Raw genomic sequence first — 52153 nt, 5'->3', positions numbered from 1 at the left:
TCACAATAGATATCGTGATTTTCAATATCAGTTTCTAACAAAAGATCAATATCATTCATTCTAGCTTGTGAACGCATGAGCATACAAATATCTTCAAGTATAGAGATAATGTTTGCTTGTTCAAATTCATTCGGAGAAGGTTTTGCAATGTACAACATTTCTGTTGAAATAGCCTCAATTTTTTCTATTTCATCTTTCATAATCGATAAATACTCTTCCTTACCTTCGATGCCTGTTTCGAGAAGTTGGAGGAAACCTTTTAAAGATGTGATTGGATTTCGAATCTCATGAGCAATACTAGCTGCTAATTGGCCAGCCGTTGATAACTTTTCTGAACTAATCAACATTTGCTGAGCTTGTTTATGCTCCATAATATCTTGAATAACGGATACATAATATGTTTTGTTTGTGTCAGGATCATTAATCTGTCCAGAATTAGCAAGACAATCAATATACTCACCATCTGAATTTAATAGACGAAATTCATGGCTCTTTTTGTCATCACTTGGTAACGTTTTAACTAAATCTCGTAACGAATCACGGTGCTCAGGGTGAATAAATTGTAAAATCGATTGTTTCATTAATTCATCTCGTTCGTAACCAAACACATGGTAGACAGATTGACTAACAAACGCTAATTCAAAAGATTCATCAAATATGATTTTCACTGCCATTGAATGCTCATCACGCCAATAATGTGAAGCTTCTATTAAGCTACTATTAGGAACGTCATTTTGTATGGCATTCATATCCAAAAAGGTTAACGGTTCGTGCAACATTACAAATGTCCTCCTCAATCAGGCGAATTTATTACAAACTATGAATGATGATATCAAAATATTACAACAAATATTATTTTACCGAAATTTTTGTCAATTGTCTAAATCTTAACAAAAAAATTCTGTATCAAGAACAATTATACTAAATAATGAATTTAATTCAATATTTTCAAGAAAACGTTTAAGTTGCGCACAATCTATTCAACTTGTATAATTTTATTTGGATATTATGGGGCTGGTTACAATGCTGGTGCTTGTCACGGTCTTCAAAACCGTTCGGGAGGCGCGTGCCGTCTCCGGTGGGTTCGATTCCCACACAGTCCCGCCAATGCATATCATGAAGCGAGTGAGGTCTATGTCAACTACGATTGGAATTCTATTACTGATATGGTCGTTTATCATGCTTGTTTTACTAGCAATCGGTGGCTATTTTATGTTTCGCAAGTTTTTGAAAAAACTACCGAAAGAAGATGGTAAATCAATTATTGATTGGGAAGAATACTATGTTGATCAGACGATTGATCTGTGGAGTGAAGACCAAAAAGCTTTACTTAATGAATTAGTTGAGCCAGTTCCTGATATTTTTCAAGATGTGGCAAAACAGAAAATTGGAGCTAAGATTGGCCAACTGGCTCTTGAGCGCCGGGCAAAAAGCATAACATTAGACCTGCTGATTGAAGGCTATATATTAGCAACCCCTAAACGAGATCATAAATTTTTAATCAAACGATTAGAAGAAAAAGAAATCGATTTTTCGCCTTATGAACATTTACTAGAGCGAAATTATAAAAGCGGAAGCCAAGGAACATAACCTTGACTTCCGCTTTTTTATGATAATGTTGCTTTTAATTTGATAAATTTAACTAACATACCAATCCGCCAAGTTACTAGCATAGCAAATGCTAATAAATAAAACATTGAACTGGTCTCACCTACTGAGATTGACTCACCTATGGCTAATTTCCATGCTACACGAATGACTAGTAATCCAATTAAAACGATTCCTAATGCTTTAGATGGTTTTAAATAAATATCCTGATTGTAAATTTCAAACTTAGACGTAAGAATAAGCACTATTGAAAATAACAACCCAACAGTTATGGCTTCTAAGACTAAAAGCCATTCGATTCGAAAATATGGAAATGCAAACATCAGCGCACCTGTACTCATAAACAAAGGAGGTAGCATGATTTTCTTTATACTTGCTGGTTTTTTTGAAGCTCTTTGTCGAACCACTATCATACCACTAGCCATGATTATAGCCATAATGGTTATGGCCGTTCCAACAAGTGGATGATCCAAGAATGAAAACATGATTATTCAACCTCTTCTTCTTTTGAATCAGTCGCAATTGTTAAAATGATGGTCATACTCACGCCAATCACAGCTAAATATATTCCGAAATCAAATATTAATGCTGTAGATAAGTGAGTTTTACCTAAGATAGGTAACTGAAAATACGCTGCATTTTGTGATAAAAATGGCTCGCCAAAGATAAAACTCCCGACACCAAATAAAGCAGCAATACCAACACCGACAATAAATAAGGTTGTGAAATTAATCGGCAATATTTTCGATACCTTCTCATAACCATATGTCATATACATTAATATAATAGCAGAAGCTGTCATGAGGCCTCCAATGAAGCCTCCTCCAGGTGCATTGTGACCAGCAAAAAATAAATAAATTGAGAAACCGAGTAAAATAAATGTGATCAGCTGCGTCATTGTTTTTAAGATAATATCATTTTGATTAATCATATACGTCTGTTTCTCCTTTAACCTTGACCTTGTATGTTAATTATAGGTGATTCGAGACATCCATTCAATCCTTAAAAGCCTTGGAATCCGAATAAATTAGCTAAATAAGATGTGATGATTTTTAACCAATCAAAAAATAGCACAAAACCTAATACAATTAAGATATATCCCCCAATTGTCATGACTTTCTGTGCATACTTTTTGATCCAATTCATTTTACCAATGAAAAATGACATGATGAAGAACGGAATTGAAAAGCCAAGTGAATAAGCAGACATCATTACGACGCCTGATTCAGGGTTTGTTGCTGCAAGCGATAGAATCGCTGCCAAAATCGGCCCAGTACATGGTGTCCAACTCATCGAAAAGGCCGCACCTATTAATAATGTGCCTAAATACCCCACTGGTCGATTTTTAAACGTGACTTTTCTCTCCTTCATCAAGAAATCAAAGTTGAAAAAGCCAATCATAACTAAACCAAAGAAAATAATTAATATAGCGCCAATTTGTCGAATCAAATCACTATAAGCATATAGAGTTCCACCTATAAACGATGCCGTGAATCCAAGCATGATGAACACTGAAGAAAAGCCGATTAAGAAAAACAACGTATGTAACATACTTCGTCTTCTTAACATGGCTTTATCATTTTTCAACTCTTCTACACTCATTCCTGTCACGTAAGATAAAAAGACAGGATATAAAGGTAAAACACAAGGTGATATGAACGTGAGAATTCCTGCTCCAAATGCAAGAAAAATATTTAAATCCGTCATGGTATACGCTCCTAATCCTATTCTTACATTTATATATTACCATCGTACCAAAGATAACGCTCGTTTGTAGGCTTATTCATTGACGGATTTATGAAAATCACTCATAAAAAAGAATGGGCATCGCACCCATTCTTTTTCGCTACTTATCTTTTTTCTTTTTCTTATCGTCATTGTCCATCTGTTGTGTCATGGACTTCATCATTTGATTGATTTTCTTCTGCGATGGCTTTTGCCCCATCTGCGTCATCATCGTACGTAACATTTGCTCATTGATCGGTGGGTTCTTCTTCAAATAACTCATCATTGTCTTACGAGCAATAAAAAAGCCTGCAAGAAGGCCAAGAATCAATGTGGCAATAGCAATTAATACAACCCATAGTATATCCATTGCTTCATTTTCCTCCTATCTCGTTGTCTTTATACAGTATAGTAAAACTTAACTACTATGACAATAGCTTTTCATGAAGTCTTGTCGAAATCCTAAAATAGTACCTATACAGAGTCAAATTAGATCGTAATATCAAAAGCACGATTGGTTAACGGAAGAATCCATCCGCACTCCAGAGTATCGTAATTGACAATAAATGTTCGCGGGTTCCACTGTTTTAACCAAGGAAACAAAACATGTTCTAGCTGTGAAAATGATTGAGTATAAACATTAATCGCTTCGTCATTTCCTGTTACAACTATTTGTTCCTGTCCCTTATGTAACACAACTTTTTGTTGATCTAATTGGGCTAGGTATTGATGGCTTTGATCATAATAAGCCCATGCCTGAATAAAATGCATAAATGAAGGCTGATCTAAAACAGTACTAATTAATTGTTCATCTAAAATGTTGTCGTGACATTGTTTCAAAAAACGATATAATACATCAACTTTATAATAGAAATCATTCACATAGTCTGGTTTTACAAAATATAAGGAATATTGATACATGAATTGCCCTCCTTTTGGACAAGCGTATCAATATTCCTAATCAAAATTTGTCGTTTTCACACTATAAGCAGGTGAAAACTTGATCGAAAGCTAGTATTATTTGTTTAATACCGCTTTTGCACGTTTCACGACATTCTCAACATTGAAGCCATAATTTTCAACAACTTCTCCACCTGGTGCTGATGCGCCAAAGGTATCGATGCCAAGAACATCGCCATTGATCCCTACATAACGCTCCCAACCAAATGGTGAAGCCATTTCAACGGCTAAGCGGTTGGTAACATTTGATGGAAGAACTGTTTCTTTGTATTCTTCAGTCTGTTCTTCAAAGCGTGCCCATGATGGCATACTGACAACTTGCGCATCAATTCCTTCTTCTTTCAGTTGCTCACTTGCTTTATAAACAAGCTGTACTTCAGAACCTGTTGCTAAAAGAATTAGATTTGGTTGTTCTTTGTCTGCGTGTTTTAGGACGTATGCACCTTTACGTACACCTTCACGTGCCAATTCATCTGTTTCAGGTAACACTGGTAAACCTTGACGTGTTAACACTAAAGCAGTTGGGTGATCTGTCGATTCAACAGATAATTCCCAAGCCATTTTCGTTTCATTAGCATCTGCTGGGCGAATCACATCGAGATGTGGCATTGCGCGTAATGATGGTAATTGTTCAACTGGCTCATGTGTAGGACCATCTTCACCAACAGCAATTGAATCATGTGTTAACACATATGTGACGGGTGCGCCCATTAATGCTGAAAGACGTAAAGCTGGACGTAAATAGTCACTAAAGACAAAGAATGTACCACCATAAACTTCTATACCACCGTGTAAAGCCATGCCGTTTAAGGCAGATGCCATAGCAAATTCGCGGACACCAAACCAAATATTACGACCACTATAGTCAGCAGGCTTAAAGTCATCTTCACCTTTTAATGTTGTTTTATTTGATCCAGCTAAATCAGCACTACCACCGATTAAATTAGGGATGTTTGCAGCTAATCCATTTAATACTTCACCTGAAGCGGCACGCGTTGCTAAAGCTTTCGAATTCTCATCATAATCTGGTAAGTCAGCGTTCCATCCTGCTGGAAGGTCGCCATTAATGGCACGTTCAAAATCTTTCGCTAGTTCAGGATGTGCTTGTTTATAAGACTCTAGAAGCTCATTCCATTTAGCTTCTGCTTGAGCGCCACGCTCTTGCACTTTCTCTTTGAAGTCGGCTTTGACTTCATCTGGGATGTAAAATGATTCTTCATAGTCCCAACCATAATGCTCTTTGGCTAACTTCAGTTCATCTTCACCAAGTGGAGCACCATGGGCGTCTGCTTTACCTGATTTATTAGGTGCACCATAACCGATTACTGTTTTCACTTCGATCATAGTTGGTTGATCAGTGTTTGCTTTTGCTTCTTTTAGCGCGTTTTCTATCGCGTCAGTATCATTCCCGTCTTCCACAACAATGACATGCCAACCGTATGCTTTATAACGGTCCTCAATACTTTCAGAGAATGAACGGTTTAAGTCACCATCAAGTGAAATATCATTTGAATCATACATCACAATTAGTTTTCCAAGTTTTAAATGACCTGCTAATGATGCCGTTTCTTGTGAGACACCTTCCATTAGGTCACCATCGCCACAAATCGCATACGTGTAATGATCAACGACTTGATGATCTTCCGTATTATACTTGGCAGCCAAGAAGCGTTCGGCCATCGCTTTACCTGTTGCCATTGCCAAACCTTGCCCAAGTGGCCCAGTCGTTGCTTCTACGCCGTCAGTATGCCCGTATTCTGGATGGCCAGGTGTTTTAGAACCCCACTGACGAAACGATTTTAGATCATCTAACGTAACATTATATCCAGACAAATGAAGCAATGAATATAAAAGCATTGAACCATGCCCAGCTGATAAAACAAAGCGATCACGATCAAACCATGTTGAATGATTCGGATTGTGATTCATTATTTTAGTCCATAGTGTATAGGCCATTGGTGCAGCTCCCATTGGCATTCCAGGATGACCTGAACTTGCATTTTCTACTGCATCAATCGTTAATGTTCTAATCGTATTAATTGATAATTGTTCTGTCGTGTGACTCATAACTAAGTTCTCCCTTCAATATTGCGATTCTGTTAGATTTATCAACATTTCTATTCTAACAAAAAACACCAACAAATATCGTCATAAATTTAATGTTTTTTATTATTTTCTTGATCTTGCTTTAATTTTTCAGGTGTTACATCCTGGCCTTCTGGGTCCACGACTTTCATGGACTGTAATTGGCCTTTAAATGATGAACGGAATGCTTCTAAATATTCTTGGCGTAGTTCCTGTTGTTCCTTCTCTTCTTTCTTATTTAATCCTTTTGTCTTCTTTTTGTTCGCCAGTTCATTGATCCGGTCGAGTTTATTTTGCGATAACATTATGATACTCCTTTAACCTTTATCCATTTTTATTGCCTTAAATTTTCTATTCCAAACTTTATTTTAAATCGTAAACCATGTAAAAACAAGAATTGTGTTCAAAACACGAACGAACGTTTGTTTTTTGTGTGAATAGTTGGTATAATGTAACTATTATTAGGAAGCTATTCTATCATGGGATATGGTGATGAGGTGAGCGGAATGACAAAATTATCAAAACGACAAAAACAAATTTATGAGTTTATTTCAGAAGAAGTTCGAGCGAAAGGGTATCCACCATCTGTTCGTGAAATTGCTGAGGCGGTTGGTTTAGCATCCAGCTCAACAGTTCATGGACATTTATCACGATTAGAAGAGAAAGGCTATATCCGTCGTGACCCAACCAAACCACGCGCAATCGAGATTACACATGAAGATCAGCAGACCGTACAAGAGCGCCACGCTATGTATGCCCCGCTGGTTGGTAAAGTAACAGCAGGTGAACCTATTACAGCTATAGAGAATATTGAGGAATATATTCCTTTACCTAATACTCAAGCGACAGTTGAAGATGATGTTTTTATTTTATCAATTCAAGGTGACAGTATGATTGAAGCTGGTATTCTAAATGATGACTTAGTCATTGTGCGCAAGCAAGCGACAGCAGCAAATGGTGATATTGTTGTTGCTATGACTGAACAAGATGAGGCTACGGTTAAACGCTTTTTCCAGGATAGCCATCAATATCGTCTTGAACCAGAAAACACATCAATGGAACCCATCATTTTAGACCACGTCACTATTTTAGGTAAAGTGATTGGCGTTTACCGTGATATTCATTAATAAAACCCGCGTATGTTAAAACATACGCGGGTTTATTCGTAATGCCCACCGATTTTTTGACCACGATCTAGTGCAATTCCTCCTGATGTATAACTGCTAGCTCGCAAAATAGCAGTCGAACCAAATCGTTCGCGAATATGATCAACCGCTTCATTTAGCTGTTTCCTGTCAGCACGATTATCGAATAAACTAAGTTGTGTGCCAATATCGTCCGTTAAATTGGTTAAAGTAACCGATGCTTTACGAATATGAGCGCCATCTGTATGAAACTCTTCAAACAACTGCATACACACATCATACATTTCCATCGTGTCATTTGTCGGGACATCAATCGACCGAGAACGGCTAAAATGTTGCCCCATTTCATCTGTATAACGAATTCCTAAATGTATCGTACGTCCTGCGCGGTCATCACGCCTCGCTCTCCGACATGCTTCATCACATAAATCAAGGAGACAGGCTTTGATTTCATCCTCGGTATAATCCCGAAGTAGCGTAATGCCATGGCCGTATCCTTTTTGTTCTGTCTTTGTGAATTGGCCAATCACAGGACTTAAGTCAATTCCCCACGCATGCCAGTACAATTGTTCGCCCATAATGCCGAAGCGCTTTTTTAAATGTGATTGCGAAAATTGAGCCAAATCCCCTAAGGTCACGATCCCCATGCGATTAAGATGGCCTTTCATCTTAGAACCAATTCCCCAAATGTTTTCGATTTCAATCGGCCAGAGTTTGTCTGCGACCTGTTCATAACGACATTCACTAATCCCATTCGGTGATTTTTTCGCATGTAGGTCCATCACAACTTTCGCTAAAAACTTGTTATCACCAATTCCAATAACCGAATCAATTCCGAATTGTTCGCGAATACTTGCTTTAACTTTTTCTGCGATCGTATGGGTTGATCCATATAAAGGTTCTAAACCATCGACTGTTAACCATAATTCGTCAACAGAATAGACATGAATCGCTTCTTTCGGAACAAAGTGCATCATTAATTTTGTAATCTCTAAGGATACTGTTAAATAATCACCCATATGGGCTGGCGCAATCACGATGTTAGAGTCTTCAGGCAGCTCAAAATAACGACTCACATTGCTGATACCGTGTTTCTTTTTCAAAGCAGGAGATGCAGCCAACACAATACTGCCACGTCGATTCGGATCACCGACAACGGCTAAGAGTGCTGTTTGCGGATTGAACCCTCTTTTCATGCATTCAACACTCGCATAAAATGAACGCATATCAATACAAAGAACATCATGCCTCGGGTATAAACGATAATCCATCATAGCGACACCTTTATTCCGTCATATCTTTAATATGTCTGAGGGGAATCCATTCACGTTCATCATCCATCGTTTGAATTCGTACTGCTTGATCTTGTTTACTCCAGTCTAGAACCCACCCGTTCATCTCTCGAAATTCATTAGCTTTATAATAAACAATATGAATAGGTTGCCCTGTTTGATAGGCTTCGGTTAACACATGAATATAATAACTAAGCTGTTGGTCGTCTAGCATTGGTGGTTGTTGATCGTTTTGTACCTGCCATATATCTTGAAGTGCATCAACATGCTCTGGAAGCATGAGTGACGTCCATTTAATACTGCCGCGATCATGGTGCATCATGAGTTTAAGCCTCCATTCGTTTATTTTGATTATGATTAATCGGATAAATGGCTAAAATATTATCTTTTTGAAAGGAACGAACAGCCTGCCGCGTAAAACAATAAGCAAGGATTCGACGATTATCCACTTTAATAATCCTCACTGTTCGTTGCGTCATATTATGGTGATGATCAATGTAGACCATTTCTAATTTCTTATTGTAACGAAGTGATGATGGTAATAACTGTCCCATAATTGATAACCTCCTCGTAACAAGAACGTTTGTTCGCATTATAGCATGCCCTCATTCTTAAAAGCAACACTTTTCAATATGTCATTACCTTCCAACAAATAAAAACTCCTAGCAACAAAGGTTTGCTAAGAGTGTGAATTAGTTAAACTGATTCAAAAGAATTTTCCTCTTTTCTGTATACTCCTACCGTTTATTTAAACACTACTATTGCCAGTAATTTAATTAAGGAGTGGTTATTTGTTTTATCACGTAAAGGAACTTCAATACAACGCGAAACCGTCAAAACCAGACGCTGTTTACGCCAAGAAACTACAAGAAATTTTAGGTGGACAGTATGGTGAGATGACGGTCATGATGCAGTATCTATTTCAAGGATGGAACTGCCGAGCAGAAAACAAATATAAAGATATGATTATGGATATCGCAACGGAGGAAATTGCCCATGTAGAAATGATCGCTAACATGATTGCACAACTTCTAGATGGCGCACCAGCAAATGATCAAGAACAAGCTGCGAATGACCCTGCTGTCGAGGCTGTATTAGGTGGCATGAATCCACAGCACGCGATCGTTAACGGCTTAGGTGCTCAACCGAACGATAGCGTTGGTTACCCTTGGTCTGCTCGCTATACAGTTGGTAGCGGAAATTTACTTGCTGATTTCCGTGCTAATTTAAATGCAGAGTCACAAGGAAGACTACAAGTATGCCGACTTTATGAAATGACGACAGACCCTGGCGTTAGAGATATGCTGTCCTTCCTCATTGCTCGTGACAAGATGCATCAAAACCAATGGATGGCTGCTATTGAAGAATTAGAAAGAACTCAAGATGCTGTCGTTCCAAGTACATTCAATCCACAACATGAAAAACAAGAAGTAGCTTATACTTTCTATAGCTTCTCTGAAGGCACAGAGAGTCAACAAGGAAGCTGGGCAAGCGGTCCTACATTGGATGGAAAAGGAACATTTGAATATATCCAAAACCCAGAACCAATGGGACAAATTCCAAACCTTAAACCTGGACCACCTTTCCTTCATGGGACTCCTCCGACAAACTTAAAAAATGGTGAGCAATCTCCTCCTCAATAATTGCTAATTAAAACAACATCCAGAGTTAGTACACTTTGGATGTTGTTATTATTGCTACATAATTACCCAATGGTAATTCACTCAAGTTTATTTATATGGTTTAGTCTTTATTTGTATCCACTAATATGAGCCGATTTATTACGGGTAATATTAAATACGACTTAAAGGAGCTTTATATATGCCTGTAATGGAATTAATTTCTAGGTTAGCTATTGCGTTTATTACCTTGTTAGTCCTAACAAGGCTAATGGGAAGAAAAGAAATTGCACAATTGACCTTTTTTAATTTTGTATCTGCTATTTCGATCGGAGCTATAGGTGCTTCTCTTGCAATTGACTCATCACTTAGTGTTACAAATGGATTAATAGCATTATTAACTTGGAGTGCTTTCACAATTATTATTGGTGTTTTAGATCTAAAATCCCCACTATTTCGAAACACTGTTGAAGGGCAACCAGTAATCCTTGTACAAAAAGGTGAGATTATGGATAAAGCTCTTCAAAAAGTGCGATTAGACCTCGATGCTTTAAACACATTATTACGCAAAAAGAATGTCTTTGAAATATCCGATGTAGATTATGCAATTTTTGAAACAGACGGAACGCTTTCAGTTATGAAAAAAGAAACCCAGCAACCTTTAACTAAAGGAAATATGAACATTAAACAAGCAACTGACATGACATTCCCCACCTCTGCATCTTTAATTTCAGATGGTAAGATTCAAGAAAAAAACCTTGAAAAGTTGAATATTGATCATGAATGGTTAGAGCAACAATTAAGACAATCAGGAATCAATTCCATTTCAGATGTGTTTTATGCTGAAGTTCAGAAAGATGGAACGTTATATATTGATACTAATAACGACAATCCACTCTAGCTCATTGCTATTAGACTACAGCAGATGTTTACCCATACACTTAAAAGCAAGTATATTTAAGTGTATGGGTAATTTTATGGAAAACAATAGTTCCTAACGACTTTTTCAAAATTTACTGTAGAACAAAATCCCTTAAAAATTGATATAGTAAGGGGTCCAACACTTTAATGAGTACTCAAATAACGCCTTATCTCCCAAGAGTAAATCAGTTTCTTTCCCCCCAACTAAACTTACGATACTAAAAAAGTTTGTCTCATATATGCCAGTTCTTATTACCCTCATTTATTAAATTGCTCATCATTTCATTTCTAGAATGTTATTGCCAACTTAAAACAAACTGCTGTATAGAGTTTACAAGTAATAATCTAATAAAACTCCCGCCATTATTAACGCGACTCCCGAAATCAAGCCTAAGGCGAATATGTATATAGGGATTCTAAGTTTAATCATCAAGATCCCTCCATCAATGAATTGGTTATTTATGCTTAATAAAAAATTGCTTGGCAAATCCATTTATCTAAATTATGCTTTGCTAGTAATCATATTTTTTATCATTCATAGTATACACCAATTATTGGTAATCAACATACCGTGAAGATCAATCGATAAATAATTCGTTTTATTGAAAAATCTTATGAAAGTCCGTATCATTAAGTTAGCGAAATCAGATTTAGTATGGGGGATATCAAATATGATTGTCCTAGCTTCCTTCCTAGCGGCTTTATTTATGATTGTAGTTATCAGCTTATTACTTTACATCTTATATCATAATCTTCGCAGACCCCAAAATATAACTTCTTGGATTCTTATAGGTTCAATTTCTATCATACTAGCCTTCTTAGTATGGCAATCATTGAATGAACTTAATTTAATATAATAATCCTTAATTCGTATAGGTGGATTGATTTAAAAACCTAGTTCTCATGCATTTGTCGAATGAATTGTTAAATTCACATTATGATTGAAGTCTCATGAACTAACCTTTAAACATTTGCCGCTACGCTAAAATAACTTCGGAGGATAAAATGACTTACAATCTATTTCTTTTACTAATAGTCGGTGGTTTCTTAGGTTTTCTGATATATAAGTTCTTGGGAGTTCTACTAGGTTTAATCCTTGGCACACTCATAAATATTTCAATGGAATTCCGAGAACTTAACGAGAAATTTAATAATAGAACGGAGTCATAGAGTGGTTACCTTCTACAATTACAAAACCCCTTACCAACTAATTGGCAAGGGGTTACACACTTTAGTAAGTGCTTAAATATTGTTCTCTCTCCCATGGGTGAACTTGTGTTCTAAACGTGTTCTAACTAAATAAACTTAATTTTATCTACTTTAAATGATTGTTAAATCAAGGTTTGTGAAAATCTCATATCTTATACTAAATAAAGTTATATTAATTTTTGTGGGAAATCTGTGGGAAACTTGTGGGAAGATTGAGTTTTAAAAACTGCGGTTTGATACCAGTGGCCGGGCTCGAACTTGGTTACTTAGATACTGATATGTAGGGATAATTAAAATGCCATGTGTAGTTTTTGTGTAGTAAAAATTAAAGGGCGCTTTTGCGCCCTATTTTTCTTGTTTTATTTCATTTAACATTTTCCTTAAGTTTTCTAATTCCCTCTGTTGGTTATCTTTAACTTCTAAACTTTCTTTTAAGTAGTTAATGATTTCTGCAAAAGCCCAGAACAGTATGCAAGTTATAAAACCGTACGCTAACCACATAAATAAAATTGTATTATCTTTTTGAGTAGTATTTCCAATGTCCGTTTCGACCACGACTTCATAACGATCTAATCCAATAAAAAGACTTCCGAGTATGGATAGTGCCCCAATAATTTTTAATACAATTGCTAATGGTCTATCATTACTCATATGCTCTCCCCTTTCATCTACCAACATTATACAAATAAATGTGTGACACTACAAACATCATATAAGCATTTATGCTAAACTATAACTAAAAAAGGAAGTGATCACATGCAATTAAGCCACGACCCGATCATTGCCAAACAAATACAAAAAGCCATCGATAACCAACTGACGTCATTTGATTTTGATGGTGTGACGATTTGGCATATGTACCGCTTCTATGATTTTCTCAACTCAGCAGGCGCAAAAGGTTACTTTGATGAATATGTTTTAGATTTAATCGAGCAGTATTTTGAAATCGAGCCAGGTAAATACGATTATCGTTTAAACAACCACAGGATTTCGTTTTATTTAGAAGAGAGTTTAGATTTAATTGATCAAATTGAAAGTATAGCGATTCGTTTTTAAACCGTCCTTTTGGGCGGTTTTATTTTTGTTGGAAAAAGGTTATTGATTTGTGTTGACATGTCATTACATAGTTGCTATAATGAAATTAACAAATCAAACAAGGAGATGATTAAATGTTTTTAGCAGGTGAGAAAATAGATGCTGATACACGATTAACAAGAGAGCAACGTCACGAATGGATTGATTACAAAGTGGATTTAGAATACGACTATAATTTAGAAGAACTTATCGTCAACGACAATATTCAACTTAACATTGGTACCGCAAGAGATACGGAAAGCATTTACATCACGCTTGATCACGAAGAGTTGGAAGAACAATACGACAGTAAACCTTATACAATCTCAATCCGCAATCATGACGTCAAATACGATTTTGCAACTGATTTAGGTTATGAAGTTATCTGGATGGATGAATATAGTGATTTTGATGAAATCGTAGAAGAACTAAAAAACCGCATCGCAAAAGCTGAAACATATTTAATAGATCTGGAAAGCAAATTGGAGGATTAAGAAATGAGTAAAGAAAAAAACCTCAATATAAGAATTGATGAAGAATTACGCGAAGCATTTAAGAAGAAAGCACACGATAACGCTCAAACGCCATCAGCACTCATTAATAAGTGGATTAAGGAATATGTAGAAAAGCCCCCGCAATAGCGAGGGCTCTAACCAATTGATTAAAATTCGTCAGGTAACAACACTTTTGCAGCCATAAAACTCAGATTTCCACAATTCTCACAAGCAACCCCAAAGCTAGGGACGCTTTTTTCGCCCAATTGGACACTATAAGGATCATCTTGTGGATCTTGCCGAAAATATCCATCCAATACAGTGAAGTATTGATAACCGCAACGTTCACAACTCTTGTCGGCTCCTTTGTCATTAATAGCTTGACTTATTTTCTTTTTCATTTCTTCGGAAAAAGCCAATGATTTCACCCCCTTTTTTTTACATAATTCTACAAAAAAGAGGGTTCTCCTTTATTTTTTAATATTTTTAATGGGGGTGTAAATATATAATTCTTCTCTGCTTTTAGTGCTAATGCTAATCGGTGTGTAAATATACAACGATTCATTAGTATTAACGTTAATCATCAGTCTCACTCCTAACTATAAAATAAACACTATTTTTCTGTAGCATCTTTTGTTTTCTTGATTTGCTTTAATGCTTGATGGCCAAAAACAGCTGCACCAGTAATTAAAACACCCTGAACGACTGCATCTACATTCAATCCTAATAAAAATAGCGACAGGCCTAAGCCGATCGCTAAAAGAATTGCAGGAATAAATTTATTTGGTACGATCTCCATCTGTTTAATCATTTTGCCTAAGATCATGAGCACTGGAATCAAAATCAGCGCTTTCTCAACTACATAATCCATAATCTCCATTATAGAACCCCCTCTAATTTATCTTTTGTATTCGGACCATAAACGCCATCTACTTCATGTGGTAAGTGGACCTTCTGGAAACGCTCTACAGCGTCTTTTGTTTTTGGCCCATAAATGCCATCAACCGCACCAACTTTAAAGTTAGCAGCGTTTAATGCTTCTTGGATTTTTTTGATCGCGCCACTTCGATTACCCTCACGATAAATGCCATTCGGCAAATTGTGGTTGCTAGATGTTTGATTATTTAGGGCTTCACGAGTATTTGGCCCAACGATCCCATCAATCGTAATACCTGCTTTTCTCTGCAGGCTCTTAACAGCTTTTTCTGTTTCGTCGCCAAAATGGCCATCCGCTCCATATTGCGGTAGTTCTTCTCCTGCATCTAGCAAATCGTTTTGCAATTTTTCAACTTTGTTTCCTTTGTCGCCTTTTTGCAATAAATCACTATCAGACGATTGATTAGAAGAACCTTTGAGCCGAGCACGCACATTATCCATATTGATGCCTGGGCAAGTAGTTTGTGCACTAGCAAATTCATTGTGTCCAATCACATCATTGACGTTCAATTCAAACACTTCCATCGCACGCTTAGCACGCTCTTTAAATGTTTGTTCTTGCGCTTTGGTAAAGTCACCATTACCAACAAGGCAAATATGATAGCTCTCAGTGTTATGGCCACCTACACCATTCGTAATCACGTTTTCATCATAGTTAAGCTGAACATCGCCATCACGTAAAATGACTTCATGATAACCACCTGTTTGCCAACCTTTTGATGTCCAATAGTCCTCGAATTTAAAAACGTCACCACTCTCAGTTGCTGAATGGTGACGCACAATAAAGTTAACTTGATCTAATGAGCGTTTGTCCTGGCCGCCCATTGTTTGATTGCGTAAGTCTTGCATTTAAATCACTCCTTATATTTAGTAGGAATTTCCTCCCTTCTTGTCGAAAAGTCGTGTTAGAAGGGAGGTGTAAAGATATGCCTGAAAGTTACCAAAGTTTAGTTACTCAAACTTTTCAAGCACATGGTGTCGATAACAAAGAATTAGAAAATGCGATCACCGACATATTGAACCATGCACTTGATTCTCGAGAATTGTCTAAAAGAATATGGGAAGATGTTAAAGAACGAATTGATCGAGAACAGCGAGTTAGAGATAGTTTTAAATAAGCTCGTCTAGTTCATTGAGGGTTTCTTTAAAAAACGAAATACTTTCATCAAACTGTTTTTTAGATGTTGCTCGTTGTTCTTCTTCGAGCGCATCTATTTTCTTCTCAACTGTCTCCATTCTGTTCGATAACATGAAAATCAAATCTTTCATAACTTTTTCTTTTTCATTCATAGAATCACTATGATTAGTTTTTATAACTATGCTATCTGCAAACTGCTTAACTTCACTCATTTTTAGCCTCCTTGTACTATAATTAAGCTCAACAAAGCCATTAAAATAGCGCCTATAATAAGGCGCAGGATCCATGTTGTATTATCTTTAATTGATGTGATATCGTCTTTCATGTCTTTGATATTACTTTCTGCGACTGAAATGCGTGTTTCTACGTTCGTTACTCGGCTTTCAATCTTTTCAACACGCTTGTCTATTCGCTTGATTTGTTCGTTATTGTACTGCTCATTCATTATTTACCCCCTAAAACATAATAAAAAAACGCTTATTCAGCGTCGTTTTTGAGTTTATCTAATTCATTTTTCAATCGCTCATTTTCTTCTCTCAAGATCGCAATCGCACGCTTATCTTTGATTGATTGGTCTGATAGTTGCTGTGCAAATTGATTCGATAAATCATCTAAGATTTTATTGACGTCTTGACTCATCATGCAACCTCCTCAACTTGTTCTAAATAAATATCTTCATAACCCTCACGCTTACCGTAAATCCAGCAAGCAACTTCTGTATTATCATCTGCTACATATAATTTAAAGCGCTGATTTTCACGTTCTAAAATACGAACTTGACCACCATTTTGAACGATTGGAAATACTGAATAGCCGTTAATGGTTTCAGCGAATATATAATTCAAATTAACCCAATGCTCACCTTGATCAAGCGTGACTTCAATCACATCCATAAAACGCACATCTGGCGCTTCCACTGCATACATCTTACGATTGCCATAGTTTTCAGTTTCCACAATCGCTGACTTTGAGCCTGTTGCGTTCATGTCGCCGACAATGCGAACCTCATCACCAATGTTATTCGATATATAGAAAACGGTATTGCCCGTTGAACCATAGCCAAAATAACCTAACCGATCACTGTTTGCATCAATAAAGTCAACATAAGTGGTTGCTGACGTGCCCGTTCCTTCTGATTTAAGATTAAAGCTTGAACCACTTCGTTCAATTGTTAATTTAGCTTGGACATCTAAATCGCTTGTTATAGGGCTCATTGAAAGTTCAGCAGCTGATAAAATAAGTTTATTTGTTGAATGAATAGTTAATGGAGCATCATCAGATTCCTGCAATCCTATATAATTCTCACTGCTATTATCGTTCGGGAAAAACCATAGAATAGATGGGGCTGGCTGTGACCATGACTGACCTTTCGTGTTAATACCGATTCTTATCTCATCGTTACCGTCAACAACATACCAACCTGCGTCATTAATGCGCACATAACCATCTTCACCACTTGAAGCTGTAAACGTCGAACCATTAATATCAACACTTTCAATAGTGCCTGCTACTAACTTCCCATCAACTAGACTTTTAAGTTTGACTGAATCAATTTGATAACTTGGGTTGTTACCATCATCCATGATTCGTATCGTTGGTTGTACATAAAAGGCACCGTCAGGCACTCTGCCCGTCACGTTGATTTGTGTCCATTCATTGTGGCTAAAATCATTTGAGTAAAACCACGTTGTACCTTCATAACCAACAAAGTTGAGATCCTCATCCGCGAAACGCAACGAAACAACCATGTCATTGTGTGGGCTGTTCCCTGTTTTGATAACATGAGTTGAAAACTGATATTGTTCTCCCTCTTGCACAACAATCGCGTCAGCGCCACCTAAATAAACACGAGCCTCATCACCTGCATCAACGCCTGTACATTTTAATGATGTTTTACCTGTGTGACTTTTATTATTATCTAACGTCCATGTTCCTCTCTGTAAACTGTGAGGGCTGATATTATTCAAGAAGTTAGGGTTTTCTAACATGTTATCGAAGTTACCAAGTAGCAACTTTTCAGATGTTATTTCTCTGGATGAAATTTTAGGTGCTGTAACAGATCCGTCTTTCAAAACAAGATTGCCTTCACTTACTTCTAAGTCACCCTGTATAGCAACTTGTTCTACATCAATTTTTAAATTCTCTTCTGATAGATTAATAGAACCTATTACACCATTTTTTTCGACACGTAAGTCAATCTCGTCAGACATGACACTCAATTCGGCTGTATGGTTATCGACAGTACCTTCTAGTGTGTCAACACGACTACTTTCCGCTTTTAATTCGATTTCATCACTCATAACTGATAATTCAGTGCTATGGTTGCTAACCGTACCCTCAAGTGTATCAACCCGGCTACTATCCGCTTTCAATGCGATAGCGTCCTCGTTTTGACCGATTAATGTGCTGTTGCTTTGAATATCACTAATGACGCCGTCCATATCCGAGTCATATTGCGTAACACTAACTTTGTTTGATAGCGCATTATCAACTTCGGCTATCGTATAAGAACCGACTTCGCTTGCGTCCGTTGGCGTGGCTTTAACCCAGCCCGAACCGTCATAACGTTTCATCACATTTGGTGATTGTGACGTATCAAGCCATAACATGCCTGTATTTGGGTTGCTCGGCTCGGTATCTTGCTGTGGAATCTCGCCTTGTTTTAGCTGCAACTGACCGTCAACGTATTCAACGCCTGCTTTAGCGCTTAGGTCGTTTGCAATTTCGTCCATTTTCGTGTCGTATGCCGTTTGTGCGACGGCGTAGTTTTGAGCGTCTGTTAAGGCTTGGTCGCTTACGGTGTCGGCGTGATTTTTGGCGTTTTGCTCAGCATTATCCGCTTTGTTTTGCGCCCCTTGCTTGTCCTCTATAGTGCTAGACGGTCGACCATCGACGTTTGATGTGTCTTTCGACGTATTTTCGCCTGTAACGTCTCCAATTAATATCCAATCACTCGAACTGAACGAACCGCTAGTCGATTTACTAACGGTAGAGCGGTAAATAGAGCCGTTGTTATCCCATAAATCGCCTTTATCGTACGGCGTGTTTGGTTGACTAACGAACACTCTGCGTTTACTGTCTGCTGTGTCTTGTGCTTCACTAGCGTCTTGTAAGGCTTTGTTAATCCCTTCATCACGAACTTGAATCCATTCATACGTTCCGTTGTTTTTAGCAAAACGGTAGGAGTACCCTGTGTCAGTATCGTAGAACAAGTCGCCTACGTGTTTATCTTTTTCGTTATCTGTCGTCCATTGTGACGCAGGCTCGTTACTTAGCGTCGGTGCGTAGTTTTTGAAGTGCGACGTGATTTGGTTGTCAATTTGCGCTTGAATGTCGGAAATATCGCTATCGTATTGCGTCGCTTGAACGTAATTTGTTAATTGAGTGTCCGTATATGCTTCAGCTGCTGATTGTGCTTCACTTGCTTTTGTTTCAGCGTGTTGCTTGGCTTCTTGCAAGTTAGCTTCGGCTTGATTGATACGCGCTTGTTCTTCGTCTGATACAATCCCGTCTGCATAAGCTTCAGCCTCTGTCTCAGCCAAATTAGCTTTTGCAAGTGCATACTCTTCTGCTGCTGTTTGCGCTTCATTGGCCTTTTGTTTTGCGTCAGCTTTAGCATCTTCTAATGCGTTACTAGCTTGCACTTCTGCAAACGTCTTGCCATCTTCAAAAACCGTTTGGTCTTTACTATCAATCGTGGTTTTATCATACGTTTCAGCAGCGTCAATTTTTTTAGCGATTTCAGATTGCAGTTGCTTCCAAACGTTTTGTACTTCTTCTTCCGTTAGCTCTGTAAAGTCACCAAGCTTCACTTTTTTAGCTGATTTATCTACGATCGATCGTTCTTGTTCAAATATCCGCGCTTCTAAATAGAGGGGCGGTTCAAATCCAGTGTCTTTAATTTTGATCGTGTCGCCGAATCGAAAACGCTTGTTTTCTAAGCCTGGCACATGCTCTAAATCGACAATGTCAGCCTCAAACTCAACAACGGCATTAATACGCTTGTTAAGTTCAGTGCGTGTGTATTGTTCTAATTCACTTTCTGTCATGTCTTGGCGTGTCGATTGAGGTTCATACGTGCCAATTAAGTGTTGCAGGTTCCCGTTTTTGTCACGTCTTCCCCATCTTTTTAAAGCGTCTTGATCTTCCACTGTCACTTCTAAACGACTGCCGTCTTCTCTTTCAGGCCCAATACCAACTAAAGCTGTGTAAACATTATCAGTACGTTCTGTACGTTTAATGCTTGCTAAATCTTTGCCTGAAGTGACTTCTCTGCCCTGCCATTCTCCGCGACGTTTTAACAAATCAACATAACGCGCTACGACACGATTGCCATCAGTTACAATACGAAACCTTAATTCAGCGTCAAATTCGTTGGCAATCGTTTTCAAAAATGCGAACGGATTACGATGGCTTTCAACGTTGAATGTGCGAACGTTTGTGATTTCAATTAAGCCTGGTTGCCATTCGGTTCCGTCGGTAGCATGCCCAACCATCTGTGTAGCTGACTGGGCATTGAACGTTTGCGGATAAATAATCGCTTGTTTCTTGAGCTCTAAATAACTAGCTTTCGCATAAACTTCAGATTGTCGATTAATATCTTTAATCACTTCATGCATAATAAATTCTCGATATTCACCGTCTTCACCAGGTATAATCAGCCGATTACGCTTTTCTAAATACTGACTAAATCGCTTGTTGGCAAATGTGGTGAAATCAAACGTTTCAAGCTTATCTTTTAATGACTGCTTATGCACGTCTTTTCTAATGTTTTGCTTAGTTATCACATCTAAAATTTCGTCGTTTTGACCGCCTAAGATGTGAATTTGTGACATATTATCACCCCCTTACTTATAGGTTGGTCTATACTTAACTATGCCATCTAAGTCATCAGGCAACGTTGCCAACTCATTCTCACCTAGTGGCAATTCAAAATAAGAAGCGCCAAAGTTTTTCAAATCAGTTGCATCTTCACCATTGATATAAATCGATTCTTCGTCATGATCGAATAGGATTTGATCGCCTTCTTGTGCGATGTATGGTGTTTCGTCATCAGCTAAAACGGTTGATTCATGCACACGCAAGCCTAGGATTCGCATCGGGAAAACGTCGTGATTTTCGTATTTAGCAAAAAATAAAACGACCTGTTCGATTGGTCGTTGGAAATCACTATTATCATCTACAATATCTGACGTGTGTTGCGCATGTTGCCGACCATCACGCACTTGCCACGTTTTAGCGCTGAACCTATCCCCTTCTCGTCTTAATCGAATATTCAAAGAGCTATCGTTAAATACCTGCGATTCTGAGCCAGTATCGCCTTGATAATCCATCACACGATGGCGCGCCACATTTTGACCATCATTCATACGTGCTAATGCACGTACATTTTTAGAATTAGCGCGAGCGTTGATAAGGCCTAATGAACATACGATGTCACCTTGGTCGTCTAAAAAGATGGCCATCACTTTACCTGGATGACCATTGTTATAAACCACAGCGCCTAATGTAACTGAAAAATCTTGAATAGGCTTTGAGAGTGATGTTTTAACAGCAGGGCCATACCAACCTGATTGACTAGATCCATAACTATCAGGTATAAAAGCCCCCTCATCAACACTTATTTGACTTCCACTAACAGTTCCACCTGTTACCTCATCGTTTAGAAACTGCCCTTCTGTCATATGCGACCAACCTGTTAACGTGTTCATGAACCAACGATCGACTTCTGGATAAGGTTCTTTGGCAATACTGTCAACGTCGATAGGTCGGCCAATCATCATATAATCATCACCATTACTAACCATTGCGAACGTAATTGGAGCTAATACATCATATTCAAATGTCGGTTTAGCCGCTTGTGTGCCTTCCACATTGATGATCGTGCCTTGACCAGTTAGATCTGCTTCAATTTCTGGGCCGTATTTGTAAGGTTCGCATAAAAACGTAATCGTACCTTCGCGCAACGTTGGTGCAGGGCGTGAATAATCGCTAATACTTCCTGTCACTCGTCCAATATAGGTTTTACCAGGCACGTTATCAAATTGAATTTCTGCGTTTTCTTGCGTTAATAAAAACGCGTTTAATTCATCAAGTAATTCTTGCTCATGTTCTTCATCGCGTACTGTAAAACCAATCGGTTGGTCAATCTGTTTTAACTCAACATTGGTTTTACCTAAGTGAGCGCCATCTTTGCCTGGTGCGCTGACCGTTTCAATATCATGTGGCGCGAATGGAGCTTCTTGACGACCGCGTAACAAATACAACCATTCTTTACGCTCACCATTGATTGTTAATGTTTTAGGCAAATTCATCCCTCACTCTCTGTTCGCGGTTTTGAAATTCAGTGATGTGTTTGTAAGTTTGTCTACCGACTTCGCGACCGTCCATCTGATTGATAACGGTTGTATAAACGACAGCTTCACCTTGCATAGATTGATTATTTAAACTGTTAACCACACGATTTGCTTCACCTGGTGCACTAACTCCAGAAGCATAACCAGGAATGTTATTCATAGCATCAATCATGCGCTTGGATTCTTGGTGTGTGAAGACTTCTGTTCCTCTTGGAAGGTCATACATGCCTGCGTTTAAAGCTGTCCATTGATTACCGTGTCGTGCTAATTCCCAACCTTCTTCACCAACTATAGCTGGTCCGCCTGGGTGGTAGTCTGTTCCTTTTGCATACTGTGGGCTTATCGGATTAACACGTGCTTGTAACGGCATTGTTAAACGTTGTCTAAACGCAGCTAAACCTTGAATTTGTGGTTCAACCGTAACACCTAACGGATTCATAAGTTCTTGTCTAAACTCAGGAATAGTAGGCGTACTTGTTAAACCAAGATCTTTCTGAATATCTTTAGCGAGTTCTGAATTATAACCTTCTGCCGTGCCAATCATGTCGTATATTTTATCTTCAGCTGTTTGCAGGTTTAAGATTTGGTTGTCAATTTCGCTAACGCCATCTTGAAATTCCTGTGTCATTCTTTCAGCAGGTCCTGCATTTTCTATCATCTTTTGTTTTTCTTCTTCTAATTTGCTTATTTGATTACCTATGATTTCCTCAATATTGCCGTTTTCCACAGCTTGATTAGCAACTTCTTCTGAAATACCTGCGTTGACTAACCGTTGTTCAGATAATCGCGCAATAACTTCATTGACTTTATCACGCTCTTTTTCACGTTCTTCAATTGTGTTATTCACTTCGTCTGTATGTTTCATTTGTTCGGAAAGCTGATTATTTAATAAGTTGTATTGTTCGTGCGATATTTCGCCTTCTTCACGCAAAAACGCTAACATGTCTTCATTTAATTCTAAACGTTGGTTGACGTTTTCTAATTCAGCATCTGAAATATCGGTTTGTTGGCGCATACTTTCAAGTTTTTCATTCTCATTCGTGAGCTCTTCTTTCAAGCCTTCAAATGACTTGTCCGATAGCTCTTTTAACCGTTGACGCAATTCTTCTTCATACTCTAGACTTAGTTCTTTTTCTTTTTCCAAATTAGCTATTTCTTGCGTCGTTTCTTGGTATTCATTTAATTGGTCTAACATTTTTTGTTCAAGCTCACGCGTTGCTAATTCCCGTAATTGATCATTGTACTCACGCATTTCATCTGCTGAACCAGCAACACGTTCGCCTTGTTCTGTAATTTCATCGGTTGCGCCTGGTAATTTCTCAACTAATGTTTCATTTAAACCAACCATGTCGTCAAGCTGATCATTCGAAAACCCAGATTTCTCACGAAGCTCTTCCATTTCATCTTTAATGTTTGAAATTTCTTTATCGCTTTCTGCTTCGCCCAATCTTGAATTCAAATCAATATAACGTTCGAATTCATCTTGGGATAATTGTGATTGACGCTGTAAGTCTTCATATTTATCAATTAACTCGTCATTTGCTTCTTTTTCTTTTAACTTAGAATCAATTGTTTCTAACGATACTTCATTAGCATCTTCGCTGCGTTTCTTGAGAGTATAAACACCCGCAGCTAAAGCGCCAACACCACCTACCGCTAAGCCGACAGGACCACCCATACCCATCGCACCAATACGACCGAGTAGACCAGCGCCACTTGAACGACCTAACACACCAGCTAAAGATCCGCCTGTTCGAACAATACCCCCTATTGCTGTGGTCAAATTACCAGCCACAAGAGCAGCAGGACCGATGGCCGCCGCAAAGGCACCCATCTTGATAATATTCTTCTGCGTGTCATCTTCTAATTCACCGAATTTTCTAGCTAAGTCTGTTCCTTGTTCGATTAAATCGGTAACAGGTGGCAATAAATGCTCAGCTATTTCTATACCAGCACCTTCAGCTGCTGAACGGAATTCACGCAACGCGCCTTTTCCGTTATCTTCCATAGTTTCAGCCATGTCAGCCGCTGCGCCTTCTGAATTTTGTAATTCATCTGTATAGTCGGATAAATCATCAGCGCCACGATTTAATAAAGCCGACCAACCTGCTGTGGACTCAGCACCAAAAATGGTAGCCATCGCAGCTGTTCGTGCTTCTGATTCCATGTCACTAAAGGCACCTTCTAATTCACCCACAACATCTGGAAAATCACGCATATTACCTTCTGCGTCAAAAATATTTAAGTTTAGGTCTTCCATTAAACTAGCCGCTTCACCTGTTGGATCGGATAACCGTAAAATACCTTGTCTTAACATTCGACCTGATCTAGAGCCTTCAATACCAGCATCAGCCATTGTACCAACAGCGGCTGAAAGACTTTCAAAGTTGATATCTAAATCGGCCGCAACAGGTGCTACGTTAGCCATAGCTTGACCCAAACCATTAACATCTGTATTGGCGCTTGCCGCTGTTGCGGCTAATGCGTCAGATACACGACCTGCTTCACTCGCTTTCATATTAAAACCACTTATGATATTACTGGCTATATTAGCCGCTTGACCTAATTCCATGTTTCCACTTGCTGCTAAATCTAGTAGGCCTGGCATGGAATCTAATATTTCGTTCGTTTCAAAGCCTGCTCTTCCTAAGAACTCCATACCGCTTGCGGCTTCCGTTGCACTGAAACGTGTGGTTGAACCGAACTCTTTTGCTTGATCTTCTAACTTCTCCATCTCTTCATTTGTCGAACCACTAACCGCTTGAACTTGACTCATGCCTTCTTCAAAATCCATACCAACTTTGAGCGCTGCTCCAGCCGCGCCTAAAAGTGGTGTGGTTACGCCCATGGACATTGTGCGTCCAAAAGACGTTATTTGGCGACCTCGGTTTTGCAAACTTTGACCATAACTATCCATGCGTTTTTCGAGTTGTAGCCAAGGATTTTGTTGACGTTCCAACTCTGACGTGATGCCTTTTAATTGCTCTTCGGTTTTATTCATCTCGCCTAACGCTTTGTTGTAAGCCGTTCGAGCGTTTTGGGTTTCCTTAGAGTTGTCTCCAGTCGCTTTTCGACTTTCTTCATATCGTCTTTTGAGAGTTCTAACTTGTTGTTGTTGTACTTCTAGCGTACGATTCAACACATCTTGCTTCCCTCTAAGTTCATCGACTCCACGCGCAAAACCAGTGCCAGAAGAGGTGACCGCTTTTTGTTCTTGTTTCAAGCTTTTAAGTTGCCGATTAACGCTTTGTATTGATTGTTGAAATTGTGCACTATCCAAACTGATCTTTGTGCGTAAAGCACCTACTTCAGCCATGCCGTCACCTCCCTAGAATAATCTGATGTCATCAATGTAGGTTTTCTCTGGCTTGCCTAGATCTAAATAAAAATGGATGTCCATCTCGTCAATTTGACCGAGTGTCCATCCATCTTTTAATAATCGCTTATAAAGCGGTTTGATTAAGTCTTTTTTAATTGTTTGAGCATTTTCTTTAAGGGAAGTGCTGACCTTATCAGTGTCAGCTACTCCCCCGCCTCGTTTCCCTTTTTTAATTCTTCTGGCGTTTTCCCAGTACGCACGTAAGCAAATACATCATCAATGGTTGATATCACTTTGTGTGAAGGAATGCCGTCATAAAATTGATTCACGTCGAATTGATTGCCAAACACGTCACAGACAAAACCGATTAATTCGTCTGCTTCTTCTAAGCCGATATTTGTGTAATCAATCTTCTCATCAAATTCCATTAGTTGACGAAAGTGGCGACCAGAGACGAATGCTGTTGTGAAAATCTTGGTTTCGCCGTTAAGTTGTAATTCTAACTTCATATATTACGCTCCCTTAAACTTGTTCAGTTTCTTCATATGGCGCATCGAACCAAGAATCGGTGATAGTTGCATCTACGTTGTCATCATCCTCATCGACTTGCGCTCCGAACTTTCCATCCGATTTACGTGGCAGAAAACGCCCCTCTGTGGTTGGTGTTTGGAAAGCTGGTGTCTCTTGTTTCGTCTCATAGTTGATTTCTGGTGGTGTGAATTTTCCGCGATATAAGACTGTATAGCGATATGAACCATTGGCTTTTTCCGCACGGAACATAAGCGCTAAGTATGGCGGTCGATCATCTTGGCTATCAACTAAAGCACCGTCATTATTAATTTTCTTTCCATAAATATCCGATTGAACTTCGGGTGACAAATCATCTGTGTTGACTGATACAGTTGTAACCCCGCGCGATTCAGCCGTTTCGGCAACCCCATCATCTGAACGTAAATCAGCACTATTAAACGTAGGTTGAATATTGGCAGTCATAGCTCCGCCCATTCGTTTTGGTTCTCCGTATGTTGTACCTGCTGTATCAGTGTCATCCGTAATAATTGCATAATAAATGTCTTTTAAACCAATCGTAGCCATTTAAATTTCCTCCTTTATAATCCAAAACCTTAGAATATAGTGAAAAAGTTTTGTGTCTGTTTCATAATTTTCGTGCTCAAAATTCTTTTTGAACCCCGCTAGCTTCATATACTCTTTAACATCACTCGCTAAACTAGTAGGATCGTATGGCGTAAACACATCAATCTGTATATGGTTTGTACTGTACTGACTATCGTTGTCAGCGTTGAAACCGACTTTCGGCAAATAAAAAAAGCGAATATAAGTCGATTCGCTTCCTCGGTACTCCTGATATGCGATTGGAACAGAGATTGGGGATAGTGCATCAAATATTAAACGGTTTTCCATCAGCTCAACCCCAATACTTTCTTTAAGTGACTGGACATAGCGTTTTCAATCCTTCGTTGGCTTTGATTAAAAGCGGGTCCCATGAAAGGCTGAGCACGCATTTTTGATGTCCCAACTTCTAACATGTGTCCATAATACGCTTTCCCTTGATTGTCTACATAGACTTCAATTTCCCCGTTCTCAACTTCAGATATTTCAATGTTAGCTTTAAGTGTACCGCCATTGACAGCACGTACAGGAGCTTTCTTTTCCGTCGCTTCCTGCATAACTTTCGCACCCTCTTGCAAGGCTTCACTCTCCGCTCCCTTTGCACCATTTTCTAACTTTTGAATTTGTCTTGTCAGTTCAGCCATACCTGAAAAATCGAACTCCATTAACTCACCGCCCTCAAAACAACTGTCATCGTCTCCATTAAACCGTCATCATCCTCAATTGAAATGATTTCGTGTTCCTTATTACGCCAGTAAACAACTAATTCAATGGGTCTCTCTTCGTCAGACAGTTTCTTCTGATAACGAATATGAAACTCTCGATTATGCTCCATGTTGTTTCGAGCCGCTTCATAAAATCGGTCACCTTTTAATGTTGAAAGTTTTCCCCAAGCCTTAGCATATTCAGTCGGTTCGGGTAAAGGATAGCCATTTTCATCAGTCGCGTCTTTTTGCATAAATGTTAAACGTTGCTTTAATTCGCCTGGGTTCATTCTTCATCATCCTCTACTGGATAACAGTATTTAAGTTGCCTGACGATGCTTGCCAAGGAGTATGGAATTTCATAAGCATTATTTCCAATACGGTAAGCCTCACGATTATCATTCCAATGTTCAACCAATAAAGCACACGCTTGATCATATTGCTCTTTCATGTCCTCATTCGTTTCATCAATAGGTCCGACTTCATTTTTAATGTAAATCTTAGCCCTTTCATAAAACTTCTCTAATAAATCATCTTCATCATCATGATCAATTCGGATGTATTTTTTTAAAAGAGTTAGTTCATCAGTGGTTAGAGCCATACAACATCACCTCTCTATCCAAGAAAAAGAGGACGATATCATTCGTCCTCTTGATTCTCTTGCATCACGTCTTGGATGTGATCCATCACACCTTTACGTGCCTTATCTTGTTGTTCAGCTTCAAGCAATGTTTCCAGTGTTTCTTGATCAAGCTCTGCTGTGATCTTTTCTTTAACTTCATTTACGTTACCTTCTAAGGCGGACGGTGATGTGCTTTCTTGACCGCCACCATCTTCATTCGTTGGCTCATGGCTATCATTAACTGGGTTTTGCTGACCATTTTCATCCACAAATTCAGAAGCGAGAAATCCTTTTTGTTGAATTTCTTTAACTCGTTCATCACTGCCATCATAGACAGCACCTTTGTTATAAACCTTTTTCGTGTTCTTATCTCTGAAACGTTTAATGACTTTCGCTTTCATGATTAATCATCCTCCTCATTAAAATTTAAATTATGCTTCTGGTGTCGCAACATCAATTTCTGCAAAGACAACTGCTTCATCATCCCATTGCGTTACATCTTCACGCACAATCGCACGGAACTCTGTTGTGTTTGAGCGCCAAGCTTGGCCACCAACTTTCGTCATATCAATTGATAGTTGTTGACGGTCCCATAACACAATGCCTTCATCAAGTACACCAATGATAAACGGTGCCATTTCAGTACCTGCCGTTTCGTCGACTACTGTTGAAATTGTTTTGTTAGATAGCACGACAATAGGATGAGCACCCGCAAATAATTTACGCGTAGGCTGTGTTGGATCTGGTTGTAATAGTGGACGACCATTGTCATCTTCTAACTGATCAAGGTAGTTAAAGCCATCTTGGTTTGTATAAATAGCCGCTTCTTGCGCAAAGGATGGATCTAACGTCACATTGAGTGTTGTCTTAATACCACGGTAATCATTAAGCGTTTCTTTTGTAAGACTATTAATCTGTTGCAAGATTAAGTGGTTATCTGTTGCTTTCGATTTCTTAGAGATCCAACGCACAAGATAATCTTCTAGCGCTTGATCTGTGTCATTCAACACGCTATTCGGAACTGGTAAAAATCCAGCACGATCTTCGATATCGTAATCTAAACGATCGAACTTAGGTGAATCCATTTCTGCCATCGCATCTGGATCACCATACTCGGACAACGGCTGTAACGGTGTGTGTTCAGCGCGGCGTTCGAGCGTTCGAGAACCTTTATTTGTTGATACAGGTTGAACATTAACGTATTGACGTAAATCATCATTCGTTTGACGTAATTCATTAATACGCGTTTGAATATCTTCTGGAATAATATATCCGCCATCTTCGCCCGAATCAGACGAAACACGCGCTTTATATTTTTCCAATTCATCCACTTCATCTGATGTTAAGCTTTGACCACGAACCGTTTTGAAGAATAACGCTTTGTATTCATTGTCTTTCTCGCCCTGCGGTTCTCCACCCAACTGTGTACCGCGTTGTTGCGGTTGAGGTACTTGAAGGTTGTTGAAATCATCTTGAAGAGCGAGGAAGTTGTCTAAATCACTCTTCGCTTGTTTAGCTTCTGCGAGTTTAGCTTTAGCTTCCTCATATTTTTTGTCATCTTGAAGCGTTTGGGCTTCCGCTTTTAAATCCGTTACCTGCTGACGCAGATCTTGTTCGTGTTTTGTCATTCCTGCACCACCAGCATCCATTTTGACTGCTAGGACATTAGGATTTGATCGTAACGATTGTAGTGCATTGTCGATTTTCATGTTCCCGTCCCCCTTTTTAAAACACTCTGTAATAAACGTTGCTAGTTTCTGTTTGATTGACATTTTCATCATCCTTCCTAAAGCTGAATATAAAAAATAGACCTTACAATGATAGTAGGTCTATCTCGTTCTGGATTTTAAGTTTGTCATCTCGATCATCAGTACTATTTAATTCCTGTTGCCATTGATTAATAAATTGTTGCTTTTGTTCGTTCGTCATATTGGCAACAACTAAGGTATTGTCATCTTGATCGGATGGCAATAATTCTCGTGGTGTGTTTTCGTATTTTTGCAATACGTCACGCGAACTTGCAGCATATTGTTTTGATTCAATCACTTCCACATTAAAATACTTAGCTGCGTCTTCACCATTTAACCACGTTTCATCATCCATCATTTGTTTGATAGTATCCATCTGGACACCTTCTCGAAGATTATCTTCGTAAATTTTAGTCAAACCAGATTCAATCGTATCTAGGTCTTCCGCTAATTTCCTGAAATCATTAGCATTACCAATAGCAATTGTTAGTGGTTTATGGATCATCATAAAAGCGTTTGACGGTATTTGAATTGTATCGCCTACCAACGCAATAGAAGAAGCCATCGATGCCGCAACGCCATCAACGTAAACATGCTTTTTCGCTTTATTTCGGCTCAGCATATTATAAATAGCCAATCCGGCAAATACGCTTCCACCAGGACTATTAATATAGATGTTTAATTCATCTAAACCATCGACCTGGTTGAGTGCGTTGAGCACATCATCTGGCATCACATCCGCCTCATCAAACTTTAAATCGGTATTGTCTACAATCTCACCATAGATATAAAGATCAGCAGATTTGTCGGTGAGGTTCTTAATCGTCACTAACTGGTTGTGTTTTTGAGCAGGCACTGTAGCATTCATAAATACAGGCATACGTTTACTATTCATCTCCCTCACCCCCTTTCAAGCCAGCTCGAGCTAATTGGTAATCATCAGCAATATCAAGTGATACATGGTTTAAATCCACACGATGTTGGTCACCACCTTCAATCGCATTCCGATCTTCTAACTCTCTCACTTCATTAATTGAATAAGCGCCGATATCCAGCATTGTTTGATAAAACTCAGCTTGCGTCTTCTTGTCAGCTCTCAATAGACTCTCTAAATTAAACTTCAAATAATATCGTTCTTGTTCACGATTCGACAAGGTCTTATAAGCCACTTCTTCTTCATACTGCCTAAGGATTGGACTAAGTGTGTTCTGTATGAAAGACAGACTTTCTTGTTCAATATTGGAATGCGTTGCACGATCCAATTCATTAACCATGTGCAATGGGATATCGAACATCGTTGCTATTTCCGCTTTATCAAATTTCATACTTTCAATGAATTGAGCATCTTTTAAAGGCATCGACGTGCTCTGAAATTGCAAGCCAGCATCTAATATTGCAACGCGTTGTGCGTTATTAATGCCGCTATTCACTTTTTCCCACTCTTCTCTTACTCGTTCTTTAGCATCTTTGTTTAATTGACCAGGCACTTGTAATACGCCACTATGTGAAGCCCCTTGCTTAAAGAATTTCCCTTTAAATTTTTGGGCGGCCTGCGAACTGCCAATCGATTCCCGCGCTGTTTCAATAGGCGGTTTACCTTTTAATCCATCGGTCGACAGCGCTGTTAAATGGATGATATCACCGTCACCAATCTTGACATGATTGCCATCTGGTAAGCGTGTGTAATACCACAACTTATTTTCAACGACATCAAATCGCGGTTCTGTTGCGGAAGGATTTAATAACCACAACGATTGTGGTCGCCCATCTGCACCCCAATCAATATTAATATAAGCGTTACCCCATGAATTACGATGCGTTTCAATTAAGTGTTTGAACTTAAACGGGCTTTGATATGGGTTCGGTCGCGTCTCAATTAGCTTTGATAATTGGTGTTCTTTCTCCCGATCGCGTCCTTTCTCAGTACGTTTAAACATTTGAAATGGTAACATCGCAACAGCATTCGCTTTGATGTTAATACACCGATAAACAGTTGGAATTGTTAAAGCTGAGTTGACTGTTACTTTCTCTCCAGTTGATGCCTCATAACCAAACATTTTCGCAAACCAAGATGATGGCTCTTTCAAATCCGTTGTTTCCGTTTCACTTGTTGCGTTCAGGACATTTCGAAATAACAAACCTTACACCTCCCTTCATCGTTTAGCTAGGACTAAGCCTATTAAGAGAAGAATAAGGCCCAATAGATAATTGCCAATAAGCATATTGATCTCAACAACAGTAATCAAATACGTGTTAACCACAAAGATACCTAGTCCTACAAATATTAAAAAATCCTCTACCCATTTGGTAAAGAATGCTTTAAAAAACGATATAATAAATTCTCTAATTGCTTGCGCCACTTAATCACCACCCTACAAACTAAAGTCATCTGACATGATATAGTCATTTAAATTAACACTATGTTCATCGTGCATCGCTCGACTGAAAGCATTTAGAACAGATGCTAACGGATCAATGCGATCTTTACTCACTTTCTTAGATACCATGATGTTTTCTTGATCATCTATTTTAAGAATAGCGTTACTGATCGCCCATCTTAACACTGGATCACCTTCATGAATAACGTTCCCACTATAAACCTCTTCTCTGAACCTCTTTGTTGGGGTTGAGAGATAAGCAATTCGCTGAGGGATTTCAACCACTTCCACACCTTGATTTTCTAAGCTTTGCGCTAAATGCGCTGCGTTCCATTTATCATAATCAACTTCCGTGTAAGATGGCTTAAAGTAATCAATTAAATCTAAAATCGAATTTTCAACATCGTGATAATTGATAATCTCACCATCAGTAGGTATTAAATAACCTTGGTCAATCCACGTATCGTATGGTTGCTTATCCGTCATCATCTTTTCTTTCAAGCGATCAGATGGAATAAATGATCGCCCTTTTACGTAATACTTGCCATCTTTAGGTATGACAGCTGCAATACTCGTTAAGTCTTCAGTTGCTGACAAGTCAACACCTAGATAAACACGACTACCGCTTAAATCACCAAAAGCCTCTTTCAAAGCATCCCATTTCTTTAAAGCCATGTAGCCATTTTCTTTTTGATCCACCCAACGATTCATGTTCTTCGTTAAGAAAGATCGCATTTTTTCGGGAACAGCTAATGCAACTTTCAATTCACTTCTGAGATATTCTAACCCAGATTCATATGTCGCAACGATCGGATTCGCTTTAATCCAATTCGATTCATCATTAATGTCATCTTCCGGATCCAACTCACAAATTAAAACAAAGTATTCGTCGTTCTCTTCATCTTGATCAGGATCAATCACTTTCGAAACGTATTCATACTCGGTGTAACACGGGCTTGTTAAATCAAAGCCTGCTGTTGTAATAACCGTAATTAACGGATTGGTTCTTGCTGCCATACCAGAGACCATCACATCATAAATCTCACTAGTCTCGTGTGCATGATATTCGTCAATAATGGCAACACTTGGGTTCTTGCCATCACCTGTTTTACGCGCTTCACGTGATAATGGTTGAATAATGGACCCCGTTTTATGATGCTTCACTTTACCGTAGCTGTCCGAGAACTTACCTTCTAATAAGTCACAATCATTCAGCTGTGTCAGAATCTCATCATAGCAAATACTAGATTGTTCACGGCTCCAACCCGCAATGTAACACTGTTCTTTTTCATTGCTTAGGAAACTGATATAGGTTGATAACAACGCTAAGAATTGTGTTTTAGCATTTTTACGTGCCAGCTGTATGAACGCTTTTCTGAAACGTCGCTTGCCATCACTGTTTCGTTTCCAACATAAAATGTTAGCTGCAACGAACAACTGAAAGTCCGTTAATTCAATTGGTTGATTGGCTAAAATGCCTTCCTTGTGCTTGAACATCTTAGCCCATTCATAGAAGTTTTCAAGTTCATCTTTATCAAAATAAAAAGGCGATGAATCATTCTCCAACTTATCGATATCGTTGGAAAAACGTTCAACCGCCCATCTATGTTTACGACCAGTCTTAATTTTGCCAGTCTGTATTTTGTCAATATAATCAAATAATCGCTCAATCAACGTCATACAGAATCACCAAACCGACGTTCCGCTTCGGACTGTGGTTTTTTATCTTCCTGTTTCGGAATAACCAGTTTAAGTCGTGATGTGATAGATAAACCAAGCTCGCTTGCTGCTGACTTGCATTCATTGAATAACTTGTTTTTTACTCGAAGCAGGATTTCATATTGATCGTTGGCCACACGCTTTTTATGACCTTCTTCTGTTTCAACGAGCTCAGCCGGATTTATCTTTTTTAATTCTTTGGCGACACGTATATATTCTGTCCTGGAATCAAGATAACGCGCTAAGCCATCCACATCTAAATTCGAAAAGATCTCTAACGCAATTAAATCTTGCGCAATATCTTCAAACTCTTCCTTCTGCTTTTTGGTTAGATAGCTAGGCGGCTCGACTTTATCAGTGTCAGCTTTCATCCGTTCTTCTTGTTGCTTTCGCTCGCGTGCCTCTTCCTTAGTTATATGATTGGATCGTCCTTTACCTTCAATAACAGATAATGGTAATTGTTTACGCCCTGGCATCCACCACACCTCCTTTCAAAAACGGATTTTTGTAAAATGTTGAGGGCGAGTCGCTTTAGAGATTTCGTTTTCTAAAAAATTAATGGTCGGGGGACCCTTTGTGAAACCTGTTGTGACAGGCATGACACAATGATTCGAGGTTGCCGAGCGTCAATCGAAGCGAATAGTCGACTGCGATCTCGACAATGTGATGCACAACGTTTGCTTGCTTTAAGATACCAGAACGTTTGCACGATTGACATAAACCATTGTCACGATCATAAGCTAACCGTCTTAGTTGCTTCCATTCCTTCGATTGATAAAACGCATTTAATTTTGGATTTCTTTTGTATCGATTATAATCTTGGTGGATTTCCTGTGCGTTTTTCTCGTGGTTTTTGCAGTAGGTTTCCCTCGTTAAATTATTACAACCCACTTCCTTGCAAGGCTTCTTAGCTTTCTGAGGCATATCTCAATCATTTCCCTCATGATCTTTTTTAAGTTGATCCATCATGATTCCTAATTGACCCTTCATTTGTGTGAACTTGTTTTTCTGCTTGGTTGTATGCATCCCTTTTTCTGATAACGTACGAATTTTTCTTTGGAGCACTTTCATAGGCTCGTTCAAATAATAGGATGTATATTGCTTCTGACAATGAGGACATTCAATATAGTGACGTTCAACTTTCTTTGGTAAGTATTGAAATTTCGCAGCGACATCATTTAATTCAAATATTTTTGAGCAACCTAATTCACATTGTATTTTCATGATTGATCACCACCAGTTAACCTATCTATCTCCACATCTGTTAAATTAGGGAACCCTTTATCATCTAACTCATAATACTCAACATTAAATAATAACTTGCCAGGTCTGTCTGTTTTTGTTCTCCAATCAAAACTAACACTAACTTTTTCGGTTATCTCTTTCCCTTCATGGAATACCTTTGGCGCACTTTCCTCATTATCTAATTCAATAACTAGTAATTTGTCTTTGCTCGTTGATTGATGAAGCTCAGACACATTATTTTCTACCGCTTTCCCAACGTCTGTTCCATTCATGCTTATTGTGATTTCCTTGTTAAGCACTTGATCTGCTTTCCGTTCAAATTCAGCAAGTGATTGCGTTGCATTTCTCGCTTCACGCTGCACAGCTTTCAATCCTTTAAGTGCTTCTGAGCAGTCCATATCCAATGTGAATTTCCCTACACTCTTGCTATCCTTTTGTTCTAACCCATTGAACTCCTCGTACAGTTCGATAACATCTGCAATCGTTTGATCTGTTACAGTGTGTAAGTTATACCTCAAATCCCTCTGTCTGATGTACTCGATTACTTCGCGCGACTTATTGTCCGCCATGTTCACCATCTCCTTTAATTAAATTTGTATATAAAAAAGACACCTACATGAGTAGATGTCTTAATATCCTATCTATTCTGTTTAACCTGTCTTTCTTACTCAATTATTTTTCCACCAGATATATTTAAGTACTGGCCTTCTTTTACATTGACAGAATACTTACCATTAAAATTATTGTTTTGAACTATTTCATTGTTGCTAACAGGACCACTCAAAACAGATACATAAGCTTGGCCAACACTTTCGATTGTATACTCACCAGGCTCGATGTCTGTGCCGACCTTATAAAATCCTGATTGTTTATAATCAGACTCATTATTTAATTTCTCATAAAGCTCTTTCGCTCCTGAAACCCCTAATTCTTCTAATTCATCAATCCCAACAAGTATAGCACTAGCTGTAATATTACCAGCATTGTGTACATGAACATAACCGAAGCTATCAAAATTATGATTACCGATTATATTTCCATTTGTGTCTTCTTCTCCATAATACTGCCCGCTTCCAGAAAATCTAACAAAAGCATATTCCCCTTTCGGAATGTCACCTTCTACATATGATCCAGCGTCATAAACATTTTCTTCTTCCATCAATGAAACTAAATCTCTTGTTGTTTTTTCTGCCTCTGTCAGCTCGACAGGTTCTACTTCCTCTGTGCTAGTATCTGTTTCATTGCTAGTTTCAGAGTCTGTTTCTGTATCAGCATCAGTTGTTTCATCTTCACTGTTGTCTGTTTCGGTGTTGTTAGCTGATTCTGTTTGACTCTCCCCTGACCCGTCAGTAGTTTCAGTTTCTCCATTATCACCGCAACCAGCAACTATCGCAGTTAACGTCAAAATCAATAATATTTTTTTCATAGTTCATTATCCTCCCAAGTATGTATTACATAGGATTTTATCACTAATTGGATGATTTTTCTATTATAAATTAAAGACACCTCATGTTGAGATGTTCTATTTTTCTTCAATGACTATTTCTGGACCTTTGACGCTTCTGATATAAAACTCACCTTCAAATGAATAATCATTTTCATTTGGCTCATCTATAAAATCTAAACTGCTGAGAACGGTTTTATTACGAAGCAAACTTATAAACCAATTGATTATTTCGTCATGATCACTATTAATGTATAGTGTTTTATCTTCTTTAATCACTTCACCTGTTCCTTCTATGCTAGAACCATCTACAATCACTTTTGTAAAACGTCCCAATGTAAACACCTCCTCTCATCATACTAACCATTTCGACAAAAGGAGATACTTTCCTGCAAATAATTTAAAGACACCACTCAAATGAGTGATACCTTAGAAGTAGGAGAATAACGAAACAAAAGACGTAATAGCGGATGATTTGATTTTACGATTTGTATATTTTGGTTTATCCGCTATAGTATCATAATAAACGATTCCAGCGGCTTAAAAGTGCCATCATAGTGACAATCTTCGTTCTATACTTTCTCTGGTGTGAAAAGTCACTTTATCTGTGTTGTTTGTAATTGCTAATGGTACGTCCACAAATGTGTTAAAGAAATCTCTTTTAGTGATTCTTCTCAATCCGAAAAACCGTTCTGCTTCTTCGTCTGCTTGCAGTTCACGTAAACATTCTTTATTAATTTCGATCAAAAAAGGTTTCGCCTTGTTTTTCTGCTCATATTCAAAAATCATGTCAAGTAAATAATCACATGTCACGTTATCACCTCAAACTTTATTATACTAATTTCTATTTCCGTTCATCATGTCTTTGATTTCATCCTCAATATCCGCAAACGACATTAAGTAATGAACAGACATTCTAGTTTTTGAATGAAACCCATGACCATTGATTAAATAGATGAAATCAACTTCTGCTTCTTCGTCAGCAAAATACACTAACGTTTCACCATCAGCCTTCAATGTGCTAAAATCTCTATTGATATTCGTTACAATAACTTTTTCTACCTCCACCCTAACACCTCATTCGTTAAATGTATGATCTCATCACGCCATCTTATCGCTTGTCGTCTGCTTACGTTCAACTCTTCCGCTATGCCATCCCACGTAAGATTACGGTTTTTACTCCAAAAGCGCACACGTACCAATTTCTGATGATGATGTGGTAATGCTTGATAAACCTGTTCAATGGCATCTGTCACTTCGCATAAGTAATTAAGTTGTTTGTTTGTCGTAAGACGCGTTGCGATTTTTTCTGTTGGACTACTGGGTTCGAATGTTGATTTATTTCCTTCAATCACAAGCCGTTCATCATCCGTTTGTTCAATATGTGGGTTATGAATCTCTTCACGCAGCATAGCAATTTCTTTCAATGTCTGGTGATAGTTAAACCACTCAGCCTCTATTTTCTTAAATGTTTGTTTTGATAGTTTGATCGCTTGTGCCATTTAACCACCCTTTTATTGCTCAATGCATTTAATCTCAACTATTACCCGCTTCATGCTGGTAAAACTCTATAAGCTCTTGACGTTTCCGCTTGCGCCATTCTCGTCCTTCTTTGGTGGAGTCTGCGAAATCATGGCATGTTCCCGTGTTAACAGATGGCCCACATAATAGAACAATATTAGTTGGATCATCACCTGGTCCAACATGGCTCGCTTGTTCTAAATGAGCCATTTGAAACATCCAAGGATTTGTAATTCCGCATCGTTCGCACTTTCCACCTGAACGACGTTTCACTTCTTTTCTCACTTTAGCTGTAATACGTGTTTTATCTTTTTGTTTCCTGCTTTTACGTTTACCCAGCTGTTGTTCTTTCGTGTACACCGCTTCACCACCCTACATCAACTTAATTAATTCAATAGCATGATAGGCTTTAGACTCTGCTTGTCTCTGTTGTTTAGATAGTGTCTTGTATCTTTCATACGCATTGTCCGCTTCATGTTGATACCATTCTCTATCAGCCTCTAGTTCTTTGATGTCTGTTTTGAGCTTATCGATCTGTACTCGTAAGTCATTTATAATGTTTTCCTGATTTGACTGGTCCTCATTTTCCGCTTCTTCCTGTTGGTGTTCCATGAACTTGACGTGTTCATTGCATCCGTTAAGTGTTTTTTGAGTCTGTTTTAAATCGGTCGTTAAACGGTCAACTTCACCCTGTAATCTCTCAATCTCGTTATCTTTAGCCTCTATCTTCTGTTTGAGGTCGTTTTTAAGGGTTTCGAATGAATGTTCGGTTTCCGCTGTTTCCTCGTTAATATTCTCTTGATCGTCTGCTGATTCTTCAATGTCGTTCTCATTGTCCTTAGCATCTGAAGCGGGTTCAGGAGTAGGTTTCGTGTTATTCGATTTGCGCTTCATTTTATTATGCTGCTTTTTAATTTCGTCGAATGTTAAACCAACAAAGCCCCATCCATTCTTAAGTGTGCTTAGTTTTGATTGTGGAATTCCCATGAACTCAGCTATGTCCTTATCCTTATAACCCTCTTCCCGCTTCTTAACGTAGAAGTCAGGAGTCTGCTTTTTAATCTTCGCATGTTCCGCTTCATCTAATTGATATGTTTTAACGTCACTATGTGGTGATGTATTGGCCATATGATTCACTCCTCATTTTTAGGATCGTACACATACCTTCTGCCACTAATATAAACGACAGTTGGTATGGCTTTCTTGACTTTAGCAACTTTTACGACTGGTCTATACTTGTCGCCCTTTTCACGCATTAGTAACCACTCTCTTGTCGATCGTGATTGACTTGGTTTTTATCGAAGTAGGCTTGTTCAACTTGTTCACTGTTAAATTCGAGATAAGATCCTAAAAGCAAGAAGTTCCTATAAACCTTTTCCCAAACGTTTTGAGCGTTGTTTGCGTATTCTTGCGTTGCGTTCCAGTATAATCCTGATACGGCTTTGTTTAAGTATAAGAATTGGTTGGTTATTGAGATATCTCTTGCTAGGATTGCTTCTCGATTAATCTGTTTTTCGTTAACGGCTAATTCAATCCCGATGCTAATTAAAAAATGTAAGCAATCAACGTATTCTTCTAAGAGAGGATAAGTGAATTGCTCGAACGGGCCTCCCGGATCAGAAAAAGCAATAGATCTTTTGACCCTTCTCGGATCCTGGTCCTCGCTCCAAAATTTAAAGCCTCGCCATTCATTTGCTAATTCACCCAACTCAACTTGCAATGCTAGTATTTTTCTGGGTAATACATCCTCTTCTTTTAAATGAGGTTTGCTGTATATTATGTGTTGATCAAGCTCACGCTGCGCTTCAAATAGTTTAATTAGATTCATTGTTATCCTCCTCTAACGCTTGTCTTGCTGTTTCCCCTTCTTCCCCTTCAAATTCGCCTGTACTCCACGCAAAAATCAAGTGTTCTCCGTTTGCATAAAATTTTAACGCTTCACGTAACCGCTTATTCTCTTGTTCCAATTCCTCAACACGTTCAGCTTGTTTTATAAGCCATCGAATATCGTTAGAAAAATGAGTTTTTCCGTTACTTCTAGCTACTCTCAGTACAGTAGCAGAAAGCCTCTGCTTTACTTCTTCTAACTCTTCACTCATTTAATCACTCCGCTTCCTTAAAATTTCAGCTAATTCTAAAGCGTTTTGACCTCTTATGCATGTACCATCTAATAATTGAACATAAGCTTCATTCGTTCGACCATGACCACAACAAGCATTCATAGTTCCTATTAATGTACCCAGACATGCGTCATGACCTTCTGGTGTAGCCCATGATCCGCAATACCCGCACTCTCTATTTTGATTCTGTTTTCCTACTTCACAAGTTGGTTCTTTCGTATCCGAATAAACCCATTGACCGTTAGTGTACTCAATGTCGTGGCCTCTCATTTTTGATCGAGCTGTCATTCAACCATCCTCCTTCAAATGCTCATCTACATATTCGATTAACGATTCTTTCGGCACTATGATAACTGAAGGTTCTTCATCTTCAGTTGAAGCGGAAATAAATATATACCCTTTGCTTTCCATGAATTTGACTGACTCTCCAGCTAAACCTTTGGCGTTAAATACATCACTCATTCAATCACTCCCTTTCAAATGTAATTGTTTCGCCTTCTCATCAAACCGACCTTGTTTATAGCCATTCCAATACGCTTGCTCCTTTTCTCTTCTAAGCCGCATAATTGTTTCTCTATATTGCTTTAGTTCTTTTTGTGCAAAGTCAAAATCAGCTTTCAAAAGTTTGTATTTGGTTGACTTCATTCAATCACTCCCTCAATCGCCCTTAACATCCACTGATATTAATGCAGGTATAACGAGTGTCCATAAAGGCATTAAACTACCCGTCACAATAATTCCAGTTGATACAGCTATCGAACATGATAGCCATATCAAAGCGTAAGCCGTTGCTACGTGCATTTAATCACCGCCCAACCAACATTTCTTTAAATTCTTGCTCGTTAATCATTGGATGAACACAACGAACAGTATCTTTTGAAAATAGTGCCTCATATTTATTGCCTTTAACAATTCCGATAAAATCATCAACTAGAAGAACTTTATCACCTTGTATATAGAGAACTTCAAATTTTGTTCTAACTATAAATACCGACATGTATTTCATTCCCCCGCTTCAGTAATGACTTCTCTTTCCTGGTACCAACAGTTATCGTGAGGATCCGCTTCTGGAATCAAGTCTCGTTCATAACCAACTCGTCTATTTGCTCTTTCCTCGTTTGTATAGACATCTAATACGTCCACTTCTTTCTTTTCGTGATCTTCATAAAGAACAATAAATACGTTCATAATATGCTCCTTTCTACCGCACAACCTGGTCGGTAAGTTCAATAAATCCTGTATATTTTTATAATCTTTCGGAATACTACTTTTATAATAAATAATAATGGAGTGGATAAATTTGATTAACGAAAACCCAAACAACAATAATACTGATCAAGAGGCGTTACTTAACAATAAAAATTATTCTCTATTTGGTTTAGCTGTATCAGGAATATTGTTAACAACTGTTTACACAGCGGTTTTAGCTTCTCAACTAATGGCCACTAAACAAAAGGTTAATTATCTATATTACAAGGAAAAATTTACAGAAAATGAATGATTAATTCCATGTCTTTGTCTCTTCTTTATTGCACTTAATCAGTCTTATTAGCACTAAATTATTCTCCAATTATCATGTACTCAGCCTTTACTCTAACTATTTCATAATCTAGTTCTTCGGTAGCTCTAATCATACCAAGTGTTTCATCTTTCATATGTTGCCAATCAAAAATGTACTTTACAGCGTCTGCTAGATCATCAGTTTTAAAGTCTCTTAAATGACCCGTATAAAAAGTGCCGTCTAAAAACCTAATAACGTAAAATTCATTCTTTCCTAACACCGTTTAATCACCACTTTCCGCTTCATGTCATGCAATCCTGTTAAACGTTTGAGTAACCAATAACGACGATTGTTTCATCGGAGTTATGTTCAAGTCTTTCTACGACGTCTTTATATTTATCAAAGATCACCCAACTACCATTGTTTTTCTCTAATTGATCAGGACTTTCAACATCTTTAAGTAGCTTAAACACTTCCTCGCTGTCTTTTTCACCGAACTCGTTAATGGGTGTCACTAACCCGTCCTTTTCCACATCCTTTAATTCCATGCTTTCTACCCTGGTGTCTGTTACGTTTTCGTTATACCAATTTTCGATTCGCTCGAAAGTCACGGCTCCATTGCAAGCCAATATTTCACTCTCATTAACCTGAACTACCTTCCAACCCGTTTCAGTTACCGTCTTCATTTATAAAGCCTCCCAATTATGTTTTTTCGATTAAGAACTTCCGAAAGCACGTCTCACACAAATAACTTCCCCAGTACCTTGCAGCACGTTTTTTGCACTCAACACATTGGTTCATAGTTTCACTCCTTCGCATCATAAGCCACAGAAGTTAACATGTGACTTGGTTATTGATAGCTTGCGAGATCATCTTCTTCTAATTCTTTTAAATCTATAGATACAGCGACTTTAGCTAATTTTGGTCTGGTTAATTTTTCGACACGTCTCACGTTATAAGCAGTTGCTAACCATTTAACACTGTCAGGTGTGATGCCTAATTCTTCAGCACACTCTTCCTTCGTCCCCATAACCAATAGATCATCACCTTGATAAACGGCATATTCTTTTGGCATATTGGTTCCTCCTTACTGCTTTATGTTTTCTGCTTCACTTTCCGGAATCGATAACTCTATCGCTCCCTCATGAATCATAACGGGCTGAAAACCTAGTAATACTGATTCTTTTACGATCGTTAGCGTTTTATGATCTAAGTGTTTTTGACAGATTGGACCAACACCACGATCAATAGATTCGTTATCTTTTAACTTTCGATTGCATACAGCACACCGAAGCAATATCTTCTCCAATAAACACACCTCATTTAAACAAACACAATATAGTCAAAATCTTTAGGTTTACTCTTATACACGTTGACGGTCGTTAGGAGTTCTCCGTCCTGGTTTCGGTTCTTATCTTCTTTCACATATCGCTTATTTGTTGATTTCGCCATGTTACCGCCACCTTTATGCTCAATGTTTCCGCATGAAGCGGTTCCTAGTTCGATTTATGGTTTTGGGCTTTTTCGTCTTTCGGCTTATGCCAGCGCCAGTCTTTAACGTGATAGGGTTTGTGCTTTGGTGGGTTCGTTCTATGCAGCTCTGCTAATTCGTCATCCGACAATCGATAGGTTTTAACTTCCGAGCTCATCTTGCCACCGCCTAACTTGTTCAAGTTTTGTTTGAAAATCAGAAAACATGCTGTCGTATAGCTGCTTAACTTCTTTGGTGCGTACTTCGTGATGGTAGCTAACTTTTTGCTTGGATTCATGATGGAGATAGCACTCGATCAATGCTTGTTTAACACCTAATATTTGCTTTTGTCTGTCCATCCGCTTCACCTACTAGAACCAAGGATGTTCTCGAATATCTTTTGCACGTTCAACACTTAATTTGCTTGCTAATCTGTTATAGCTTAAGTGCTCCAAAATTGAAGCATCATGACCATAAGAGACGAGTTCTTCAATCATATCCTCACGTGTTAACGTTGATGGTTCTCTCATCCGCTTCATCACTCCTAACTAAGATGGTTAATGCTCTTGGGCTAAACTGTTTGCGCTTAATAAAACCTTTTTCTTCTAATCTTTCTAAGTGGCCATGAACCGTTGAAGCGGATTTAAGGTTAATACCTGATGTGATTTCGCGTTGCGACGGGGCATATCCGTGTTTATCCTGGAACCGTTCGATATAGGTTAAGACCGCTTTTTGCATCATGGTTAAGTGCATGTGTCTGCCTCCCATTCACGAATTTCAACTTCAACACGAGGTTGATCGTCGTAGTATTTTTCAATGTGGACGTTAACGACTTGGCTATCGTCGTGCCATATAATGCCGTTCAATCCGTCTTTGATTGCTTTCAGGTAATTATCGACATCAGGTTTGGTTGTTGGTCTTAGTTGACCCTCATCAATCAGCTTGCGTTTGTATTTCGGCATGGATTTAGGAATGGGTCGATAAACCCTAACCGTTAGATCAATAGGCCCTTTAAATAGATTGCTAGGTTTATGTTGTGCAGCACTTAGTTGCACGTAATGTTTATAGTGTTTTGATTTAGCTGGATCGTACATGCGCGCTTGACCTTTAAATGTGGTTGCTCTTGCTCGTCCTTGCGCAACAGGTTGTCCGTGTATCGTGAATGCAATCATGCGTTCATTACCCTCTTTCGTTCCGCAAATACACGAATATCACGTCCCTTAATAGCCAAGTGGCAAAGGGCAAATAGCACTTCCCATTCGTCTCGTTTTAATCCCTTAGCAATAACTTCCGGTTCGTGTCCTTCGTTGTACTGTTGCTCAATGTATTTTAAATCTTGCTTTCTGAAAGCAAACTCTTTATTTTCTAAAATGATGACCCAATCTTCTTCTGGATCCAGTGTGTGATAGGTGCCTTTGGTGTCTGTTCTGAATTCACCTTTGTGGCGTGTCATATGTTCACCCTTTCTTTTAATCTATTGAGTGCCATGGAAGAATGCCTTTAAGTCCGTCACGTTGGCTGGTTCTTCCGCTTCATTCGATTGCGTTGATTCTTGCTGCTCTTGTTGTCTTTGTTCTTTATGCTTAGCAAACCACTTTGGTATAACGTCTGACGTTTGTTTAGGAGACGATCGTGACTGCTTCGTTTTTTGCTTATTTTCACGGAACTGCTGTTGGTAACGTCTAGCATCGTCAATTGACTGAACACCTGCACCTTTCCAGTTGTCTAAGACGCTTTCAATAAACCGCGTGCCTTTAGCTTCTTTTTGTGCAGCCACTTGCATAGATGCCATTAGGAGTTCGTAGCCCCATTCGTCAAATAGCTTTTCTATGACTTCGAAGTTAAAAGGCGATTCCGTTATACCTTGTTGGCAGTTGTTTTTGTAGAATTCAATAATTTCTGCAAACGCTTCTCGATCACGCGTGTTATTATTATTAGATAATTCTTCTTCATTCTTCTCATTCTTTACATTCTTGTTTATGTCCGCGACCTGTTTCACTTCTGGGTTACGTTCTGTTTCTTTTGTGTTACTTGAAACAGATTGGGATTGGTACGTTTCCCAATTTAACAAGGTTATAAGTGTGTATTGTCTGTTACCCTTACCACGTTCTACTGATATCATAGACTGTTTTTCTAACCATTGGAGAATGGTTCGGACTGTTTTAGGATTAGGCTCTTTCCACGTGACACCTTCGTAATAACCGACCCCTTTAGCAATATTGCGAACGGAAGTAAGATGTTGCCCTGGCCTAACCGTTATAACGCTACCGTCTTTAAATGGGACCTTTCGTTCTTCGTGGTTAACCATATATTTCAGGTATTGCCAAACACGATGGTACATAGGCGGCATGGACCATATCAGACTGTCTAATTCTTGACGATAATCTTTGATGAAGCCCTTCATCATTTGCACCTCCTTTTTAATAGGGGATAGACGTGACAAACGTTGCTCGTTGTTGTACAATATAATTGTTGAGCTTGGTTTGATCACGATCTATCGTGATGAATCATTTAAAAGATTCATAGGTTTCTAATAATTTTAAAAGCGATGTGCACTTGTCCTATCAGTTATAAGTGCCGTCGCTTTTTATTTGTGATAAATCATTGTTACACCGCCATATCAACGTTATTTTTTATTGCCATTTCCTTAACTACAGATAAATAAATCTCAGTCAATCTAGCATCATCAGCAATAACATCCATCTTGGTCGTTTTATCTATTTTGGATTTAGAAGCCCCTTCAAACGCCATTTTACGTTTACGATTAGTGAGCCTAATGGACAACTGGCACTTCCCTCTTTCTTCTAAAATCTCGTAGCTCTCTTTTCGCACATCTTTATAAGCGCCAAATCCGCCACGTTCTTGCGCAATCTGATTAATAATTTTATTAACCTTTTTACGCCACTCATTCGGGTGAAGACTAAGTAATTCGTTAATGTTATCCTGTTTCTCTTCAACTGCTGTTAACCGCTTCTCCTGTTCGACCATCTGATTAACAGATTGTTGCAGTATTTCTAATTGAGACTGTGGTTGGTTATAAGAACCTGTTTTTCTGATTGCTGGAATAACGTCATGTGTGATCCAACGTTTAAAATTCTTTGCTTCCGGTTTTCTACTACCTAGAACTAGATTGTATAGACCGAATTCATTAACTACATTTACGCTACCTTGACGACCTAACTTGAAGTTAGACCGTTCATCTTCATCTAATCGGCTAACGACTTTAGTTGGATTGCTTAGATCTAAAATCTCGCAAACATCTTTAGCAACAAACCAAGGTTCATTATCCTTCTCAATAATTCTTAACTCTTGTCCTTCAAAAATCTTTGTTAATTGATTCATAGAAATTGACACTCCTTTGTAGGATTTTCCTCCTTCCTGTCGAAATACCTTAACAGGAAGGGAGGTGTAAAAATGGCAAAACATTACTACTTTAATAACAACATTGACAAGAACGGAAATCACGAAGTGCACGAAAGAGACTGTGGACAAGGTGCTGATCGGGATAACCGAACCTACATCGGTTTCAAGAACGACTGTCACGAAGCTATTAGGTCCGCTAAAAGAGATCACCCTCTTAAGCCGTTTGACGGTTGTAGATATTGTTCACCTAATTGCAGTTCTGATTAATGCGATCCCGCCTTTAAATAGGCGGGTTATTTTATTACAGCGTCTGAATGATAAAGATCATAAACGTGACTCTCCGCTCTGGAAAGCAATTCGTTTAATTGTTCTTGAGATAACTTTTCATCTCTAGCAAAACGACAAATGAAATCAGTCAGCTGCTGCTCTTGTCTTTTTTCATGATTCGGGTCGAACAATGGCATTCTGTTCACTCCTTTCATTCACCACTTGATTTTCTTAATCATCACATGGTTTAATATAGGTACTCCGTGTTATGCGAACATTGGAATATACCAGTCTTTCAAATTTAACCGCTTTGCCGAGCGGTTATTTTTTTGTGCTATAAGTGACATCAGATTCGATTCCGTCTTGTTCCATCTTTGTTACTATGCCTTCCAAGTAATCAACATACCCAGCTTCATCCTTTAGCTTTTGGATCCGCTTTAATGAACGCTCAATATCTTGATTGACTCTAAGCGCTTGTTCATATTGCTTTATGCGAGTGTACTGATTTAGTAATTTGAGTGAGTCATTCACACAACGTTCTTCGACTTCAATCGTCCAACTCAATTCTTGCTTTTTAGCACTGCTCATTTTGACACCTCCTCTTCATGAATCATTAATAGATTCATAGTTTTTCTTATTGTTTCAAACGATCTAGTAGTTCTTGATTATCACCTACTTCAATGCGATGCTCGATTGGGTAGATGTATTTAATTTTATTGCACTTCAATAACTGTATGGCTGTTCCTTTACTCATTTTGTTCAACTGGTTTCCACTGTAAAGAGTATTGAATGTTGCAATTTTAAAGGGTGTGTCGTCTTCATCAATGAACAAATCATTTACTTCCAACTTCGGCTTTTTCCGTCCTAACGCATAGAACTGTTTTTCGAGTTCGGTTGCGTGTCTGATGTCCTTCCCGCGAACAAATGCACCACGTTTTATATGGTACTTAGCCTCTCCGCTGCTTATTTTGTCAACTTCACCTATTATGTCGCCCGAAATAAATTCTGCACCACTTATTTTCGATACTACGTCACCAACTTCAAACTGCGATTCAACCTCATAACCTTCAATCCATGCCCTTGCAAATTCTTCGTGTCTTAATTTGTTTAAACAGTTGTTCTTATTCTCTTCAAAACCATTCCTAACTTTTTGCTCTAAATAACCATTAAACGAAATGCCTGTTTCTTTTAATATTTCGATTGCTGTCGACTGCTCATGTGTCAATGTCACTTTACTCATTTCGTTTCACCCTCCTAAAAATAACTCACAATCAAAACCAGTAACGCTAATGCTAGAGCGCTTGTTATACCTTGTAATCTGTAATTCATAATCGACCTTCCTTTCGTAACCGATCTAATTCAGCTTGATTATTCTTAAACTGTTGAAACGCTTGACGCTTGCTTTCATTACGTTTGTAAATAAATTCAGGTGCCAATGTGATTACACTCCTTTATAGGCTTATAAAATATAAAAATGTTGAAATCGCAATCGTACAAGCTACCGCATCTGGCCATAAGCTTTTAGTCTTGTACATATTCATCCTCCCTTGTGTAAATAGTGCTTCCAATGACATGGCAGTCATCGTTAGCGCATCGTGTCTTAATCATTTTGTGGTTTTGATGTTTGAATGACTTTCCTAAGTGCAATTCATGACCACATTGATCGCAATATAGCTTCTCTTCATCAGATTGATTAGATGTCTTCTTCATTTAACTCACCTTCCTTTTCACTAGGTCCAACTGCCATCTGATACTCAGCATTAAAAGCTTTCATGAAATGCTCTGCTTTCTCAATCGGTACAGAAAACATCACCGTGTTTGTTTTGTTATCCATTACTTTGAATAGAATGCGATTTTGTTCCGCTTCTATGTCAACCTTTTGTGCACCACCTAAAAAAGTTGTGATCATGTTTAATCCTCCTTTTGCTCTTCAACCCACTTCAATAGAAAATCTTTCATTTCCTCAGCTTTGAAGTACCATTTACCGCCAAGCTTCACTTTCGGGCAGTCTGGATGATAAAAGAACGTCTTTTGAATGGTAGACCAACTCATGCAAGTACGACGGGTCAATTCATGTTTATCCCATAAGACCAAATCGAAGTCGGCTTCATTGAGCCGCTTCTGTATTTCGTCTTTTGTCAACTTCTCGACAGTGTCTTGATCAACATTAACTTCAATCATTCATTACCACCTCTTTTTCGGTTTTTCTGAAATTCACCCTAAAAAAATATCATCAACTTTAACACCTAAAGCGTTGGCTATTTTTTCAAGAGTTGAGTAATGTGCTTTTCGTAAGTTATTTACGTTCATTTCATATAGAATGATACTTCTGGCTGATACGCCGGACTCGCTTGCAAGCTGTTCTTGCGTCATTTCTGCTTTAACTCGTAACACTTTTAACTTTTCTCTAGTCTTTGTTGTCACCAAAAAACACCTCCGTTCAACAATTTATACCCCAATCTTACACTTCGGTTTTTCTGAAGTCAAGTAATATTTTCAGAAAATCTGAAATAAATTATCAAACTCACTTCACATTTTATGAAATTAGTTGTATAATTCAATTAAAATAAATTCATGGAGGAAGTATTAATGAGTAATGTATTCAGCAAAAATCTTAGGTACCTTAGAAACAAGAAAGATATGGATCAAGATGAACTAGCAAAGCTTTTAGGAAGAAAAAGCTCTTCTTCTATTAGTGAATGGGAAAAAGGAACCTACACACCAAAATCAGGAGTTTTATCTGATATAGCAAAAATTTTCAATGTTAATTTAGAAGATCTAATGAATGAAGATTTAACAAAAGAGATATCAAATATTAAAAATATAACTAAAATAACGCCAATTCCTATTCTGGGTAAAGTAGCCTGCGGAGATCCAATAGATGCTGAGGAAAATATAAAAGGTTATACTTACGAACTTCCAGATACGTTGCCTGTAGGTGAATTTATATGTTTAGAAACAGTTGGAGATTCAATGCACCCAACGATACCAGAAGGTTCTAATGTAATTATTAGAAAGCAACCTGATGTAGAAAGTGGTGAAATTGCAGCAGTTTTATTAAATGGTGATTTGGAAGCAACTTTAAAGCGAGTAAAGAAACAGAAAAATAATATAGTATTGATTCCAGATAATTCGGATCACGATCCAATCATTGTTAACGAAGAGTATCCAGCTAAAATTATCGGTAAAGCTGTTAAATTTACTCAAAATCTTTAGGAGGTTTGATGAATGGGTATATCACTAAATGAGTACAAAGAGGGCCTGTGGGAATTCAGATTAACCTATTATGACCCTATAACTGACCAACGAAAAGAGAGATCTAAAAGAGGATTTAAACGCAAAAAAGATGCAAGAATTGAAGCTCAACGATTAGAAGACCAGTTACTGAATAATTTTGACACAGCTAATCATAACATGTTGCTTAAAGAATATATGGAACATTGGTTAACCGAATACAAAAAGGATGTAGTTCGTAAAAACACTTACAAACTACATCAAACTAATATCAATAAACACATTATACCTTACTTTCAAAATATAAAAATTAAGAATCTTAAACCGACGATGTATCAAAAGTTTCTGAACCATTTATATAATGAAGGATACGCAAAACGAACTGTAGAGATCATTCACGGTACACTGCGAAATGGTTTAGAGAAAGCAAAGCAATTAAATATTATTGATCGAAATCCTGCTGAAGGGGCTACGATAAAAGGTAAGAGTAAAAAACAAACCATTAAATTTATTGATTCATCAGATATATCAAACTTTCTAACAGAAGCTCGTCAGTACGGTTATATTTATTGGATGTTCTATTACTTCTTGATCGAAACAGGTATGCGCAAAGGTGAAGCTGCAGCTATTCAATGGTCCGATATTAATTTCAAAGAGAAGACAGTTCGAATCAACAAATCATTAGACTTTCAAGCGTCCACTAATGATCAGCTGTTTGGCGATACCAAAACATATCGATCAACCAGGACTATCACATTAAGAGATCCATTAATCGATAAATTAAAGTTCCATCTGAAATGGCAAAATGAAAATAAAAAGACGTTTGGTGACTTGTATCATCATGATTTCAATTTGGTCTTATGTCGTGATGACGGTAACTACATGCCTAAAAGCTCACTATTCAATTCTTTTGAACGCATATTAAAAAGAGCTGGATTACCCAAACTACCTATTCACTCTTTGCGTCATACTCATGTTGTTATTTTAATGGAATCTGGTTGGAATGACTACAAACAGATTCAAGAACGTTTAGGACATGGTAGTTACCAAATCACAGCAGATGTTTATGCTCATATTTCTGACCGAATAAATCAAGAAGGTATGCAGAAATATGATGATTATATGAAAACAATCCTAAAAGAATAATTTTTGTGGGAAATCTGTGGGAATACACCTCAATCCACTACCCTCTCAAAAACTTCCCACAATAAAAAAATCCCCTTAACCATTTTCATGGCAAGGGAATTCGGAAATTAGTAAGTGCTTAAATATTGTTCTCTCTCCCATGGGTGAACTTGTGTTCTAAACATATCCCATTCGATTTCTTTTGCTTCTAAGAAGTGCTCAGTTAAGTGCTCACCAAGAGCTTCTTTAATCACATCGTCTGAATTTAAGTATTGTAACGCATCATAAAGTGTTGCTGGCAAATCTTGAACACCATTTGCTTCACGTTCTGCTTTATCCATCACATAAATGTTACGGTCGACTGGTTCTGGAGCTGTTAGTTTGTTTTCAACACCATCTAAACCTGCTGCTAACATAACAGACATAGCCATGTATGGATTGGCTGCTGGGTCAACACTTCGTACTTCAATACGTGTACTTAAACCTCGAGATGAAGGAACACGCACTAATGGACTACGGTTTTGACCAGACCATGCTACATAACAAGGTGCTTCGTAACCTGGCACTAAACGCTTATACGAGTTAACAGTTGGGTTTGTCACAGCTGTGAAGTTAACCGCATGTTTGATGATACCTGCTGTAAATTGATGTGCAACTTCACTTAATTGTTCATCCGCAT

At 38.2% G+C, this 52153-nt stretch carries 84 protein-coding genes and 1 tRNA gene (2 of these 85 cut by a window edge); 12 read left to right on the top strand and 73 right to left on the bottom strand.

Translation table 11 applies throughout. The features are described 5' to 3' along the window. On the bottom strand, positions 1–779 hold the 5' portion of the coding sequence (locus tag FHR85_RS01595) for an ATP-binding protein (protein WP_167260339.1). Its footprint begins 307 nt before the window's first position; the window shows 779 of its 1086 coding nt (coding positions 1–779); its start codon is at positions 777–779; its stop codon lies beyond the left edge, outside the window. 231 nt (positions 780–1010) lie between these two features. Here FHR85_RS01595 and FHR85_RS01590 point away from each other — a divergent pair. Together FHR85_RS01590 and FHR85_RS01585 are read left to right on the top strand one after the other, a co-directional pair. Then, a tRNA-Sec gene (locus tag FHR85_RS01590) sits at positions 1011–1107 on the top strand. 27 nt (positions 1108–1134) lie between these two features. After that, positions 1135–1590: a DUF2621 family protein gene (locus tag FHR85_RS01585; protein WP_167260337.1), complete on the top strand. Its 456-nt coding sequence runs from the start codon at positions 1135–1137 to the stop codon at positions 1588–1590. Positions 1591–1607: 17 nt separating this feature from the next. On the opposite strand, the gene FHR85_RS01580 is transcribed toward FHR85_RS01585, so the two are convergent. From FHR85_RS01580 to FHR85_RS01550, 7 genes are all read right to left on the bottom strand, one after another. After that, on the bottom strand, positions 1608–2093 hold the full coding sequence (locus tag FHR85_RS01580) for a CcdC family protein (RefSeq protein WP_167260335.1): 486 nt from the start codon (positions 2091–2093) through the stop codon (positions 1608–1610). Positions 2094–2095: 2 nt separating this feature from the next. Next, positions 2096–2539, bottom strand: coding sequence for a Na(+)/H(+) antiporter subunit B (locus tag FHR85_RS01575; RefSeq protein WP_167260333.1), 444 nt, complete (start codon positions 2537–2539; stop codon positions 2096–2098). A 71-nt stretch (positions 2540–2610) separates the two neighbouring features. Continuing rightward, positions 2611–3315, bottom strand: a complete 705-nt coding sequence (locus FHR85_RS01570; RefSeq protein ID WP_167260330.1) for a cytochrome c biogenesis CcdA family protein — start codon at positions 3313–3315, stop codon at positions 2611–2613. A gap of 139 nt (positions 3316–3454) precedes the next feature. After that, positions 3455–3703, bottom strand: a complete 249-nt coding sequence (locus tag FHR85_RS01565) for a YneF family protein (RefSeq protein WP_167260328.1) — start codon at positions 3701–3703, stop codon at positions 3455–3457. 119 nt (positions 3704–3822) lie between these two features. After that, positions 3823–4254 (bottom strand): sporulation inhibitor of replication protein SirA, encoded by a 432-nt coding sequence (gene sirA / locus FHR85_RS01560; protein WP_167260326.1) that lies wholly within the window; start codon positions 4252–4254, stop codon positions 3823–3825. Positions 4255–4350: 96 nt separating this feature from the next. After that, on the bottom strand, positions 4351–6360 hold the full coding sequence (tkt, locus tag FHR85_RS01555) for a transketolase (RefSeq protein WP_167260324.1): 2010 nt from the start codon (positions 6358–6360) through the stop codon (positions 4351–4353). An 89-nt stretch (positions 6361–6449) separates the two neighbouring features. After that, on the bottom strand, positions 6450–6683 hold the full coding sequence (locus tag FHR85_RS01550) for a DUF896 domain-containing protein (RefSeq protein WP_167260322.1): 234 nt from the start codon (positions 6681–6683) through the stop codon (positions 6450–6452). 201 nt (positions 6684–6884) lie between these two features. On the opposite strand from FHR85_RS01550, the gene lexA reads away from it, so the two are divergent. Then, positions 6885–7505, top strand: a complete 621-nt coding sequence (gene lexA / locus FHR85_RS01545) for a transcriptional repressor LexA (RefSeq protein WP_167260320.1) — start codon at positions 6885–6887, stop codon at positions 7503–7505. A gap of 32 nt (positions 7506–7537) precedes the next feature. Here lexA and FHR85_RS01540 read toward each other — a convergent pair whose 3' ends face one another. From FHR85_RS01540 to FHR85_RS01530, 3 genes are read right to left on the bottom strand one after another with little or no spacing between them, the layout of a single operon-like run. Further along, positions 7538–8794, bottom strand: coding sequence for a DNA polymerase IV (locus FHR85_RS01540; RefSeq protein ID WP_167260318.1), 1257 nt, complete (start codon positions 8792–8794; stop codon positions 7538–7540). A 13-nt stretch (positions 8795–8807) separates the two neighbouring features. Next, positions 8808–9137, bottom strand: a complete 330-nt coding sequence (locus FHR85_RS01535; protein ID WP_208379569.1) for a YolD-like family protein — start codon at positions 9135–9137, stop codon at positions 8808–8810. Between the two features lie 4 nt (positions 9138–9141). After that, entirely contained in the window at positions 9142–9369 is a 228-nt protein-coding gene (locus FHR85_RS01530) for a hypothetical protein (protein ID WP_167260316.1), read from the bottom strand. A gap of 237 nt (positions 9370–9606) precedes the next feature. Here FHR85_RS01530 and FHR85_RS01525 point away from each other — a divergent pair, with 237 nt between their 5' ends. Together FHR85_RS01525 and FHR85_RS01520 are read left to right on the top strand one after the other, a co-directional pair. Then, entirely contained in the window at positions 9607–10458 is an 852-nt protein-coding gene (locus FHR85_RS01525; RefSeq protein WP_167260314.1) for a manganese catalase, read from the top strand. Between the two features lie 178 nt (positions 10459–10636). After that, on the top strand, positions 10637–11335 hold the full coding sequence (locus FHR85_RS01520; protein WP_167260312.1) for a YetF domain-containing protein: 699 nt from the start codon (positions 10637–10639) through the stop codon (positions 11333–11335). Positions 11336–12909: 1574 nt separating this feature from the next. On the opposite strand, the gene FHR85_RS01515 is transcribed toward FHR85_RS01520, so the two are convergent. After that, complete coding sequence (locus FHR85_RS01515) at positions 12910–13215, bottom strand: hypothetical protein (RefSeq protein WP_167260310.1); 306 nt, start codon at positions 13213–13215, stop codon at positions 12910–12912. Positions 13216–13320: 105 nt separating this feature from the next. On the opposite strand from FHR85_RS01515, the gene FHR85_RS01510 reads away from it, so the two are divergent. The 3 genes from FHR85_RS01510 to FHR85_RS01500 all read left to right on the top strand — a co-directional run bounded on the left by FHR85_RS01510 (position 13321) and on the right by FHR85_RS01500 (position 14279). Beyond that, complete coding sequence (locus FHR85_RS01510; protein ID WP_167260308.1) at positions 13321–13620, top strand: hypothetical protein; 300 nt, start codon at positions 13321–13323, stop codon at positions 13618–13620. A gap of 113 nt (positions 13621–13733) precedes the next feature. Then, on the top strand, positions 13734–14132 hold the full coding sequence (locus FHR85_RS01505; RefSeq protein ID WP_167260306.1) for a hypothetical protein: 399 nt from the start codon (positions 13734–13736) through the stop codon (positions 14130–14132). A gap of 3 nt (positions 14133–14135) precedes the next feature. Further along, positions 14136–14279 carry a ribbon-helix-helix domain-containing protein gene (locus tag FHR85_RS01500; RefSeq protein ID WP_167260304.1) on the top strand — a complete coding sequence of 48 codons (144 nt, stop codon included), beginning with the start codon at positions 14136–14138 and terminating at the stop codon, positions 14277–14279. Between the two features lie 20 nt (positions 14280–14299). Here FHR85_RS01500 and FHR85_RS01495 read toward each other — a convergent pair whose 3' ends face one another. The 3 genes from FHR85_RS01495 to FHR85_RS01485 form a co-directional block, all read right to left on the bottom strand. After that, positions 14300–14551 (bottom strand): hypothetical protein, encoded by a 252-nt coding sequence (locus FHR85_RS01495; RefSeq protein WP_167260302.1) that lies wholly within the window; start codon positions 14549–14551, stop codon positions 14300–14302. Between the two features lie 194 nt (positions 14552–14745). Further along, on the bottom strand, positions 14746–15012 hold the full coding sequence (locus FHR85_RS01490) for a phage holin family protein (RefSeq protein WP_208379568.1): 267 nt from the start codon (positions 15010–15012) through the stop codon (positions 14746–14748). Continuing rightward, on the bottom strand, positions 15012–15917 hold the full coding sequence (locus FHR85_RS01485; protein ID WP_167260301.1) for a peptidoglycan recognition protein family protein: 906 nt from the start codon (positions 15915–15917) through the stop codon (positions 15012–15014). The genes FHR85_RS01490 and FHR85_RS01485 overlap by 1 nt, the downstream gene beginning before the upstream one ends. A gap of 77 nt (positions 15918–15994) precedes the next feature. Between FHR85_RS01485 and FHR85_RS01480 the strand changes: the two genes are divergently transcribed. Next, positions 15995–16186 carry a hypothetical protein gene (locus FHR85_RS01480; RefSeq protein WP_167260299.1) on the top strand — a complete coding sequence of 64 codons (192 nt, stop codon included), beginning with the start codon at positions 15995–15997 and terminating at the stop codon, positions 16184–16186. Here the strand turns inward: FHR85_RS01480 and FHR85_RS01475 are convergent. The 37 genes from FHR85_RS01475 to FHR85_RS01295 form a co-directional block, all read right to left on the bottom strand. Then, positions 16179–16418 carry a hypothetical protein gene (locus tag FHR85_RS01475; protein WP_167260297.1) on the bottom strand — a complete coding sequence of 80 codons (240 nt, stop codon included), beginning with the start codon at positions 16416–16418 and terminating at the stop codon, positions 16179–16181. The genes FHR85_RS01480 and FHR85_RS01475 overlap by 8 nt on opposite strands. 2 nt (positions 16419–16420) lie before the next feature. Next, positions 16421–16651 carry a hemolysin XhlA family protein gene (locus FHR85_RS01470; RefSeq protein ID WP_208379567.1) on the bottom strand — a complete coding sequence of 77 codons (231 nt, stop codon included), beginning with the start codon at positions 16649–16651 and terminating at the stop codon, positions 16421–16423. A gap of 32 nt (positions 16652–16683) precedes the next feature. Then, on the bottom strand, positions 16684–16845 hold the full coding sequence (locus tag FHR85_RS01465) for a CCDC90 family protein (RefSeq protein ID WP_167260295.1): 162 nt from the start codon (positions 16843–16845) through the stop codon (positions 16684–16686). Then, positions 16845–21041 (bottom strand): phage tail spike protein, encoded by a 4197-nt coding sequence (locus tag FHR85_RS01460; RefSeq protein WP_167260293.1) that lies wholly within the window; start codon positions 21039–21041, stop codon positions 16845–16847. The genes FHR85_RS01465 and FHR85_RS01460 overlap by 1 nt, the downstream gene beginning before the upstream one ends. Positions 21042–21053: 12 nt before the next feature. After that, on the bottom strand, positions 21054–22514 hold the full coding sequence (locus tag FHR85_RS01455) for a distal tail protein Dit (protein ID WP_167260291.1): 1461 nt from the start codon (positions 22512–22514) through the stop codon (positions 21054–21056). Continuing rightward, positions 22507–25878, bottom strand: a complete 3372-nt coding sequence (locus FHR85_RS01450) for a phage tail tape measure protein (protein WP_167260289.1) — start codon at positions 25876–25878, stop codon at positions 22507–22509. The genes FHR85_RS01455 and FHR85_RS01450 overlap by 8 nt, the downstream gene beginning before the upstream one ends. 206 nt (positions 25879–26084) lie before the next feature. Then, a complete protein-coding gene (gpG, locus tag FHR85_RS01445) occupies positions 26085–26390 on the bottom strand; it encodes a phage tail assembly chaperone G (protein ID WP_167260287.1) in 306 nt (101 codons plus the stop codon). 13 nt (positions 26391–26403) lie between these two features. Then, positions 26404–26976 carry a major tail protein gene (locus FHR85_RS01440; protein ID WP_167260285.1) on the bottom strand — a complete coding sequence of 191 codons (573 nt, stop codon included), beginning with the start codon at positions 26974–26976 and terminating at the stop codon, positions 26404–26406. After that, positions 26977–27303 carry a hypothetical protein gene (locus FHR85_RS01435; RefSeq protein ID WP_167260284.1) on the bottom strand — a complete coding sequence of 109 codons (327 nt, stop codon included), beginning with the start codon at positions 27301–27303 and terminating at the stop codon, positions 26977–26979. It lies immediately after the preceding gene. Continuing rightward, positions 27303–27677: an HK97-gp10 family putative phage morphogenesis protein gene (locus FHR85_RS01430; RefSeq protein ID WP_167260282.1), complete on the bottom strand. Its 375-nt coding sequence runs from the start codon at positions 27675–27677 to the stop codon at positions 27303–27305. Before FHR85_RS01430 ends, FHR85_RS01435 begins: the two co-directional genes overlap by 1 nt. Continuing rightward, positions 27677–28006 (bottom strand): phage head closure protein, encoded by a 330-nt coding sequence (locus FHR85_RS01425; RefSeq protein ID WP_167260280.1) that lies wholly within the window; start codon positions 28004–28006, stop codon positions 27677–27679. Before FHR85_RS01425 ends, FHR85_RS01430 begins: the two co-directional genes overlap by 1 nt. Beyond that, positions 28003–28317, bottom strand: a complete 315-nt coding sequence (locus FHR85_RS01420; protein WP_167260278.1) for a head-tail connector protein — start codon at positions 28315–28317, stop codon at positions 28003–28005. Before FHR85_RS01420 ends, FHR85_RS01425 begins: the two co-directional genes overlap by 4 nt. Before the next feature lie 38 nt (positions 28318–28355). Then, positions 28356–28739 carry a hypothetical protein gene (locus FHR85_RS01415; protein ID WP_167260276.1) on the bottom strand — a complete coding sequence of 128 codons (384 nt, stop codon included), beginning with the start codon at positions 28737–28739 and terminating at the stop codon, positions 28356–28358. 30 nt (positions 28740–28769) lie between these two features. Beyond that, positions 28770–29966: a phage major capsid protein gene (locus FHR85_RS01410; protein WP_167260524.1), complete on the bottom strand. Its 1197-nt coding sequence runs from the start codon at positions 29964–29966 to the stop codon at positions 28770–28772. A 184-nt stretch (positions 29967–30150) separates the two neighbouring features. After that, entirely contained in the window at positions 30151–30954 is an 804-nt protein-coding gene (locus FHR85_RS01405; RefSeq protein ID WP_167260522.1) for a head maturation protease, ClpP-related, read from the bottom strand. Between the two features lie 19 nt (positions 30955–30973). Next, positions 30974–32224 (bottom strand): phage portal protein, encoded by a 1251-nt coding sequence (locus tag FHR85_RS01400; RefSeq protein ID WP_424923973.1) that lies wholly within the window; start codon positions 32222–32224, stop codon positions 30974–30976. Between the two features lie 15 nt (positions 32225–32239). Continuing rightward, entirely contained in the window at positions 32240–32446 is a 207-nt protein-coding gene (locus FHR85_RS01395; protein ID WP_167260274.1) for a hypothetical protein, read from the bottom strand. Between the two features lie 12 nt (positions 32447–32458). After that, complete coding sequence (locus FHR85_RS01390) at positions 32459–34144, bottom strand: terminase large subunit (RefSeq protein ID WP_167260272.1); 1686 nt, start codon at positions 34142–34144, stop codon at positions 32459–32461. After that, positions 34141–34659: a phage terminase small subunit P27 family gene (locus FHR85_RS01385; protein ID WP_167260270.1), complete on the bottom strand. Its 519-nt coding sequence runs from the start codon at positions 34657–34659 to the stop codon at positions 34141–34143. Before FHR85_RS01385 ends, FHR85_RS01390 begins: the two co-directional genes overlap by 4 nt. Before the next feature lie 79 nt (positions 34660–34738). After that, positions 34739–35107, bottom strand: coding sequence for an HNH endonuclease (locus FHR85_RS01380; RefSeq protein ID WP_167260268.1), 369 nt, complete (start codon positions 35105–35107; stop codon positions 34739–34741). 3 nt (positions 35108–35110) lie between these two features. Next, positions 35111–35407 (bottom strand): hypothetical protein, encoded by a 297-nt coding sequence (locus FHR85_RS01375; RefSeq protein ID WP_167260266.1) that lies wholly within the window; start codon positions 35405–35407, stop codon positions 35111–35113. Beyond that, positions 35404–35997, bottom strand: coding sequence for a hypothetical protein (locus FHR85_RS01370; protein ID WP_167259762.1), 594 nt, complete (start codon positions 35995–35997; stop codon positions 35404–35406). Before FHR85_RS01370 ends, FHR85_RS01375 begins: the two co-directional genes overlap by 4 nt. A gap of 95 nt (positions 35998–36092) precedes the next feature. After that, a complete protein-coding gene (locus FHR85_RS01365; RefSeq protein ID WP_167260264.1) occupies positions 36093–36854 on the bottom strand; it encodes a membrane lipoprotein lipid attachment site-containing protein in 762 nt (253 codons plus the stop codon). A gap of 96 nt (positions 36855–36950) precedes the next feature. Then, positions 36951–37208, bottom strand: a complete 258-nt coding sequence (locus FHR85_RS01360) for a hypothetical protein (RefSeq protein ID WP_167260262.1) — start codon at positions 37206–37208, stop codon at positions 36951–36953. Between the two features lie 216 nt (positions 37209–37424). Next, positions 37425–37619, bottom strand: coding sequence for a hypothetical protein (locus tag FHR85_RS01355; RefSeq protein WP_167260260.1), 195 nt, complete (start codon positions 37617–37619; stop codon positions 37425–37427). Between the two features lie 90 nt (positions 37620–37709). Further along, positions 37710–37940, bottom strand: a complete 231-nt coding sequence (locus FHR85_RS01350) for a hypothetical protein (protein ID WP_167260258.1) — start codon at positions 37938–37940, stop codon at positions 37710–37712. Then, entirely contained in the window at positions 37931–38374 is a 444-nt protein-coding gene (locus FHR85_RS01345; RefSeq protein ID WP_167260256.1) for a transcriptional regulator, read from the bottom strand. The genes FHR85_RS01350 and FHR85_RS01345 overlap by 10 nt, the downstream gene beginning before the upstream one ends. A 34-nt stretch (positions 38375–38408) precedes the next feature. Then, positions 38409–38753, bottom strand: coding sequence for an HNH endonuclease (locus tag FHR85_RS01340; protein ID WP_167260254.1), 345 nt, complete (start codon positions 38751–38753; stop codon positions 38409–38411). A gap of 12 nt (positions 38754–38765) precedes the next feature. Beyond that, entirely contained in the window at positions 38766–39521 is a 756-nt protein-coding gene (locus FHR85_RS01335) for a hypothetical protein (RefSeq protein ID WP_167260252.1), read from the bottom strand. A 127-nt stretch (positions 39522–39648) separates the two neighbouring features. Beyond that, positions 39649–40221 carry a dUTP diphosphatase gene (locus FHR85_RS01330; protein WP_167260250.1) on the bottom strand — a complete coding sequence of 191 codons (573 nt, stop codon included), beginning with the start codon at positions 40219–40221 and terminating at the stop codon, positions 39649–39651. Further along, on the bottom strand, positions 40208–40492 hold the full coding sequence (locus FHR85_RS01325) for a hypothetical protein (protein ID WP_167260248.1): 285 nt from the start codon (positions 40490–40492) through the stop codon (positions 40208–40210). The genes FHR85_RS01330 and FHR85_RS01325 overlap by 14 nt, the downstream gene beginning before the upstream one ends. After that, a complete protein-coding gene (locus FHR85_RS01320; RefSeq protein ID WP_167260246.1) occupies positions 40493–40801 on the bottom strand; it encodes a hypothetical protein in 309 nt (102 codons plus the stop codon). It abuts the gene before it with no gap. After that, positions 40802–40975, bottom strand: a complete 174-nt coding sequence (locus FHR85_RS01315; RefSeq protein ID WP_167260244.1) for a hypothetical protein — start codon at positions 40973–40975, stop codon at positions 40802–40804. Continuing rightward, positions 40976–41158: a hypothetical protein gene (locus FHR85_RS01310; RefSeq protein WP_167260242.1), complete on the bottom strand. Its 183-nt coding sequence runs from the start codon at positions 41156–41158 to the stop codon at positions 40976–40978. Between the two features lie 12 nt (positions 41159–41170). Then, on the bottom strand, positions 41171–41314 hold the full coding sequence (locus tag FHR85_RS01305) for a hypothetical protein (RefSeq protein ID WP_167260240.1): 144 nt from the start codon (positions 41312–41314) through the stop codon (positions 41171–41173). Between the two features lie 4 nt (positions 41315–41318). Then, complete coding sequence (locus tag FHR85_RS01300) at positions 41319–41510, bottom strand: hypothetical protein (protein WP_167260239.1); 192 nt, start codon at positions 41508–41510, stop codon at positions 41319–41321. A 5-nt stretch (positions 41511–41515) separates the two neighbouring features. Next, positions 41516–41701: a hypothetical protein gene (locus FHR85_RS01295; RefSeq protein WP_167260237.1), complete on the bottom strand. Its 186-nt coding sequence runs from the start codon at positions 41699–41701 to the stop codon at positions 41516–41518. Between the two features lie 112 nt (positions 41702–41813). Between FHR85_RS01295 and FHR85_RS01290 the strand changes: the two genes are divergently transcribed. After that, positions 41814–42014, top strand: coding sequence for a hypothetical protein (locus FHR85_RS01290; RefSeq protein ID WP_208379566.1), 201 nt, complete (start codon positions 41814–41816; stop codon positions 42012–42014). A gap of 58 nt (positions 42015–42072) precedes the next feature. Here FHR85_RS01290 and FHR85_RS01285 read toward each other — a convergent pair whose 3' ends face one another. The 20 genes from FHR85_RS01285 to FHR85_RS01195 form a co-directional block, all read right to left on the bottom strand. Then, positions 42073–42294 carry a hypothetical protein gene (locus FHR85_RS01285; RefSeq protein WP_167260235.1) on the bottom strand — a complete coding sequence of 74 codons (222 nt, stop codon included), beginning with the start codon at positions 42292–42294 and terminating at the stop codon, positions 42073–42075. 40 nt (positions 42295–42334) lie between these two features. Continuing rightward, positions 42335–42700, bottom strand: a complete 366-nt coding sequence (locus tag FHR85_RS01280) for a hypothetical protein (RefSeq protein ID WP_167260233.1) — start codon at positions 42698–42700, stop codon at positions 42335–42337. 164 nt (positions 42701–42864) lie between these two features. Then, positions 42865–43089: a hypothetical protein gene (locus FHR85_RS01275; protein WP_167259760.1), complete on the bottom strand. Its 225-nt coding sequence runs from the start codon at positions 43087–43089 to the stop codon at positions 42865–42867. A 12-nt stretch (positions 43090–43101) separates the two neighbouring features. After that, complete coding sequence (locus FHR85_RS01270; RefSeq protein WP_167260231.1) at positions 43102–43323, bottom strand: DUF6011 domain-containing protein; 222 nt, start codon at positions 43321–43323, stop codon at positions 43102–43104. A gap of 14 nt (positions 43324–43337) precedes the next feature. After that, positions 43338–43466, bottom strand: coding sequence for a hypothetical protein (locus FHR85_RS14465; protein WP_279588337.1), 129 nt, complete (start codon positions 43464–43466; stop codon positions 43338–43340). Positions 43467–43510: 44 nt separating this feature from the next. After that, positions 43511–43663 carry a hypothetical protein gene (locus FHR85_RS01265; protein WP_167260229.1) on the bottom strand — a complete coding sequence of 51 codons (153 nt, stop codon included), beginning with the start codon at positions 43661–43663 and terminating at the stop codon, positions 43511–43513. Continuing rightward, positions 43647–43844 carry a hypothetical protein gene (locus FHR85_RS01260; RefSeq protein ID WP_167260227.1) on the bottom strand — a complete coding sequence of 66 codons (198 nt, stop codon included), beginning with the start codon at positions 43842–43844 and terminating at the stop codon, positions 43647–43649. The genes FHR85_RS01265 and FHR85_RS01260 overlap by 17 nt, the downstream gene beginning before the upstream one ends. A 12-nt stretch (positions 43845–43856) precedes the next feature. Next, positions 43857–44015 carry a hypothetical protein gene (locus FHR85_RS01255; RefSeq protein WP_167260225.1) on the bottom strand — a complete coding sequence of 53 codons (159 nt, stop codon included), beginning with the start codon at positions 44013–44015 and terminating at the stop codon, positions 43857–43859. Further along, entirely contained in the window at positions 43987–44238 is a 252-nt protein-coding gene (locus tag FHR85_RS01250) for a LexA family protein (RefSeq protein WP_167260223.1), read from the bottom strand. Before FHR85_RS01250 ends, FHR85_RS01255 begins: the two co-directional genes overlap by 29 nt. Further along, positions 44229–44657: a RusA family crossover junction endodeoxyribonuclease gene (locus FHR85_RS01245; protein WP_167260221.1), complete on the bottom strand. Its 429-nt coding sequence runs from the start codon at positions 44655–44657 to the stop codon at positions 44229–44231. Before FHR85_RS01245 ends, FHR85_RS01250 begins: the two co-directional genes overlap by 10 nt. Continuing rightward, complete coding sequence (locus FHR85_RS01240) at positions 44654–44938, bottom strand: hypothetical protein (protein WP_167260220.1); 285 nt, start codon at positions 44936–44938, stop codon at positions 44654–44656. The genes FHR85_RS01245 and FHR85_RS01240 overlap by 4 nt, the downstream gene beginning before the upstream one ends. A gap of 21 nt (positions 44939–44959) precedes the next feature. Next, complete coding sequence (locus FHR85_RS01235) at positions 44960–45889, bottom strand: DnaD domain protein (protein WP_167260218.1); 930 nt, start codon at positions 45887–45889, stop codon at positions 44960–44962. Positions 45890–46092: 203 nt separating this feature from the next. Continuing rightward, positions 46093–46827 (bottom strand): BRO-N domain-containing protein, encoded by a 735-nt coding sequence (locus FHR85_RS14320; RefSeq protein WP_167260217.1) that lies wholly within the window; start codon positions 46825–46827, stop codon positions 46093–46095. A 314-nt stretch (positions 46828–47141) separates the two neighbouring features. Beyond that, a complete protein-coding gene (locus FHR85_RS01225; protein WP_167260215.1) occupies positions 47142–47312 on the bottom strand; it encodes a hypothetical protein in 171 nt (56 codons plus the stop codon). A gap of 124 nt (positions 47313–47436) precedes the next feature. Next, positions 47437–47703 carry a hypothetical protein gene (locus FHR85_RS01220; protein ID WP_167260213.1) on the bottom strand — a complete coding sequence of 89 codons (267 nt, stop codon included), beginning with the start codon at positions 47701–47703 and terminating at the stop codon, positions 47437–47439. A 46-nt stretch (positions 47704–47749) separates the two neighbouring features. Then, on the bottom strand, positions 47750–48355 hold the full coding sequence (locus tag FHR85_RS01215) for a hypothetical protein (protein ID WP_167260211.1): 606 nt from the start codon (positions 48353–48355) through the stop codon (positions 47750–47752). Between the two features lie 281 nt (positions 48356–48636). Then, positions 48637–48825, bottom strand: coding sequence for a hypothetical protein (locus FHR85_RS01210; protein ID WP_167260209.1), 189 nt, complete (start codon positions 48823–48825; stop codon positions 48637–48639). After that, the gene (locus FHR85_RS01205) at positions 48809–49024 is read right to left on the bottom strand and encodes a hypothetical protein (protein WP_167260207.1); all 216 of its coding nucleotides are present in this window, start codon (positions 49022–49024) and stop codon (positions 48809–48811) included. Before FHR85_RS01205 ends, FHR85_RS01210 begins: the two co-directional genes overlap by 17 nt. Positions 49025–49026: 2 nt before the next feature. Further along, positions 49027–49296, bottom strand: a complete 270-nt coding sequence (locus tag FHR85_RS01200) for a group-specific protein (RefSeq protein ID WP_167260205.1) — start codon at positions 49294–49296, stop codon at positions 49027–49029. 33 nt (positions 49297–49329) lie between these two features. Continuing rightward, the gene (locus FHR85_RS01195) at positions 49330–49539 is read right to left on the bottom strand and encodes a helix-turn-helix transcriptional regulator (RefSeq protein WP_341770914.1); all 210 of its coding nucleotides are present in this window, start codon (positions 49537–49539) and stop codon (positions 49330–49332) included. 165 nt (positions 49540–49704) lie between these two features. Here FHR85_RS01195 and FHR85_RS01190 point away from each other — a divergent pair, with 165 nt between their 5' ends. Beyond that, a complete protein-coding gene (locus FHR85_RS01190; RefSeq protein ID WP_167260203.1) occupies positions 49705–50331 on the top strand; it encodes a LexA family protein in 627 nt (208 codons plus the stop codon). A gap of 12 nt (positions 50332–50343) precedes the next feature. Continuing rightward, positions 50344–51495 (top strand): site-specific integrase, encoded by a 1152-nt coding sequence (locus FHR85_RS01185; protein WP_167260201.1) that lies wholly within the window; start codon positions 50344–50346, stop codon positions 51493–51495. A gap of 107 nt (positions 51496–51602) precedes the next feature. Here FHR85_RS01185 and glnA read toward each other — a convergent pair whose 3' ends face one another. Continuing rightward, a protein-coding gene (glnA, locus tag FHR85_RS01180; RefSeq protein WP_208379565.1) for a type I glutamate--ammonia ligase crosses the window boundary here: on the bottom strand, positions 51603–52153 show its end. The gene runs 784 nt beyond the window's last position; 551 of the gene's 1335 nt are visible here — the last part of the coding sequence; the start codon falls outside the window, past its right edge; the stop codon is at positions 51603–51605.

Origin of the sequence: Alkalibacillus almallahensis (genome assembly GCF_011761495.1) — a bacterium.
GTDB lineage: Bacteria > Bacillota > Bacilli > Bacillales > Alkalibacillaceae > Alkalibacillus > Alkalibacillus almallahensis.
The sequence above is the reverse complement of the archived record's forward strand: the minus strand, read 5'-3'. Positions and strand labels throughout refer to the sequence as shown.

What these genes read in the sequence shown, in the direction of transcription:
- FHR85_RS01450 (WP_167260289.1), bottom strand. Translation starts at nt 25,878, where the DNA reads ATGGCTGAAGTAGGTGCTTTACGCACAAAGATCAGTTTGGATAGTGCA.
- FHR85_RS01205 (WP_167260207.1), bottom strand. Translation starts at nt 49,024, where the DNA reads ATGATCACAACTTTTTTAGGTGGTGCACAAAAGGTTGACATAGAAGCG.
- sirA (WP_167260326.1), bottom strand. Translation starts at nt 4,254, where the DNA reads ATGTATCAATATTCCTTATATTTTGTAAAACCAGACTATGTGAATGAT.
- FHR85_RS01435 (WP_167260284.1), bottom strand. Translation starts at nt 27,303, where the DNA reads ATGGAAAACCGTTTAATATTTGATGCACTATCCCCAATCTCTGTTCCA.
- FHR85_RS01505 (WP_167260306.1), top strand. Translation starts at nt 13,734, where the DNA reads ATGTTTTTAGCAGGTGAGAAAATAGATGCTGATACACGATTAACAAGA.
- FHR85_RS01295 (WP_167260237.1), bottom strand. Translation starts at nt 41,701, where the DNA reads ATGAACGTATTTATTGTTCTTTATGAAGATCACGAAAAGAAAGAAGTG.
- FHR85_RS01540 (WP_167260318.1), bottom strand. Translation starts at nt 8,794, where the DNA reads ATGGATTATCGTTTATACCCGAGGCATGATGTTCTTTGTATTGATATG.
- FHR85_RS01475 (WP_167260297.1), bottom strand. Translation starts at nt 16,418, where the DNA reads ATGAGTGAAGTTAAGCAGTTTGCAGATAGCATAGTTATAAAAACTAAT.
- FHR85_RS01440 (WP_167260285.1), bottom strand. Translation starts at nt 26,976, where the DNA reads ATGGCTACGATTGGTTTAAAAGACATTTATTATGCAATTATTACGGAT.
- FHR85_RS14320 (WP_167260217.1), bottom strand. Translation starts at nt 46,827, where the DNA reads ATGAATCAATTAACAAAGATTTTTGAAGGACAAGAGTTAAGAATTATT.
- FHR85_RS01310 (WP_167260242.1), bottom strand. Translation starts at nt 41,158, where the DNA reads ATGAAGTCAACCAAATACAAACTTTTGAAAGCTGATTTTGACTTTGCA.
- FHR85_RS01585 (WP_167260337.1), top strand. Translation starts at nt 1,135, where the DNA reads ATGTCAACTACGATTGGAATTCTATTACTGATATGGTCGTTTATCATG.
- FHR85_RS01410 (WP_167260524.1), bottom strand. Translation starts at nt 29,966, where the DNA reads ATGACAAAACACGAACAAGATCTGCGTCAGCAGGTAACGGATTTAAAA.
- FHR85_RS01335 (WP_167260252.1), bottom strand. Translation starts at nt 39,521, where the DNA reads ATGGCCAATACATCACCACATAGTGACGTTAAAACATATCAATTAGAT.
- FHR85_RS01465 (WP_167260295.1), bottom strand. Translation starts at nt 16,845, where the DNA reads ATGAGTCAAGACGTCAATAAAATCTTAGATGATTTATCGAATCAATTT.
- FHR85_RS01390 (WP_167260272.1), bottom strand. Translation starts at nt 34,144, where the DNA reads ATGACGTTGATTGAGCGATTATTTGATTATATTGACAAAATACAGACT.
- FHR85_RS01190 (WP_167260203.1), top strand. Translation starts at nt 49,705, where the DNA reads ATGAGTAATGTATTCAGCAAAAATCTTAGGTACCTTAGAAACAAGAAA.
- FHR85_RS01515 (WP_167260310.1), bottom strand. Translation starts at nt 13,215, where the DNA reads ATGAGTAATGATAGACCATTAGCAATTGTATTAAAAATTATTGGGGCA.
- FHR85_RS01485 (WP_167260301.1), bottom strand. Translation starts at nt 15,917, where the DNA reads ATGCAAGACTTACGCAATCAAACAATGGGCGGCCAGGACAAACGCTCA.
- FHR85_RS01305 (WP_167260240.1), bottom strand. Translation starts at nt 41,314, where the DNA reads ATGCACGTAGCAACGGCTTACGCTTTGATATGGCTATCATGTTCGATA.
- gpG (WP_167260287.1), bottom strand. Translation starts at nt 26,390, where the DNA reads ATGAAGTTAGAATTACAACTTAACGGCGAAACCAAGATTTTCACAACA.
- FHR85_RS01215 (WP_167260211.1), bottom strand. Translation starts at nt 48,355, where the DNA reads ATGAGTAAAGTGACATTGACACATGAGCAGTCGACAGCAATCGAAATA.
- FHR85_RS01235 (WP_167260218.1), bottom strand. Translation starts at nt 45,889, where the DNA reads ATGAAGGGCTTCATCAAAGATTATCGTCAAGAATTAGACAGTCTGATA.
- FHR85_RS01220 (WP_167260213.1), bottom strand. Translation starts at nt 47,703, where the DNA reads ATGAGCAGTGCTAAAAAGCAAGAATTGAGTTGGACGATTGAAGTCGAA.
- FHR85_RS01245 (WP_167260221.1), bottom strand. Translation starts at nt 44,657, where the DNA reads ATGATTGCATTCACGATACACGGACAACCTGTTGCGCAAGGACGAGCA.
- FHR85_RS01315 (WP_167260244.1), bottom strand. Translation starts at nt 40,975, where the DNA reads ATGAGTGATGTATTTAACGCCAAAGGTTTAGCTGGAGAGTCAGTCAAA.
- FHR85_RS14465 (WP_279588337.1), bottom strand. Translation starts at nt 43,466, where the DNA reads ATGGCGAAATCAACAAATAAGCGATATGTGAAAGAAGATAAGAACCGA.
- tkt (WP_167260324.1), bottom strand. Translation starts at nt 6,360, where the DNA reads ATGAGTCACACGACAGAACAATTATCAATTAATACGATTAGAACATTA.
- FHR85_RS01330 (WP_167260250.1), bottom strand. Translation starts at nt 40,221, where the DNA reads ATGAATCTAATTAAACTATTTGAAGCGCAGCGTGAGCTTGATCAACAC.
- FHR85_RS01520 (WP_167260312.1), top strand. Translation starts at nt 10,637, where the DNA reads ATGCCTGTAATGGAATTAATTTCTAGGTTAGCTATTGCGTTTATTACC.
- FHR85_RS01370 (WP_167259762.1), bottom strand. Translation starts at nt 35,997, where the DNA reads ATGGCGGACAATAAGTCGCGCGAAGTAATCGAGTACATCAGACAGAGG.
- FHR85_RS01385 (WP_167260270.1), bottom strand. Translation starts at nt 34,659, where the DNA reads ATGCCAGGGCGTAAACAATTACCATTATCTGTTATTGAAGGTAAAGGA.
- FHR85_RS01255 (WP_167260225.1), bottom strand. Translation starts at nt 44,015, where the DNA reads ATGAGAGAACCATCAACGTTAACACGTGAGGATATGATTGAAGAACTC.
- FHR85_RS01550 (WP_167260322.1), bottom strand. Translation starts at nt 6,683, where the DNA reads ATGTTATCGCAAAATAAACTCGACCGGATCAATGAACTGGCGAACAAA.
- FHR85_RS01580 (WP_167260335.1), bottom strand. Translation starts at nt 2,093, where the DNA reads ATGTTTTCATTCTTGGATCATCCACTTGTTGGAACGGCCATAACCATT.
- FHR85_RS01405 (WP_167260522.1), bottom strand. Translation starts at nt 30,954, where the DNA reads ATGAATGCTACAGTGCCTGCTCAAAAACACAACCAGTTAGTGACGATT.
- FHR85_RS01300 (WP_167260239.1), bottom strand. Translation starts at nt 41,510, where the DNA reads ATGTCGGTATTTATAGTTAGAACAAAATTTGAAGTTCTCTATATACAA.
- FHR85_RS01415 (WP_167260276.1), bottom strand. Translation starts at nt 28,739, where the DNA reads ATGAAAGCGAAAGTCATTAAACGTTTCAGAGATAAGAACACGAAAAAG.
- FHR85_RS01565 (WP_167260328.1), bottom strand. Translation starts at nt 3,703, where the DNA reads ATGGATATACTATGGGTTGTATTAATTGCTATTGCCACATTGATTCTT.
- FHR85_RS01530 (WP_167260316.1), bottom strand. Translation starts at nt 9,369, where the DNA reads ATGGGACAGTTATTACCATCATCACTTCGTTACAATAAGAAATTAGAA.
- FHR85_RS01490 (WP_208379568.1), bottom strand. Translation starts at nt 15,012, where the DNA reads ATGGAGATTATGGATTATGTAGTTGAGAAAGCGCTGATTTTGATTCCA.
- FHR85_RS01480 (WP_167260299.1), top strand. Translation starts at nt 15,995, where the DNA reads ATGCCTGAAAGTTACCAAAGTTTAGTTACTCAAACTTTTCAAGCACAT.
- FHR85_RS01510 (WP_167260308.1), top strand. Translation starts at nt 13,321, where the DNA reads ATGCAATTAAGCCACGACCCGATCATTGCCAAACAAATACAAAAAGCC.
- FHR85_RS01185 (WP_167260201.1), top strand. Translation starts at nt 50,344, where the DNA reads ATGGGTATATCACTAAATGAGTACAAAGAGGGCCTGTGGGAATTCAGA.
- FHR85_RS01575 (WP_167260333.1), bottom strand. Translation starts at nt 2,539, where the DNA reads ATGATTAATCAAAATGATATTATCTTAAAAACAATGACGCAGCTGATC.
- FHR85_RS01260 (WP_167260227.1), bottom strand. Translation starts at nt 43,844, where the DNA reads ATGGACAGACAAAAGCAAATATTAGGTGTTAAACAAGCATTGATCGAG.
- FHR85_RS01420 (WP_167260278.1), bottom strand. Translation starts at nt 28,317, where the DNA reads ATGGCTCTAACCACTGATGAACTAACTCTTTTAAAAAAATACATCCGA.
- FHR85_RS01500 (WP_167260304.1), top strand. Translation starts at nt 14,136, where the DNA reads ATGAGTAAAGAAAAAAACCTCAATATAAGAATTGATGAAGAATTACGC.
- FHR85_RS01280 (WP_167260233.1), bottom strand. Translation starts at nt 42,700, where the DNA reads ATGAAGACGGTAACTGAAACGGGTTGGAAGGTAGTTCAGGTTAATGAG.
- FHR85_RS01320 (WP_167260246.1), bottom strand. Translation starts at nt 40,801, where the DNA reads ATGACAGCTCGATCAAAAATGAGAGGCCACGACATTGAGTACACTAAC.
- FHR85_RS01250 (WP_167260223.1), bottom strand. Translation starts at nt 44,238, where the DNA reads ATGCACTTAACCATGATGCAAAAAGCGGTCTTAACCTATATCGAACGG.
- FHR85_RS01365 (WP_167260264.1), bottom strand. Translation starts at nt 36,854, where the DNA reads ATGAAAAAAATATTATTGATTTTGACGTTAACTGCGATAGTTGCTGGT.
- lexA (WP_167260320.1), top strand. Translation starts at nt 6,885, where the DNA reads ATGACAAAATTATCAAAACGACAAAAACAAATTTATGAGTTTATTTCA.
- FHR85_RS01430 (WP_167260282.1), bottom strand. Translation starts at nt 27,677, where the DNA reads ATGGAGTTCGATTTTTCAGGTATGGCTGAACTGACAAGACAAATTCAA.
- FHR85_RS01470 (WP_208379567.1), bottom strand. Translation starts at nt 16,651, where the DNA reads ATGAATGAGCAGTACAATAACGAACAAATCAAGCGAATAGACAAGCGT.
- FHR85_RS01375 (WP_167260266.1), bottom strand. Translation starts at nt 35,407, where the DNA reads ATGAAAATACAATGTGAATTAGGTTGCTCAAAAATATTTGAATTAAAT.
- FHR85_RS01535 (WP_208379569.1), bottom strand. Translation starts at nt 9,137, where the DNA reads ATGATGCACCATGATCGCGGCAGTATTAAATGGACGTCACTCATGCTT.
- FHR85_RS01240 (WP_167260220.1), bottom strand. Translation starts at nt 44,938, where the DNA reads ATGACACGCCACAAAGGTGAATTCAGAACAGACACCAAAGGCACCTAT.
- FHR85_RS01570 (WP_167260330.1), bottom strand. Translation starts at nt 3,315, where the DNA reads ATGACGGATTTAAATATTTTTCTTGCATTTGGAGCAGGAATTCTCACG.
- FHR85_RS01200 (WP_167260205.1), bottom strand. Translation starts at nt 49,296, where the DNA reads ATGATTGAAGTTAATGTTGATCAAGACACTGTCGAGAAGTTGACAAAA.
- FHR85_RS01225 (WP_167260215.1), bottom strand. Translation starts at nt 47,312, where the DNA reads ATGCCATTGTTCGACCCGAATCATGAAAAAAGACAAGAGCAGCAGCTG.
- FHR85_RS01380 (WP_167260268.1), bottom strand. Translation starts at nt 35,107, where the DNA reads ATGCCTCAGAAAGCTAAGAAGCCTTGCAAGGAAGTGGGTTGTAATAAT.
- FHR85_RS01460 (WP_167260293.1), bottom strand. Translation starts at nt 21,041, where the DNA reads ATGTCACAAATTCACATCTTAGGCGGTCAAAACGACGAAATTTTAGAT.
- FHR85_RS01210 (WP_167260209.1), bottom strand. Translation starts at nt 48,825, where the DNA reads ATGAAGAAGACATCTAATCAATCTGATGAAGAGAAGCTATATTGCGAT.
- FHR85_RS01275 (WP_167259760.1), bottom strand. Translation starts at nt 43,089, where the DNA reads ATGCCAAAAGAATATGCCGTTTATCAAGGTGATGATCTATTGGTTATG.
- FHR85_RS01425 (WP_167260280.1), bottom strand. Translation starts at nt 28,006, where the DNA reads ATGAACCCAGGCGAATTAAAGCAACGTTTAACATTTATGCAAAAAGAC.
- FHR85_RS01345 (WP_167260256.1), bottom strand. Translation starts at nt 38,374, where the DNA reads ATGGCACAAGCGATCAAACTATCAAAACAAACATTTAAGAAAATAGAG.
- FHR85_RS01325 (WP_167260248.1), bottom strand. Translation starts at nt 40,492, where the DNA reads ATGAGTGAAGAGTTAGAAGAAGTAAAGCAGAGGCTTTCTGCTACTGTA.
- FHR85_RS01265 (WP_167260229.1), bottom strand. Translation starts at nt 43,663, where the DNA reads ATGAGCTCGGAAGTTAAAACCTATCGATTGTCGGATGACGAATTAGCA.